The following is a 55,945-nucleotide window of genomic DNA, read 5'->3' on the forward strand; positions in this document are numbered from 1 at the left end:
GGAACCACCGAGCTGGCCAGGCAGGACGATGGTAGGGTGCGGTGGTCCGAGAGCGGCACGCTTCAGCGAGGCGGCCACGAGATCCCGGTCAACCGCACGCTGTATGTCGAGCCGCGTGACGCCGGCTGGTTCGTGACGTTCGACGACGGTCGGGACTTCCACCCATGGGAGCCGGGCGAGGAAGTGGTTCACCCGTGCGCCGCCGACACCTATGTCGGCCGCATCGAACTGGTCGACGACGACACCTGGACCGTCGAATGGAATGTCACCGGACCGGCCAAGGACTACACCATGATCAGCCGCCTGACCCGTCACGCGGGGTAGATCAGCACCTCGCTGGCCTTGACGGCGAGGAACACTTCGGTGCCGGGCATCAGGTCGAGCTCGGCGACGACAGGCGCAGTGACATCAGCACTGATCTCATCGGTCTGCACCCGGACCTGCGCGCCATGGGGTTCCAGTTCACGCACGAATGTACGCACGACGTTGCGCGGACTTCCTCCGGGCGGTTCGCGGTGGACGCTGACGGCACTGGGTCGGAACACCGCGACGGCGGCCGCACCTGTTTCGACCTGAGTCCCGTGTGGCAGGCCCGTGATCCGCAAGCCGCTCGCGGTCACGACCCCGCCGTCGTCGGCCAGCCCCCGGGCCAGGTTGAGTCCGGCGATCCCTGCCGCGAACGTGCTGCGTGGGCGGGCGAGGACGTCCTGGGTCGGTCCGTCCTCCACGATCCGGCCGTGCTCCATCACGACGACGCGGTCGGCGAGCAACAGAGCGTCCAGCACGTCGTGGGTCACGATGACGGCGCTGCGACGGGCCAGGACCCGTTTGAGGAGTTGACGCATCGCGGGGACGACCGTGATGTCGAGCGCGGCCATGGGCTCGTCGAGCAGCAGCAGCCGGGGGTCCGCGGCAAGCGCTCGGGCGATCGCGACCCGCTGCGCCTGACCGCCGGACAATTGTGACGGTTTGCGGTGCGCGAGGTCGGTGGCATCGACCTCCGCGAGCCACTGCGCGGCAACCGTCCGAGCCGCCGCCCGCGAGAGACCGGCACTGCGGGGGCTGAACGCGACGTTTTCGAGCACGTCGAGGTGGGGGAAGAGCAGCGGGTCCTGCGCGAGCAATGCCGTTCCGCGATCGTGCGGCGGACGCCATACGTTGTCCGCTTCGTCGAAAAGGGCTGCGCCGTCGAGCGTCACACTGCCCGAATCGGGCCGCAGGATCCCGGCGATCGACGCGAGCAACGTCGACTTCCCCGACCCGTTGGGCCCGAGGACGGCGACGGTTTCGCCGTCGGCGACATCGAGAACGGCTGCGACATCGCGATCTTCGACGAAGATGTCCAAATGCAGGGTCATAGTGCGCTGCTCCTGGTTGTCCGGACAAGCCCGATCACGAGTACTGCGATGGCGACGAGCACGAGCGATAGGGCGACAGCAGCATCAGGGTCGGCTTCACGTTGCAGGTAGATCTCCAGCGGCAGGGTCCGGGTGACGCCTTCGAGGCTTCCGGCGAAGGTGATCGTGGCACCGAACTCGCCCAGCGCACGGGCGAAAGACAGCACGGCGCCTGCCGCGAGCCCCGGCAGGACGAGCGGCAGCGTGACCCGCCGCAGAACTGTCGTGGGTTTGGCACCGAGGGTCGCCGCCACGATTTCGTAGCGCTGTCCGACAGTTCGCAGCGTCCCTTCCAGGCTGACGACCATGAACGGCAATGACACGAAAGTCTGCGCGATGACGACCGCGGTCGTCGAGAACGCGATCTGCCAGCCGAGGACATCCAGCGTCTCGCCGAGCAACCCGCGACGACCGAACGTGTAGAGCAGCGCGATGCCGCCCACTACGGGTGGCAGCACCAGGGGCAACAGCACGACCGAGCGCACGATTCCTTGGCCGCGAAATGACGTGCGCGCCAACACGAGCGCCATGGGGACGCCGAGGATGAGGCACAAGACCGTACTGGCGGCAGAGGTGCGCAGGCTCAGCCACAGTGCGGCCTGCGACGAGTCCGACGTGATGAGTCCGAAGAAGTTGGCCCAGTCGACGCGCAACGCCATCGCCGCGAGTGGGAGCACGATGAACAGCGCTCCCACTGCGGCGGGGACGAAGACCCAGCGTGGAACGCCGGAGTAGCTGGCTGAGCTGGACATTAGGGGGCGGCGAAGCCTGCGGCGGACAAGATGGCCTGGCCTTCGGTACCTGCGACGAAGGCTGCGAATGCCTGGGCGATGTCGAGGTTCTGGCTGCCCGACAGCGCGGCGATCGGATAGGTGTTGACGACTTCGGCCGACTCGGGGAACGCGACGCCCTTGACCTTGTCGCCGGCGCTCTTGACGTCGGTGACGTAGACGAGTCCCGCATCGGCTTCACCGGAGATGACTTTGCCGAGCACATCGGTCACGGACTGTTCCTCGCTGACGGGCGTGATGTCGACCCCGCCGGCCTTCTCGACGCCGACGGCAGCCGCACCGCACGGAACTTCAGGCGCACACAGGACGACTTTGACGTCGTTGCCCGCGAGGTCGTCAAGGGAGTCGATCCCTGCCGGATTGTCTGGGGGAGTGGCGATCTGGAGCGTGTTCTTGGCGAAATCGACCGGTGCACCGGCTACCAGTTCATCGGCTGTGGCTTTGTCCATGTTCTTGGTGTCGGCCGAGGCGAAGACGTCGGCGGGGGCGCCACCTTGGATCTGCGCGACGAGATCGGACGAACCGGCGAAGTTGAACTTGACCGTCACGCCGTCGTTCTCCGCCTCGAAGGCACTGCCGATCTCGGTGAACGTGGATTTGAGCGAAGCGGCGGCGTAGACCGTGATGGTCGTGGCCTTCGGCTGGTCGGCCGCCGGGTCCGGATCGGCGTCCGATCCGCAGGCGGAGACGGTCGAGAGCAGGACAGTGACCGCGAGGGTACCGACGAGGCGCTTCATGAGGAACCCTCCAGGGATTCGATGATGACGGTGGTCGATTTGATGACGGCGACGGCGACGGAACCGATCTCGAGCCCGAGGGCCTCGACTGCTTCGCTGCTCATGAGTGAGACGACGCGAAACGGCCCGCACTGCATCTCGACCTGAGCCATGACGGTGTCGGCCTTGACTGCAGTGACGAGACCGGGGAAGCGATTGCGGGCAGACGAAGCAGCACCTGGCGCGTCGGGTGTCTTGGCGTGCTCCTTGGCGAACTGGGCCAACTCGCGCCCCTCGATGGCCATCCGGCCCGACGAATCGGAGATGGACGTCAGGGCGCCGCTGGCGATCCAGCGTCGGACCGTATCGTCACTCACCCCGAGGAATTGGGCTGCATCAGATATCCGTACATGCGACATGGCTGACAGTATAGACCCGCAGAAGCGGATATATCGAGGTGACTATTCCGCAGATGCGGTCTTCTGTGCGAGATCGCGGGCCTTTTCCATATCTTCGGCGACCTGCGTCTGCTGGTGCGGGCCGGGAGCACGCAACTTGTCGATGACGTTCTGCACCGAGGCAGGATCCTTGTCCTGACTCATCTTGACTTTGCAGGTGAACCGGTCGACCGGAATGCGCAGACCTACGGTGCCGCGAGCTATCGGCGTCGCCCACTCGCGGTCGAGCCACATCGGCTCTTCGACATGCTGCTCGAAGTGGGCCGTCAGCCGGGTCAGGACATCGAGATTCTCCTCGTCGCTCAGGATCTGCGGTGTGCCCCAGCAGTGCACCGCGCTGAAGTTCCAGGTCGGTGCCCGGCTCGATCCGGGTACGTACCAACTCGGCGACACGTACCCATGCGGTCCTTGGAACACCACGAGCACCTCGCTGGCGCCGAGGCCGTGCAAGCGGTCGTCCGGCTTGCCGACATGAGTCATGAGGGACAACTGGTCGGTCGCCTCGTCGAGCAGTACCGGGTAGTGCGAGGCAACCAGTTCGCCGGCGTTCTGGCTCACGATCATCGCCCACGGATTGGCTGCGATGAGTTCGCGCACGACGTTTTCGTCGGTCCTGGCATGTTTCGGATTGTGTCTCATGACGTGCTGCCGTCTCCACGGTTGGCACGAGCCGCCGTACGAACGATCGTGTCGATATAGGTCGAATAGAGCTGTGGCGGCAGATCGTGTGCCATGCCGGCGATCTCGAGGTGTTCGGCGCCGGGTATCGCGTCTGCGGTGGCCTTGCCACCGGATCTGTGTACCAACGGATCGTTGAGACCATGGATCACGGCGACGGGCAGGTCGAGCTCGCGGAGCGCGCGGGTCCGATCGGTCTGGGTCAGCACGGCCAGCATCTGCCGGGTGACGCCGCTGGCGGTCCAGCCTCGGTCGTATGTCTCGTAGGCGCGATCGCGGGCGATCGTTTCGTCGGTCGGAAAGGCAGGGGAGCCGATGACCTTCGAGCCTCGCAGCGAGCGCTCGACGTAGGAGTCGCGGGTCCGTCCTGCGGACGACAACATGACCGGAAATATCTTGGGATGTTGGAATCCGACCATTCGTCTGCCGGTCGTCGACATGATCGACGTCATCGACAGTGCCCGCTTGGGATATTCGACCGCGAACGTCTGAGCGATCATGCCGCCCATCGAAACCCCCACCAGATGCACCTGGTCGAGCTCGAGATGGTCGATCAGACCGATGGCGTCCTCGGCCATATCGCTCAGACTGTAGGGCGCTTTGGCGCCGCCCAGGATCCGGAGACCCGCGAACGCCCGCAGGATCTCCAAGCGTCCCACCTTGTGCTGGCGGAGCTTGGTCGAGCGTCCCGTGTCGCGGTTGTCGTACCGGATGACGAAGAAGCCATGGGCGGCCAGCTTCTGGCAGAACTCCGCAGACCACCAGCCCATAGGCCCGCCCAATCCCATGATGAGCAGGACCGGCGGATCGTTCGGCTGACCGAACGTCTCGTAGCAGATATCGATGCCTGAGGGCAGCGAGGCGAAGAGTTCTCCGGACCGCGTCATGTTGAGCCCTGCGTCATATCAACCCCTGTGTCATCTCACGATCGTGTCACGACCTGGGGTGCCGCGTCATCGTTCGTAGTTGACCGACGAATAGGCCTGCAGCTTGGCGATCTGATGCTCGCTGGTGATCTTGCGGATCGTGCCGCTGCGCGAACGCATCACGATCGACTCGGTGTACGCCTTGCCGGCGCCGTAGCGGACGCCGTGCATCAGCTCACCGTCGGTGATGCCGGTGGCGACGAAGAAGCAGTCGTCGGCGTCGACCAGGTCATTGGTCGACAGGACCCGGCTGAGGTCGTGACCGGCGTCGATCGCGCGCTGGCGCTCGTCATCGTCAGTGGGCCACAGGCGACCCTGGATCACGCCGCCGATCGCCTTGATCGCACATGCCGTGATGATGCCCTCGGGGGTTCCGCCGACGCCGACCAGCAGGTCGACACCGGTGTCGGGACGGGCAGCGGTGATGCCACCGGCGACGTCGCCGTCGATGATGAACTTGATGCGGGCGCCCGCGGCACGGATCTCGTCGACGATTCCCTGGTGGCGGGGACGATCGAGCACGCACACCGTGACATCGCTGTTGGAGATCTTCTTGGCCTTGGCGACGCGGGCGATGTTCTCGGCGATCGGCAGCCGGATATCGACGTGATCGGCGGCCTCGGGGCCGGCGATGAGCTTCTCCATGTAGAACACGGCGGACGGATCGTACATCGCACCGCGCGGCGCGACGGCCATGACCGAGACGGCGTTGGGCAGGCTCTTGGCGGTCAGCGTCGTACCGTCGATGGGGTCGACCGCGACGTCGGTCTCGGCGCCGGTGCCGTCGCCGACGTGCTCTCCGTTGTAGAGCATCGGGGCTTCGTCCTTCTCGCCCTCGCCGATCACCACGATCCCGTTCATCTGCACGGTGTTGATCAGGGATCGCATCGCGTTGACCGCGACGCCATCTGCTCCGTTCTTGTCACCGCGGCCGACCCAACGGCCAGCGGCCATGGCTCCTGCCTCGGTCACGCGGACCAGGTCGAGGGCGAGATTGCGATCGGGCGCCTGGGCGGCGGGCTTGAGGCTTTCCACAGGCACATCCTAGCGGTCGCGGTGCGCCCTACTGCGCGGCTGTGTGGTGGGCTGGGCAGTTGTCCTCCAACGGGTGGGCACCACCGTCGTGATGTGATGCGAACTGCACCGACACGGCGAGGCCGCCACCGGGATTCGCCGCGAGTGTGAGCGAGCCGTCATGAGCCTGGACGATGCTCGACACGAGCGCGAGTCCGAGACCATGACCGGCAGCCTGACTTCGTACCCGACTGCCGCCGGTCGCGAACGGCTCTGCCAGGTGGTCGAGTTGCTCGGTCGGAACGGTCTCGCCGCTGTTGGATATCGACAGCTGAACGTCATCGGGATCGGCCCGAGTCGCGATGTGGATCCAGCCGTGGTCGATATTGTGCTGGACCGAGTTGTGGATCAGATTTCGCACAACTTGGCGCAAGAGCGCCGGATCCGCGGTGGTGCGTGCCGGATCGAGTGAGAGAGTCACGACCAGATGTCTGGCCTCGATGGAATCCGCGGCCGACTCGACGATCTCGGCGACCAGATCGGCCACGTCGATCGGTTCCTGCCGGACCGGCCGAGAACCCACGTCGGACAAGTCGAGAAGTGCCTCGACGATCTCGATGCTGCGCTCGTTGGTGGCATGGAGCCGCGAGGCCAGTTCGAGCAGAGCATCGCGGTCGAGTGACGGATCGGACCTTGCAACGTCCAGCATGGTTCGGGTGGTCGCAAGGGGAGTTCGCAATTCATGTGATGCGTTGGCGGCGAACTGCCGTTGCCGTTCGAATGATGTGTGCAGACGTTCGAGCATCCCGTCGAAGGTGTCCGCCAGATGTTTGATCTCGTCGTCCGGTCCGGAGAAGTCGACCCGGTGGTCGAATGATCCGGTTCCGGCCAAGATGGCCGCATCGTTGATCTCGGCGAGCGGTCTGACCATCCGGCCGGCGATGATCCAGCCCACGCCGGCACCGATCAGGACCAGCAGGACCAGCGCGACCGCGCCGACGATGAGCAATGTGTCCAGAATGTCGGCGGCGCTCGACAGATTGAGCGTGCTTGAAATCGCTGGCATGGATTCACCTGCGGCGTACGAATCGGTTTCTGCCTGGGTCAGGGGATATGCCCGGGTCACACCCGACGACCCCGACGTGTCCGCAGGCTCGGTGCTGCGGATCGAATAGGTCGGGACGAAGCGCATGAAGCCGTAGAGCAGGACCAGCATCGTGATGCCGACCGCGGTCAGAAGCGCCGAGTAGGTCAGAGCGAGTCGCCCGCGGAACGTCAGTCCTCGGTGCTTGGTCATCGCATTCATGGGCCCGCGATCTGATAGCCGACGCCCGGGACGGTGGAGATGATCCACGGTGGTCCGAGTTTCTTGCGCAAGGTCGAGACCGTGACCCTGATGGCATTCGTGAACGGGTCCGCGTTCTCGTCCCAGGCCTTTTCGAGCAGGGTTTCGGCGCTCACGACACCGCCGTCGGCCCTGAGCAGCACCTCGAGCACCGCGAACTCCTTGCGGCTGAGACGTACGTACCTGCCGTCGCGATAGACCTCACGGCGAAAGCTGTCGAGCCTGACACCGTTCTGCTCCAAGACAGGCGGTTTAGCCGCCGTGGAGCGCCTCGACAGGGCGCGTACTCGGGCGACGAGCTCGGGGAACTGGAACGGCTTGGCAAGGTAGTCGTCGGCACCGATCTCCAGGCCGCGGACGAGATCGTCCACGCGGCCGGCGGCCGTCAGCATCAGCACTCGGGTGTGTGGGTGATGGAGCACGATATGCCGGCAGACGTCGTCGCCGTGGAGGCCGGGCAGATCACGGTCGAGGATCACGACGTCGTAGTCGTACAGGGCGACCTGGTGCACCGCGTCGGCACCGTCGAGCACCACATCGGCGGCGATTGCCTCTTGCCGTAGACCGGACTGCACGGCCTCAGCCATGAAGACCACATCCTCGACGATGAGCACTCTCACGCTGTCTGTCCCTCCTGGAATGGCTGTCGGTGTGCACCGAGGTTATGGAACTCAACCACGAAGGGCATGTGATTTTCGTAAGGGTTTTCGCAGACAACGTCGCAACACGTCACAGAGTCGGATGGATCCCGATATCCATCGATGAAGGGACAACTCCGTGAATTCCATTCGTGTACGACATGCGTTCGTCGCCTTGCTGGCCCCGCTCATGCTGGGCGGACTTGCGGCCTGCGGCAGCGGAGCCGATGACGGCGACGGGAAGCCGAAAGCCTCCAGCGAGGAGAAGTTCTACGACTGGCAGCTCAGTTATGCCAAGTGCATGCGCGCCGAGGGTCTCGACGTGCCTGACCCGAATCCCAATCCGGAGGGGGGAACGGCCGCATTGCAGTTGGACGAAGAGCAGGCCACGGCCTTCGAAGCCGGCAACAAAATCTGCGTCAAGAAGCTCGGGGATCCCCCGTCGCCCGACGGCAAGAAGTACGACGAGGCCGAACAGCTCGAAGAGATGCTCAAGACGGCCAAATGCCTGCGTGACCGAGGCTATGACGTTTCGGATCCGGAGAAGGGCATGGCGATGGGCTTGCCGTCGGATGTCGATCCCAAGGACGCCGATGCGTGCTTCGGCGGCGGCGTGAGCGGTCGTACCACCGTTCAGGGCTCGTAACACGATGAAACTCATGAGTATCGGCGCGGCGGGGATTGCCTGCATCCTGGCTGCGGTGACGGCTGTGATCGTCACATCGGACGGCGGTGACGCGTCAGACGGGGACCGCAGCGGGTCGGGCGGCGGCACTCCCGAAACCGTCAAGATCGTGCGCGGCAATCTCACGGGTGAGACCCCACGGCCGGGAGTGCTGACCTATAAAGGCAGTCGTGCTGTCGTCTCGGCAAGCAATGGCACCGTGACCGAGCTTCGTGGCAATGGCAAGAAGCTCGCGATCGGCGATTGGCTCTATCGCGTCGACAACGCATCGATCATCCTGTTGCGCGGACGGCTTCCGGCGTGGCGCGACTTCGGACCCGGCATGAGTGACGGGCCCGACGTCCTGCAATTGGAGTCGAGCCTGCGTGAACTCGGCTTCTTCGTGCAAGAGCCGGATGAGAAGTTCACCTGGTGGACTGGCGATGCGATCCGACGGTGGCAGAAGTCGCTCGGCCGAAAGGAGACCCCGACCGTCCAACGGAGCTCGGTGGTGTTCCTGCCTGGACCGGTCAGAGTCGCCCAACGCCTGGTGGCGGTCGGCGACGCGCTGGCCGCCGGAGCGGCTGTCATGGACGTGACCGGATTGACCAAGAAGATCGACATCGAACTCAAGTCCGGCGACCAAGGGCTTGCCAAGGTCGGGCGCCACGTGCGGATCGAACTGCCCGGCGGCAAGACAGCCAAAGGGCGGATCACGTCGGTCGGCTCACCCACCGAGAAGGACATCAACGGAGTCAAGACGATGGTGCTCCCGGTCGTGGTGACCCTCGACAAGGCGAAGGCCGCGCGGGGACTCGAACGGGCCAGCGTGACGGTGAGTTTCCGCAGTGATTCACGCAAGGACGTCCTATTCGTCCCGGTCGACGCCTTGATCGCATTGCCGGGAGGCGGCACGGGTGTCGAAGTCGTCGCCTCTGGTGGGAAGGTGAGACGCCTGCCCGTGACCACCGGACTTTTCGCGGCGGGGAAGGTCGAGGTGTCCGGCAAGGAGCTCTCGGCAGGCCTCGATGTCGTGGTGCCGAAACTGTGAGCCCGATCATCGAACTGCGGGGCGTCACCCGCAGTTTCGGCCAGCCGATGGTCCACGCGCTGCGCGACGTCGATCTGTCGGTGGAGCACGGCGAATTCGTGACGGTTGTCGGACCCAGTGGTTCGGGCAAGTCGACCCTCCTGCAACTGATCGGGACGTTGGACCGTCCGTCGTCGGGGCAGGCGGTGATCGACGGGCGTGACGTCGAGTCGCTCAATGACGCGCAGCTGTCAGGTTTGCGTGCACACCGGATCGGGTTCGTCTTCCAGCAGTTCCATCTCAGCGACGGGACCAGCGCGCTCGACAACGTCGCCGACGGGCTGCTGTATTCGGGCGTTCCGCTGCGTGCTCGGCGACGGCGTGCCACCGAGGCACTGGAACGGGTCAAGCTCGCCGCGCGGGCCGCTCACAAGCCGAGTCAGCTCTCAGGCGGTGAGCGGCAGCGGGTCGCGATCGCCCGAGCTGTGGTCGGCCAGCCGACCTTGCTGCTGGCCGATGAGCCGACCGGCAACCTCGACTCCGCCGCCGGGGCGTCAGTCATGGATCTGCTCGACGAACTCCATGGCTCGGGGACGACGATCGTCATGATCACCCACGATCGTGAGCTGGCCGAGCGATCGCCGAGACAGATCCAGATCAAGGACGGCCGCATCGTCAAGGACTCGGGAGCCTCCGCATGATCGGCACGGGCGCTGCTCGCCAGACGCGGTCGAAGCTGTTGAAGCGCGATGTCTTGCGGCTGGGGACCACGGGCCTGCGCACTCGTCCCGCGCGGGCAGTGCTGTCGTCCCTGGGCATCGCGATCGGAATCGCGGCGATGGTGGCTGTCATCGGGGTGTCGTCGTCGAGCCAGGCCGGGCTCGATCGTGAGCTCGACGCACTGGGGACGAGCCTGCTGACCGCGCAACCCGGCGAGAGCATCTTCGGCGAGGACTCGAAGTTGCCGGAGAGCGCAGTGGCCAAAGTGCGCCGACTCGACGGCGTCCTGCGGGTCAGCGCGACCGGCACCCAGAACGATGTCTACGTCTATCGCAGCCATCGTGTGGATCCGTCCCAGACCAACGGGATCACGGTCCAGTCGACCGATCTCGGTCTGCTGGACGTCACGAGCGCCACGATCAGGCACGGCAGATGGTTCGACCAGACCCTGGCGACGTTGCCCACCGTCGTGCTGGGCGAGAAGGCAGCGCGCCGACTGGGCATCGTCGAAGCCGGAAGCCAGGTGTGGCTGGGCGGTCAGTACTTCACGGTCGTCGGCATTCTCGACCCGGTGGCACTGGCCCCGGAGCTGAACTCGGCGGCGTTGGTGACCCACGATGTGGCGAAGCGGCTGCTCGGATACAGCGGCGAGCCGACTCTGGTCTACGAGGTCTCGACCGATGAATCGGTCGCGGCGATTCGGCGCCTTCTCGGAGCGACGATCAAGCCGGAAAGCCCCGAGGAAGTCGAGATCTCACGCCCTTCCGATGCTCTGGCGGCACGCAATGCCACCGGACAGGCCTTCACGGGCCTCATGGTCGGGATCGGATCGATCGCATTGCTGGTCGGCGGAATCGGCGTCGCGAACACCATGGTCATTTCGGTTCTCGAACGCAGACGGGAGATCGGGTTGCGGCGAGCCCTGGGAGCGACTCGGCGCCATGTGAGCTCACAGTTCCTGGCCGAAGCATTGTTGCTCTCGGCGATGGGTGGTCTGGCCGGGGCCATGCTCGGCGCTTTGGTCACCGTCGGATTCGCAGTGACCCGGGGCTGGCCGGTTGATCTGCCGCTGATCGTGCCGTTGGGAGCAACCGGTGCGACGTTGTTGATCGGAGCGCTGGCCGGCCTGTACCCGGCGGTGCGGGCGGCCCGTACCCCGCCGACGACAGCGCTGAGCGGCTAGGCCATCTGGACGGCCAGGACGTGCAGCCGTCACGTAACATGTCGGGGCGACGTCAGGTGGGCGTGGCGGCTGTGCAGAAGGGCACCGATGAGTTCGACCGGTTCAAGCCGTGGCAATCCGTCCATGGGCGATATCTTGCGGTCGATGGCGGTCATCGGCGTCATCATTTTGGCGCTGTGGGGCTTCGGGAAGTTCTTCACGAGCGGTTCTGACGAACCCGTGGTCAAGACCGTCGACTTCGCGCAGGTCGTGACGCAGGCACGGCCCGCGGCCAAGTTCGATCTGCTCGCACCGAAGGCTCTGCCGAAGGGCTGGCGTGCGACGTCGGCGCGCTTCGAGCCCCAGTCGTGGCATCTGGGCGTGCTGACAGCCGACGATGAATACCTCGGCATCGAGCAGCTGAGGGTCAGCGCGGATCGAGCCGTCGATCGCTTTGCCGAGGACAGCAAGAGCGCCGGCACCGCTGTTGTCGACGGGGAGACCTGGACGGTCCGCAAGGGGCCGAAGAAGTACTGGACGTATGTGCGTGAGGCCGACGGCAGGTCGATATTGGTCAACGGCACGACATCGCGCGCGGAACTCGAGAGCTACATCTCGTCGCTGTCGACGTCCTGACGGTTCTGGTTGGACGCCGCAGCCAGACGTGCCTTGGCACCGTCGAGCCAGTGCTGGCAGATGCCTGCGAGCTGTTCGCCGCGTTCCCACAGCGCAAGTGACTCGTCGAGGCTCGTGCCGCCGGCCTCCAGCTTCTGGACCAAGGCGATGAGCTCGTCGCGGGCCTGTTCGTAGCCGATCTCGGGGGTGTCGCTCGCGGGGACGTTGTCAGTCATGCGTGATCTCCTCAGTGGATCGGGTGCGGGCCATGATCGTGCCGTCGGCGACCCTGATCGTCAGGTCTCCGTCGACCGCGACCTGGTCGATTGATGTGATGACAGTGCCATCGGGCAGTTGTGCCACGGCGTAACCGCGTTCCAACGTCGCCAAGGGCGAGAGGCCCCGCACCCGGGCCAGATGGTGCCCGATCTCGTCGGAGGCGCGGTCGAGCCGGTGCCCGAGCGATCGACGGGCCCGGTCGCGGACGTCGTGCAGGCTGTTCTCCTCGGCTTCGACGAGGGTCGCCGGACGGGCCAGCACGGGACGGCTGCGCAATTCAGCCAGGCCCCGCAGCTCCCGGTCGACTATCGACCGGATGGCCAATGAGGCGCGTTCGCGCATCGACGCGACTCCGGCCAGCTCATCGCGGACGTCAGGCACGATGCGTTTGGCGGCGTCAGTGGGAGTCGACGCCCTCAGGTCGGCGACCAGGTCGAGCAGGGGGATGTCGGGTTCGTGTCCGATCGCGCTGACCACCGGCGTCACGCACCCGTGGACGGCCCGGATCAATGCCTCGTCCGAGAACGGCAGCAGGTCTTCGATGGATCCGCCGCCGCGGGCGATCACAATGAGGTCGACCGAGGTATCGCCGGACAGTTCGGCCAGGGCCTTCATGACGTCGCGCGCCGAGTCATTGCCCTGCATCAGGGCGTGACGGACCACGAAATGCACATCGGGCCAGCGCAGCCTGGCGTTTTGCAGCACATCTCGTTCGGCCGCGGAGTTCTTTCCGGTGATGAGCCCGATGCCGGCCGGCAACAGCGGTAGCCGCTTCTTCAGACGGGGATCGAACAGGCCCTCGGCAGCCAGCAACTGCTTGCGTCGCTCGAGTTGGGCCAGCAGTTCGCCCTCGCCCTGGGGCCGTATCTCCCGTAGATCGAGCGACAACGCGCCACGAGGTGCGTAGAAGCGGGGTTTGGCGTGAGTGACGATCCGCGAGCCCTCGGTGATGGGGGAGGGCGATGCGTCGAGCACGCTGAGGTGACACGTCGCGTCGATGGAGAGCTTCGCCTGCAGATCACGCAGTTTGAGGAAGCACATGCCTTGGCGGCGGGTCAGCGAAGCGATCTCCGCCTCGATCCACACCGCGCCCAGACGTCCGATGTAGCCGTCGAGGAGTTGGGAGATCTGGCGGAGGGGGGCAGGGGTTTCCGCGCTCGTCTCCAGGGCCATGTCGACCACCCTAGGCCCGACGTCGGACGTTGCGGGTGAGTGCCCGCACACCTGTGGATGGCGCTCGGCTCATGTGGCGTCGCCTAGACTGGGATCATGTCCTCTCAGGTCTCCCTTGGCATGCCTCCGGTCGGCGGCAGCGTGCTGCTCGCCGATCCTCGCGGCTACTGCGCGGGTGTCGATCGTGCCGTCATCACGGTCGAGAAGGCGCTCGACCTGTACGGCGCCCCGGTCTACGTCCGCAAGCAGATCGTGCACAACAAGCACGTCGTCAACAATTTGGCGGCCCGCGGCGCAATCTTCGTCGAGGAACTCGATGAGGTGCCTGAGGGTGCCACGGTCGTGTTCTCGGCTCACGGTGTCTCGCCGATGGTGCATGCCGAAGCCGCCGAACGCAGCCTCAAGACGATCGATGCGACCTGCCCGCTGGTGACGAAGGTGCACCACGAAGCCAAGCGATTCGCATCCGACGGGTACCGCATCCTGTTGATCGGCCACGAAGGGCACGAAGAGGTCGAGGGTACGGCGGGCGAGGCGCCTGAAGCCATCACGCTGGTCCAGACGCCCGACGATGTCGACGATCTCGAGTTCCCTGAAGGCACCCGACTCTCGTGGCTGTCACAGACGACGCTGAGCGTCGACGAGACCATGGAAACCGTGCGCAGGCTGCGTGAGAAGTTCCCGCAGCTGGAAGATCCGCCGAGCGATGACATCTGTTACGCGACGCAGAACCGCCAGGTCGCGGTCAAGGAGATCGCCAAGGACGCCGATCTGGTCATCGTCGTGGGTTCGGCCAACTCGTCGAACTCGGTGCGACTCGTCGAGGTCGCGCTGGAGGCCGGCGCCAAGGCGTCCTACCGGATCGATGACATCTCGGAGTTCGACGAGGCCTGGCTCGAAGGGGTCTCGAAGGTCGGCGTCACCTCCGGCGCGTCGGTGCCCGACAACCTGGTCCAGGACGTGCTGAAGTATCTGAGCGAGCACGGTCATCCAGACGCTGATGCGGTCCGCACTGCCGACGAGAGCCTGATCTTCGCCCTCCCGCCGGAGCTGCGCAAAGACATGAAGATCGCCGGCGTCCCGTACAAGTAGGCCCGGCTCACCCGCCCCTCTGTCTGGGCCCCGCTTCGCCTGGGGCGGTGCGTTAGCGTCCAAAAACCTGGCGCGCGTGGACGCCAGCGCACCGGCCACGCCGGGACGGTCGGGCGTTGGGACGGTCAGCGAGGCTGGGGGCGGACGACCATCGCGCTGCCACCTCCACGCCGCTTCGGTTCGGCGACGGCCGTGAGACGTCCGTGCCGGTCGACTTCGATCGCGGCAGCAGCACCGATCTCGGCCGCTGAGGTGAACTGGTCGCCTGACGGTGTGAGCTGCTGACCGTACGGTGCGAGCAGATCCTGATACGCCGTGATGAACTCCGGCTCAGCAGAGGTCGTCGCGGCATTGCGTTGGGACGCCCGCGGTGCCGCCACGGCCTCCGGCAGCGTCATGCCCAGATCGACTCGGTTGAGCAGGATCTGCAGCACAGTCGTGATGATCGTGGCTCCTCCGGGCGAGCCGAGGACGTACTTGACCTGCCCGTTCTTGGTCACGATCGTCGGTGACATCGACGAGCGGGGGCGTTTCCCAGGCTCGATGCGATTGGGGTCCGCGGGATCGTACGTCGTCGAGAAGTCGGTCAGCTCGTTGTTGAGCAGGAAGCCCCGGCCCGGCACGGTCATGCCGGATCCACCGGTCTGCTCGATCGTGAGGGTGTACGCCGCCGCATTGCCCCATTGGTCGACGACCGACAGGTGGGTCGTGGAGATGTTCTCGGTGTCCTCGCGCTCAGTTGTCGCCGTGGTCCTGCACGATCCGCCGACCAGCGCACCGGCCGTGACGGGTTTGGGCGACGCCGCACGTGGATCGATCGTGCAGCGTCGTGAGTCGGCGAACCGCTGGCTCAACAACGTCCGGGTCGGTACATCCACGAACGCCGGATCGCCGACGTACGCCGCCCGATCAGCGAAGGCCCGGGCCGAGGCTTCGAGGTACAGGTGCAGGCTCTGCGCTGTTCGCGAGCCGCCTCCCAGGCGGTAACCCTCCAGAATGTTGAGGGCTTCGCCCACCGAGGTGCCGCCAGAAGACGAGGGAGCCATGCCGTACACATTGAGGCCGCGGTAGGAGATGCGCGTCGGCTTCTGCTTGACGACGCTGTAGCGCGCCAGATCGCGCGTGGTGAGGCTTCCTGCCGGGGCCGGCAACGTCGATGCGGGATCCTTGCGGGGCGACTGGACGACCGATGCGATCTCTCGGGCCACCGGTCCGCGGTAGAACGCGTCGGGGCCGCGGCGGGCGATCGAACTCAGCGTGCGGGCGAGATCGGGGTTGCGGAACCGGGTGCCGACCTGCGGGGCGTCGCCGCCGGGCAGGAACAGCCTGGCCGTGTCGGGAAAGGCAGCGAACCGGGCAGCGTTGTCGAGCGTCTGGTTGCGGAACGTCTGATCGACGACGAATCCGCGCCTGGCCAGTTCGATCGAGGGCGCAAGGGACCGGGCCAGAGATCGGGTGCCGAATCGTTCGAGCGCTGCCTCCCACGTCGCAACAGTGCCCGGTACGCCGACGGCGACACCGGACGAGACGAGTTCGGGGGTGAACCGGTACGGCTCGCCGGTCGCCGGATCGATGAACGCGTCCGGCTTGATCGCGGCGGGGGCGGTCTCACGTCCGTCGATCGTGCTGACTTTGCCCGAACGGTGGTCGTAGTAGACGAAGTAGCCGCCGCCGCCGATTCCGGCGCTGTAGGGCTCGGCGACTCCGAGGGCAGAGGCCATCGCAACTGCGGCATCGGCCGCGTTCCCGCCTCTGGCCAGGACATCGCGACCGATCTTGCTCGCATTCGCATCGACGCTCGAAACCGCCCCGCCGGTGCCTCGAGCAGTGGCTCCCGATGACGTGGCCGCGGTCGCGCCGGGTGGGCTGGTGGTGAGCAGCGCAGCGCTGACAGCGACGGCAGAGAAGGCGGCGACGAGACGTCGTGAGCGGGCATGGACGACAAGCTTGGTCATGGCGAGCTTCCCCCCGGAAGTCGTTGTGGCTGAGCTTTCACGGTACGACTGAGTTCGTTCGAGTGCACGTGCTGCAGGCACGATCTGGACCCGGCTGAGATGATAGGCGGGTGGAAACCGCCCTGACGCTTGTGACCCTGCTGGCCATCGTCGTCGGGGTCAGCGCACTGGCCGATCGGCGCGGGGTCTCAGCGCCGCTGGTACTGATCGTCGTCGGCATCGTCGGCTCCTATCTGCCGTTCGTTCCCGACTATGAGCTGACGCCAGAGATCGTGCTGGTCGGGTTGCTGCCGCCCCTGCTGTACGCCGCGGCGATCCGGACGTCGCTCGTCGACTTCCGGGCGAATCTGCGTCCTATCGGCCTGTTGAGCGTCGGTCTGGTGCTGTTCACGACCGTCGTGGTCGGATTCCTGGTCTCGGCGCTGTTGGACATCCCGCTCGCGGCGGGCTTCGCGCTGGGTGCCGTGGTCGCACCTCCGGATGCGGTGGCTGCCACCGCTATCGCCCGGCGGATCGGTCTGCCGCGCCGCGTCGTCACGATCCTCGAAGGCGAGAGCCTGGTCAACGATGCGACGGCCATCGTCACATTGCGGACGTCGATCGCGGCGATCTCCGGAACTGTCAGTGTGTGGCAGGTCGGTGCGGGATTCGTGGTGTCGGCGGTCGGCGGTGTCGCGATCGGACTGATCGTCGCAGTCGTCATCGGCAAGCTGCGCCGCCGTATCGAGGACGAATTGACCGATGTCGCGGTATCGCTGCTGACTCCCTGGATCGCCTATCTTCCGGCCGAGGAGATCCACATCCCGGGCGTCGACGCTCAGCCGTCAGGCGTCCTCGCGGTGGTTGTGGCTGGGATCATCCTTGGTCATAAGTCGCCGGTCATCCAGTCAGGCGCATCGCGGCTGTTCGAGCGCACCAACTGGGCCACGATCTCGTATGTCCTGGAGAACTCGGTCTTCTTGCTGATCGGTCTGCAGATCCGCGACATCCTCGTCGATGTCCAGGACAGTGATCTCAGCGCGATGCGGATCACGCTGTCGTGCATCGCTGTGCTGGTCACCGTGATCGTCGTCCGCATGGTCTGGGTATTCCCGTCGACCTACTTGCCGCGGCTGATCCCCGGTGTCGCGGAAGGGGAGCCGCGGCCGACTCCGCAGTCCGCGTTCTTGGTGGCGTGGACGGGTATGCGTGGCGTGGTCACCCTGGCCGCGGTGTTCCTGCTGCCGCCCGAAACTCCGCAACGCGAGGTGCTGGTGCTGATCGCGTTCGTGGTCACGGTCGGCACGCTGATGATCCAGGGACTCTCGATCCCGTTGTTCGTGCGCTGGCTCAAGGTGCCCGGGCCCGACCGCCATGAGGACCACCTCCAGGAAGCGACGGTCTTCCAGGCTGTGACGGACGCCGGCATGAAGTTCCTCGACGACGAGGTCGCGGGAACTGTCTCCGATTCGGTGCTGGAGCGGCTGCGCAGCCGAGCCACCGACCGCACGAACGCGGTATGGGAACGCCTCGGTGGTGCCGAGACGCCCAGTGCCCAGTACTCGCGACTGCGTGCGGCGATGCTGCAACGCGAACGCGAGGAGTTGCTCAAGATCCGGGCGATCGGCACGGTCGACCAGTCGGTGCTCGCGCGCATCATGAATGCGCTCGACGTTGAGGAGTCAATTCTCGATCGGATGTGGGAAAGTGAGACAACTGCGAACCGGGAGGTTGACTTGCGCCCCACCTACGACCAGGACGGACCCTGCGAGCACCTTGCCAATGCCTGCACCGTGCCCGATCCGATCACCCCGGCCGGTTGCGAGGAGTGCCTCCGCGACGGCGACGAATGGGTGCACTTGCGGCTGTGTATGGAGTGCGGACACGTCGGATGTTGCGACTCGTCGCCGGGTAAGCACGGCACGAAGCACTTCCACGAGAGCGGGCATCCGGTAATGCGCAGCTTCGAACCGGGAGAAGCCTGGCGCTGGTGCTTCGTCGACGAAGTGACGGGCTAGCTCAGCGGTCGGGGTCGGTCAGGATGCGCCAGGCGATCAGGATCAGCGCGATACCGTGACCGACCAGCAGAGTCAGTCCGTGATCGATCGTCGCGGCGATGAGGCGCGCGATGGTTCCCGCGTCCTTGGCCATGCCGTCGACCTGGATCGCGGACGGCTCGACGACGCACACCGCGAACAAGGCAGCGATCAGCAGGATCGGCGGGAGCACACCTGCCGGGAACAGCGAGCGGACGTCGACGCTCATCGGCACCGTGATGACGATCAGTACGAAGCCGACCGAGAACAGTAAGTCGAGTCGGCCGTCGAGCAGATCGAGACCTGTGACGACGGCCATGGCCAGGCAGGCGGCAACGATCGCCTGGCGTGCGCTGAGATCGCGGCCCGCCATGGCTCCGGGAGTGCGCGACACCGCCTGGGTCATGACTACGACGTTAGTTCATCGACGAGCTCAGGTGCCGTCAATGAACGGGGTGTCGACTCGACGAGCCTGGGTGATGCCACGGGGGTGTCGGACACGTGCAAGGCGTTGAAACGCCGGGCCGTGACCAGGAAGCGGGACTCGATCGAGCTGACCGCCTCGTTATAGGAGCGGACCGTGCCCTCCAGGGAGCGGCCGAGTTTGTCGACGTGGCCCGCGACGGTGCCGATCCGCTCGTACATCTCCTTGGCGATGGTCTGGATCTCGCGGGCGTTGGCGGCCAGCTGTTCCTGCGTCCACGCGTAGGCGACGGTGCGCAGCAGGGCGATCAGGGTCGTCGGGGTTGCCAGCACGACCTTCTTGGCCGAGGCGTACTCCAACAGCGTCGGCTCCGCCTCGAGCGCTGCGGACAGGATCGACTCACCCGGGACAAACAGCACCACGAACTCCGGGGACTGGTCGAACTGCGACCAGTAGGACTTCGACGCGAGCTGGTCGATGTGCGTGCGCACTTGGCGGACGTGACGCCGCACGTGTTCGGCGCCTTCTGCTTCAGTCTCTGATTGTGCGGCGTCGAGATAGGCGTCGAGCGGGACCTTGGAATCGACCACGACCCGCTTGCCACCGGCCAGACGCACGACCATGTCGGGACGCAGGATCGAATCGCCGTCGCTCACGCTGACCTGCAGCTCGAAGTCGCAGCGGTCGAGCATTCCAGCCAGCTCGGCAGTGCGCTTGAGGTGCATCTCGCCCCAGCGTCCACGTACCTGCGGACGGCGCAGGGCCGTGGCCAGGGAAGCAGTCTCCTTGCGCAGCGAGTCACTCGTCAGGCGGACGGCGTCGACCTGTTCGCGTAATTGGGTATGCCACTCGATGCGGCTGGATTCGAGCTGGCGCAGACGTTCGCCGAATCGGTCAAGACTCTCGCGGACCGGCTCGACGGCCTGTGCGGTGGCCGCAGTCGACAGCGAGAGATCGTGGGCGGAGACGGCAGGTGCCTGTCGTCCGCCGATCACGTAGCCGAGGGAAAGGCCCGCGACGAGAGCGAGTATCGCGACCAGAAGGAGGGGAAGAAGGTCCATGTCCCCATGCTGACCCCCACCCCTGACAGTTCTCGCCCCCAAGCCGCGAGTGGTGCGGGTTGGACGTTTTGAGACGGCGAGTCTGTCCGATCCGCACCACTCGCGGCCTGGTTTGCACCACTCGGGGAGGGTCAGCTCGCGGAGCCGCCGGCGATCTCGTAGTTCCAGACCTCGCTGTGGGTCGAGACCGGCTTGGGCGCTTCGCCACCGGCGCGCTCGGCGGCCGAACGGTGCCCCTCTGCGAAGGACGGCGAACTGACCCACGCCTGGAACGACTCCTCGTCCTCCCAGCGCGAGAGCACGAGCCACTGCGTACGGTCGTCGGTCGGCTTGAGCAGTTCGAAGCCGATGAAGCCTGCAGCGCCGTCGACGGCACCCGCACGAGCGGCGAAGCGGTGGGCGAGCTCGTCACCGGAGTCGGCGGGAACGGTGATCGCATTGATCTTGATGACAGTCATGCGCTGAGCCTATCCAGGCACCGGGTGATAGGTATGGGCCATGGACGTCCTACTGACTGAGCGGCTCCGCCTTCGACCCTTCACCCCGGACGATGCTCCGGCGTTGTTCGAGCTGTTCCGGCTGCCTGACGTGGCGCGTTGGGGCGGGAGCAAGATACCGATGACCGACATCTCCGAGGCGTACGACCGGATCGAGGGCATGCCGAAACGTGCGGGGAATCATCCCGCCGCCGGAATCTTCGCGACGGAGCGGCTCGACACTGGCGCCTTCGTGGGTCAGTCGCTGCTGGTGCCGTTGCCTGCCAGCAGGGGAGTGGATCGTGACGACTTCGAGCTCGGCTGGCACCTGCATCCCGACGCCTGGGGTCACGGCTTCGCGACCGAGGCAGCGACGGCGTTGGCGGCACGAGGATTCGCCGCAGGCCTGACCGAGACATACGCCGTCACGACATTGGACAACGTCCGCTCACAAGCTGTTTGCAGACGGCTCGGGATGCAGGATCTCGGTCGGTCGTCCAATTGGTACGACCAAGAAGGCAGGGCCTTCCGGATGGACGCAGGCGTGATCGGCTGACTGCGTCGGGGCTTGGGGCGGGTAGCCCGTAGGATTGTCGATCGTGGCTCTCAGCATCGGAATCGTAGGACTCCCCAACGCGGGCAAGTCGACCCTCTTCAACGCCCTGACCAAGAACAATGTGCTCGCGGCGAACTACCCGTTCGCGACGATCGAGCCGAATGTCGGTGTCGTCGGCGTTCCTGATTCGCGGCTCGGCAAGCTCGCCGAGATCTTCGGATCCGAGAAGCAGCTGCCCGCGACGGTGCAGTTCGTCGACATCGCCGGAATCGTCCGCGGTGCCTCCGAGGGTGAGGGCATGGGCAATAAGTTCCTGTCGCACATCCGCGAGTCCGATGCGCTGTGCCAGGTCACGCGCGTGTTCCGCGACGAAGACGTCACGCACGTCGACGGCGACGTCAACCCCGCCAACGACATCGAGACCATCTCGATCGAGCTGGCGCTGGCCGACCTGCAGACCATCGACAACGCCTTGCCGCGGCTCGATAAGGAGTCCCGCAAGGACAAGTCGCTCGTCGCGCCGTTCGAAGAGGCCAAGAAGGCCAAGGACGCGCTCGAGGCTGGCACCGGCGTGCTGAAGGCCGGGCTCGACCTCGACCTGCTGCGCGATCTGCACCTCATGACGGCCAAGAAGTTCGTCTACGTCTTCAACTGTGATTCCGACGAGTTGGGCGACGAGGAACTCAAGGGACGCATGCGCGAGATCGTCGCGCCTTCCGAGGCGATCTTCCTGGACGCCAAGTCTGAGGCCGAACTCGTCGAACTGGGCGATGACGAGGACGCCGAGATCATGCGCGCCGAGATGCTCGCCGACATGGGTGTCGAGGAGCCCGGACTGGACGCCCTCGCGCGGGTTGGCTTCGACACGCTGGGCCTGCAGACCTACCTGACGGCTGGCCCCAAAGAGTCGCGCGCCTGGACGATCCCCAAGGGTGCCACGGCACCTCAGGCTGCAGGCGTCATCCACACCGACTTCGAACGTGGCTTCATCAAGGCCGAGATCGTCTCGTTCGACGACCTCGTCGAAGCAGGGTCGATGACTGCTGCCAAGAGTGCCGGCAAGGTCCGCATGGAGGGCAAGGAATACGTGATGGTCGACGGCGACGTGGTGGAGTTTCGGTTCAACGTATGACCCCACGTCTCGACGCCCGCTCCGGCACGTCCTGGAACTCGTAGCGTGCTGGGCCGCGGGAAGCTGGGCGCCGGAAAGGAAGCTTGCTTCCACTACTTCGAGCGCTCCCGCGTTCCGTACGGAGCCCGGTTCGTGCTCCGCGGCACTCCGGCGGACGCCGTCACGATCGGTGTGAGGGAGCTCGTCGCGCAGGGGTTTACGGCACGCGAGGACGACCTCGACGCTCGGCTGCGCCAGATGGGCTCGCCGTGGCGCGCCCACGCCGTAGAGATCGGTACCGCGGACGTGTCGTGGCGCAAGCAGTACCTTCAGGACGTCATCGAGGACACGCCGTTGATCTTCCTCAATCGCTTCCAGCGCAAGATCTCGCCCACGCTCGTGATGGCTGCGGCACAGCATCTGCCGGACGCGACGATCGAGCTGGTCCTCTACCCCCACATATCGCGTAAGGGTGACCCGGAGGGATCGTTCGGAGCCGCAACGCGCCTGCGCGATTCGGTCGAGGCGATCGCCGCTGCCAGCACTGCGAACGGGACCCTCGTGTCGCACGAGAAGCTCATCGGCATCCGCAATGACGGCTCGCCCGCATCGCAGCAGATGGTGCGAGAGCTCCTGGGTTGGCGCTGAGTCTGTCGACGAAGCTGTTCCGACAAGCTGGCGTGGCGGAGTTCCGCTTCAACGTCTGAATCGCCGCGTTTCCGCAGGTCAGACGCCTAAAGAGGGCCAGCGGTCCGCAAACAGTCCGCAAAGTTTTCCGAAGGAGCCGTCCTGATTCGGTCGTTTTCGACGGCAAACCCGCCCCAAATTGGCGTACGACGAAATGCCAATGCGCCGAAATGACGCGCGCTGGCTGGCGGACTCCGCACCGGAAATTTTCGCTTGTTATGTCCGGCAGATGAGTCTCTGCCGAGCCTTGGCGCACTAAGAGGCGGGCTAGATGACTCGCGGATCCCCGTCTTCGTCTGCCACGATGCGCCGCCTTCCCTGCTCGAGGTCATCGAGGAAGATTTCAACTTCGTGAACAATGACCTGATCGACGGGCTTGGGACCCCACACGAACACGTGGTGCTGCTTAAGGTCTTCGTCAAAGGTGTCGGCGGTGAGCCCAACAAACATCTGGTTCGGAGCCACACTGAAATCGAGCGACCAGCCAATAGACGCCCCGATCTCGCGAGCGCGCTGGTTGATGCGGAGGGTGTCCTCGGAGTTCAGTGCCATGATCGACAAGGTGCCACAAGCTGCCGTATTTCGCATCGCGCCGCTTCTCATGGCGCCGACCCGATCGCTAATGCCCTCAGGGGACGTACCAACGACACTTCGACCCCGCCCCAATTGCGCTGAAGGTCGCGCCTAGATGGCGCGAGAGTCCGAGGGCGAGTCCGGCGATTAATCGGGGCAACAACCTGGCGAGCGAGTTCGTCCATCTCGCCTGAGTGTGGCCGGGTATCTTGCCGACCATGCCAGATTTCCTCCCCGAGTATCCCTCTCTCAGCATCGCCGAGAGAGCTATGAAGTCATCCGTGCGCCTGAAGAAATCGCGACGCCATTTTGAGGGGACCAATCCGCTTGCCCCGAAGAATGAGCAGTGGCTCCTCGAGAGCATCGGCCCGGTTGGCGACTTCACCCACGCCTCCACTCGGGATATTCAGTCTTGGCTCGAGGGGTGGCGCATGCCGCACGAAGACTCAGGTGAGGGTGATCTTCACACTTCGGCGTCGGTCTTCGTGGGCGTGGTCGACTCCAGCGGAATGCCAGAGAGTAGCCGTCGCGGTCAGTCCAACCCTTTCGTAGTCATCCCCACCCATTTCGTTCAGATGTGCTCGAAAGTCGCCGATGTCTTCCCGACCTTCTCACTACTTGTTTCAGGTTCGCCCTCGGCCACTCAAGCATGGAACGCGCGAGAGCTGATCTTCGACTACCTGGGTCCTGCGACGCCTGCCGGAACCAAGAATGTTGCCCAAGTCCGCGCCTGTCGCGACGAACTCTTTACCGCACGCACAACAGCTTCTGCGGTCCGGTGGGCCATTGCACATGAGATGGCGCACGTTGTTGCCACCAAGCAACAACGTGCGGATGCATACAACCAAGTCGCTCAGCTATGGCCTGGCATGGCGAAAGAACAATGGGTGCGATTGAGGAATGATTTGGGTGACTACCGGGGCTCCCTTGAGGCCTACAAGAACGAGATTGCTTGTGACCTACTCGCAAACCAGTATGTTCTTGAGTCGGCTTTTGCCGCCGACGACCTGATGACGCAAGTGTCAGGCGCGCTGCTCGCTCTGCAGACCAGCATCTGGGAAGGCTGGCTCCAGGATCGTTCAGCGATCTCGCAGACGCACCCATCGCCGACGTTGAGGTACAAACTTGTCTACTTGGCTTGGCTCAATGCGCTCAGCAATCCTGCGACGTGGATCGGGCGTGAAGCACCGGGGCCTTTAGGTTTGGAAGATTTCGCCATGTGGAACGCGTTTCAACGATGGGTGGGAGGCGAATACGGGGATCATCGTGACGGTGCTCAATGGAACAGCGACATGCACCGCGTCCGAGCAGCCCTGCATGCGCAGGTTCCCACCGTGGCCGCGGAGCAAATCTACGGCCGACTTGGCTCTCGCCTGATCCGCATTCCAGAGGCGTTGTCTCGGGTTTAATGGCAACGATCCGAGTTGTGGCTACAACCTGCTGCAGTGCTCAACTTGTCGGGCATATTCGCGTATTTTCGCGAGGCTCCTTCGCTTCTAAGCGTCTGGTCTGTGGCCGTCCAAGAGATTCACCATCTCGGCCAGTTCGTTCAACTTCTTGTGACACTCGTCTACGATCTCGCAGTACTCCTGCGCGTCGTACCCAGGCTCAGCGCCGTAAATCTTCGGCCCATATTTTTGCCTTCGATAGCTCGCGTCAGAGAACTCTTGAATTAGGCGCTCGTGTACTGCGGGGTCATACTCGGTAGCCGTCATATTGGGAGCCTACTCACGCCAGAGACCCCAGTCGCGGAGGAATGGGGTAGGTCGGGTTGAAACTGAGCGGTGGCGCAGACCCGATGAGCTACTCACGGGGTGTACTACCGTGAAGGCGTGGACCATGACGACACCGAGACCCCCGGCTTACATCCCGTTCTGTTGGCAGGCGGGGCGGCTGTCATTGCTGCCATCGCCATCGCCCTGCGCGGTCGCGGCGCGGGACGGGCGATCGCGGAGACGGCCCCTGTTCTGGCCGAGTCTGCCGGGGCGGCTTCCGAAAGGGTCGCCCAGGAGTTCCAGGCTCTGGGCGACGCCTACAACATGGCCGCGATGGACCAGACCGTCGCCAAAGCTGTGAGTCGCTTCCAGCGGTGGACCCCAGAGGAGTTGGAGGTTTTGCGGGACGCGGGCAAGACCGCACTCGAAAAGGCGCTTGAGTTGGGGCGCACATACAACGGTGTCAGGGCGAAGGCGATCAGGATCGGGGCGATCAGCAAGGCCCCAAATGAGTTCCGCTGAGACCTGGCGAAATACACCAAAAACGCAGACGATCGGGGCGTCGCCACGCGGCGAAATGACGTACTCCCCGCCGCGCCACTGGGTCGGCCAGGTCGGCCGAACCCCCAACCTGCAGGTCCGAATTCCTAGGGATCTGTCCGTCTAGAGCGGCCTATCCGAGGAGATTGCGGTGGACGATATAGAAGGCGGGCCCGTTCGCTGAGTCTTCGAACCTAAATCCAAGGTCCAGAAGCCACGACTCGAGGGTTTCTGCCAGATTGTCCAGCCGCTCTGAAAGCTCACTGGCCGCAATCCGGGTAGTGGCACTTGGTACCTCATCGAGAATTGTGATTAGGGCATCCCAGTTGTCGTCCACGACGGTCTCCCACCCGGGGTCGTTGACGACGGCATCTGGCAGGGACTCTATCGCGCCATTTGATTGGCGGCGTTCCGTTGCAATGACGCCCAGAATCTTCCACAAAGTACCTACGTGGCGGGCCACCCCTTCCATTAGCGCTCGCGCATCCTCGGACTTCTGGTAGCCGTTGTCTACGGTTCGTAGGCTCTCGATGAGGTTGGCCGCGACTTCTGCACAGTCCCAGCCCTCCTCGGTCAGTGAGATCGACTGTGGAACGGCGGCTTCGGCGCGGTATTCGTTGATGATGTCGTGCGCGATTGCCGCGAACCAGCGCTTCGCGAACGGTAGGTGGGCGAAGTCGGCCGAGTCTTCACCTGCCTGTTTCATCACGACATGCTGGGCCTCGTGCGTCGTCGTATGAATCGCGATCTGTCGGAGACTGTCTAGTTCCTCCGATGTTCCTTCCACAGCGAATATGACTGCTTGGAGGATGACGTCGATCGTCCCATCTGTCCGATCCATGGTTTTCCCGCCGACAATGCCCTCGTTGCGTCCGACGTCGTATGCAGCGGCTTCTTCGGCGTTGGACATCCGGTCGCGCACTGACTGGACGAAGTTGCCAGTGATGACCATCCGAACGTGCTGCGGCTCCAGAGCAAGGTCGTGGAGGATGCCTGCGCATGTTGCGATCATGGAATCAGGCGCGATGCTCCCCGACTGGACTCCGAGTTCTTCTGGATCGACGTATTCGAGCGAGAGGATCAGCGTGGACTTCTCAGCATCATTTGCCGGCATCCTGAAACGATATGACAGGGTCATGTTGAACTAGACCGGAACGGGAGCCAGGACCCCGCAATCTACTTCTGGGCGCGAGCGCGGCGCTCGGCCGCGACTTCCGCTCGAATGCGGCGGAATCGCTCCTCAGCCGTCTCAGCATCCTCAAGGTCATCCGCATAGTCGCCCGAGGTCTCTAGCAGGGCTCTGTACTGCACGTCGCGCCGACGGGCGCGATATTCCAACAGATCGTGAAGCTTCACCATCCGGCGCCGCTTGCCCGGGGTGTCTGCTGGTAGCTCGCCAGCGTCTATTAGCTTCACCACCGTTGGCCTACTCACGCCAAGTAGATCGGCTGCCTGCTGGGTTGTGAGGAGTTGGCTTTGGGGTGCGACGGTGACGGCTTTGCCGGCCTCCATGGCCTCTAAAACCTGCAGAAGGACTTGATGAGCCGCGGCCGGCAACTCCACCTGATCATGCTCATCGGCCCCCGCGAGGAAGTAGCGAGGCTCGGGCCGCGCTCCAGCGCGGTCGTCATGCGCCTTGAGGAAACTCAGCACCGAAGATACCTGCTCGTTCGGCTCAGGTAGGTACGTGTGCTGTTCGAGTGGCTGTGTCGTCATTCTGTCCCAACTCCTTCTCTACGAAAGAAACATACGCGCTTTCGTTTCTTTCGTATTCCCGTACAGTGTGTCTTTGTACCTACCACCACTGGTTCGGAGAAGACATCCGTGCGAACGCACCTCTCCGACTGACTCAGAGAGGGTCCGCTCATGCGGCTGATCTCGTTCCACGTTAAGACCTTCCGCAACGTGATCGACTCGACCGAGGTCGCGGTCGACGAGGTGACCTGCCTCGTCGGGAAGAACGAGGCCGGCAAGTCCGCGGTACTCCAGGCACTCCACGCTCTCAACCCCGCCAAGCCGGACCAGCCGCTGACGCTCCTCGACGAGTACCCTCGCTGGCTGAAGAAGGAACACGAGGTCACCGGCGAGATCGAGTCAGCGGTACCGATCACCGCCACCTTCGAGCTCACCGATGACGAGGTGCGCGAGCTCACCGAGCGGTTTGGCGCGCCCGTCCTCAGCTCCTCGCAGTTCACCGCGTCGCGCTCCTACGCCAAGCACAACACGGTCCAGATCCAAGCGTCCATCGACTACAACGCGTTCCTCTCGGCCTTCATCGGCAGTCTGCCGCAGCGCGTGCAGGAGGCTGTCGGATCGAAGCTCACGAACTCCGATGAGCTCATCAAGGCGCTCACGCAGCTCGTCGCTGACCAGGGCAATGAAGACGCTGAGGTCGCGGCGCTTGCAACCGACGCTGGCGAGGCGCTGCAGCGCCTCTGGGTCATCACCGGCGCGGAGAACCGCGGGCTCAAGAGCGCCATCGATATCGCGCTCCGCAAGACGATGCCGCGGACGTTCTACTTCAGCACCTACTCACAGCTGGCTGGCCGCTACAACCTCGAGGAGGTCATCCAGGCTGTCACCGACGGTAGCGAGGACGACTCGATCCAGGCGGCAGCGGACTTCCTCAGGATCGCGCGGGCTGTGCCGGAGTCTATGGACGACGCGGACTACGAGCAGTCGAACTCCGAGCTCGAGGCCACCTCGAGCCTGCTGACCAAGCGGGTGCGGGAACACTGGAAGCAGAACGACCACCTCAAGCTCCGCGTCGCGATCGAGGCCCAGCCGTACACTGTGCAAGGCCACGAGCGGATCAGGCGGTGGCTGCAGTTCCGCGTAGAAGACCAGCGCCACGACTTCAGTAACCGGCTCGACCGCCGGTCGACCGGCTTCCAGTGGTTTGTCTCCTTCCTCGCCTCCTTCCTGGAATTCGAGGCCGACAAGAACCTCATCCTTCTGCTTGACGAGCCCGGCCTATCCCTCCACGCTCGTGCGCAGATGGACCTTCTCGCCGCCATCGAGGGAAAGCTCGCTCGCAACCGGCAGGTCATCTATTCCACGCACTCTCCCTTCATGGTCCGCTCCGAGCACCTCAACCAGGCCCGGGTCGTAGAGGACCGCGGACCTGACGTGGGCACAGTCGTTGACAACGACGCCGGCGCCGTGTCCGACCCCGACACACTGTTCCCGCTCGAGGCGGCTCTGGGCTACGACATCGCCCAGAATCTATTTGTCGGCCGCCGTAATGTGCTCGTCGAGGGAGTCTCCGACTTCATATACCTCACCGCGATCTCCGGCCACCTCACAGCCAACGGCCAGTCGGGCCTCCCCACCGACGGCCGGCTCATCCCCGCTGGTGGCGCGACCAACATCCCAACCTTCCTCGCGCTGCTGGGCACCCACCTCGACGTCGTAGTCCTCATCGACGGCAACACAAGCGACCAGCGCATCCAGAATTCGATTGCCGCAGGCCGGGTAAAGGAAGCCCGGATCCTGTCGATCGCGAACTACTGCACCGTCCCAGACGCCGACATCGAGGACCTCTTCGAGCCCCAGGAGTACCTCGACCTCTACAACGCCACCTACGGCAAGAAGGTCAAGATGACGGTCCTCAAGGGCACTGACCGCATAGTGAAGCGGATCGCGCGAGCCGAGGAAGAGTTCGACCACGGTGAGGTCGCCGCGCACTTCCTTCGCAACCTCGAACCCTCACTCGCCGCGCTCTCGCCAGGAACGCTCGATCGCTTCTCGTCGCTTATCGAGGCGATCTCGGACGCTCTCCCGGACGAAGGCTAATCGGCCGCCGATCGATCGTTGCTCTGGTGGCGTCACTGCTCGTGAATGCCGTCCATCTGGGCGCTATGCCCTACGTCAAAGTGGGCGCTATGACTCATCCTTGGCCCAAGGGTGAGCGGGGTCGCTGTGGCTGATGTCAATGGTCGCCTGTGTTCGGAGGATCGCCTAGCGAAGACTCCATGATCGACTGCGCGGCCGCACGCGTGCGGTCTTCGGCGGTCGGCCACAGGTGGGCGTAGGTGTTGAGAGTCGTGGTGGCCTTGGCGTGGCCGAGCGAGCGTTGGACCGTGACGACGTCGCAGCCGGCGGCGATGAGACCTGAGGCATAGAAGTGGCGTAGGTCGTGGAGCTTGATGCCGTTTAGTCCGGCGGCTTGCAGGGCCTTGCGCCACCAGTAGCCGACCGTGTTTTGGTGCGGTGGTTCACAGTCTTCGCCGAACAGCCACTGCTCATTGCCGACCGTGCCGAGGTCGGCCACGTGCTGCGCCAGGAGATCGATCAAGCTATCGGCGAGGTGCACGACCCGCTCCGACCCATACTTCGGAGCTCGGACGTCTATGGCGCCGCCGGTGACGCGTTGCACCTGTCGAGTGACGTTCAGTGTCTTCCGGACGAAGTTCACGTCAGTGAGTTGGACGGCGGCAGCTTCACCGAGGCGTAGCCCGGCGAACGCGCACAGCGCGATGAACGTTCGTGCCTGCTCCTCTGCGACGGCCATGAGCAGGCCGACTTCATCCGGGGTCGGAATCGACATTGCTGCGTCAGCTCGCCGGCGTCGAGGCAGACGAACAGTGTCGGTGGGGTCCATCCCGATGACGCGATCCCTGACGGCGGCGCGGAACACCGATCGCACGTTGACGTACCGGGTCTTGATCGTGCCGGGTGCCAGCCCTGCGGCGTCCATCGACTTGATCCACACCTCGACGTCCGAGCGACGAATCTGGCGCATCGGCCTGTCGCTGAACGGGACGGAGCGGGCTGCGAGTGACATCGCCACGACCGTGCCCGGCGCCCAGATCTGACGCGCCGACCACTCGCCGTAGAACGCGGCGAACGTGATCTGTCCCGCCTTCGGGTCGGCGTATGTCCCGGTGACGACGGACGCGGTGACCTGGTCCAGCCAGAACTGGGCGTCGACCTTGCGGTCGAAGTGTCGGGTACGTTCCTGGCCTGTCTCGTCGCGATAGCGCGCTCGCCATTTCCCATTCGGGCGTCGCGCGATGCTTCCAGCCATCACAGGCTCCTTTCCGGCGTAGTGCTCGGATGGTCCGCCAGATCACTGGCGAAGCGCACTGCTCAATCGTCGATCTGTGGATGACGGGACTGTTCGTCGAGCCAGTGGACAACGTCGCTGCGCCAGTAGCGGACCGATCGTCCAATGCGGAAACCGTGCGGTCCTGTGCCGAGGTGTCGCCAGTAGCGCAGCGTCGCTTCCGGGACGCGGACCAGGGCAGCGACCTCCTTCAACGTCATCAACTCGTCGTTGGCATGGGGGAGTTCGCGGTGCACGGAAACTGGTGTGGCGCTCATAGTGGTTCTCCTTGATCTGGGCCGGTTGGCCATGACTCTCGTTGGCTTTCAAACTGGGCGAGAGATGTCACGGGTTTTGTTCCCCCGAGCTCGAATTCCGAGGGGGAACGTTGGGGAGCGAGCTGTGTTCTCGCAGGTCAGGGGAACGTTCCCCCGAAAGTTGCGGATTCTTCGGAGGTCGGAGGACTTCAGAGCCAGATTGAGCGCGATAAGGTTTCCTTATGACTCTGCTGGCCGAGTATCGCGATGCGCGCCGCGACGAGGATCTCGCGCGGCTGCGTCGTGTCATGGCGTTGCGCGCCATGGTCGCCACGGCTACGAGTCAGCGCCAGGTCGCCGATGCGTTGGGCATCTCGCAGCCTGCTGTGAGTCAGCAGCTTCGACATGCGCCTGACCTCGATGGCGCCCATCCGGGGAACTGCTCAAGGCAGCGGCGCCCGTCCTCACGACGCTGGCAGCGGAGCGAGGTTACGAACGCCTGGCGATGTTCGGCTCGGTCGCGCGTGGAGAGGCTCGTCAGGACTCCGACATAGACCTCATCGTGGAAGCGCCGGCCGGTACGTCGTCGTTCGAGTTCGTCAGGTTCAAGCAGCTGATCGAGCAGGTCCTCGGCCGTGAGGTTGACCTGATCTCATACGGGGGACTGACGCCGACGAAGGACGACGACATCCGGCGCGATGCGGTGCTGCTGTGAGTCAGAAGCCGATGCCCGGGCCGGACCCGGGACCGCGGGACATGGTGGGAGCGGGTTCGGGTCGTCGATGTGTTCCGCGTGCTGCTTGGTCACGCTCGGCGAGGCGCTTAGGATCGAGGTATGGCTCGTACTTGGCGGCTTCTTCGGCGGCGAGTCGGCCGGCGTGCGCGGGGCCAAGGTCGGCACGGTTGCGGGCGAATGTGAGGAGCCATTGCTGGCGACCATCGTCGAGGTTCTCGGCGACGAGGTGTGCAGTGTTGGCGTCTCGGCCGCGGGTCATGGCGACGTAGGCCGATGCTGCGCCGGTGTGTTCGCCCAGCACCAGGTGGGCAGTGCGCGTGGTTTCGCCCTGGGCGCCGTAGACGGTTGAGGCGTAGGCGAGCTCGACGTTCTGGCGCGCATATCCAACGGGGATCTCGCGAGCGCCCACCTTCCCCATGAGATGGACGGTGCCGTCGTCACGCAACGCGGTGACGGTCCAGGTGTCGCGGTTGGCCACGCCGAACTCGGATGCGTTGCGCCGGGTCGCCACCCGGTCGCCGACCCCGATCCGCTCGCCGTCGTGGGTGACGAGTGCGCGGGAGTCGTCGACCTGCCCAAAGGTGACGAGGCGTTCGCGGACTGCTTGGTTGAGGTCGGCTACTTGCTCGCGGGTGTCAGCGACGACGAGCGCGCCTGTGGTTGCCGCGTCATCGGCGAGCGCAGCGGTGCGCGATGCTTCGTCGGCGTACAGGACGACCTGACCGCGCTGCACGAGCTGGTCGAACACTGCCTCTGGCTGCTCGCCGGAACGCATGGCGAGGCTGAGTGCCGCGTAGTCGGGGTCGGCGAACCTGTGAACGCCGTCCAACGTCACGCTCGCGTCTGGATCGACCCACCGCGCCGCAAGATCGAGCACGCCGCCGCGTCCGACGGCAGGCAGCTGGTGACGGTCGCCGACCAGGGCGAGCCGTGCGCCGGTCTCGTCAGCGATGACCGTCAGCGCTCGAGCCGTGTCCTGATCGAGCATCCCTGCCTCGTCGATCAGCAGGAGGTCGCCACGACGCAGGCGAGCATCGTCGGACGGGATCGAGGGCTTGCGACTCCAGCGACCGTCGTCGTCCCACGAGAAGCCGTGCTGATGGGCAAGCCACGCTGCGGAGTACGCCCGGGATCCGACCTCCGCTGCGGCTACGTGTGCCGCCTTCAGAGTCGGCGTGACAACCATCATTCGCTCGCCGGCATGAGTGATGGCGGCCCCGGCGGCCGCGAGAGTCGCCGTCTTGCCGGCGCCAGCCGCCCCCTCGATCACGACGAGCCGGTAGGTCCCGGCCAGACGGGCAACTGCTTGCGTCTGCGCTTCATCGAGGTTCCCGGCGTCGACCGGCTCAGGCAAGCCCGGCAGCGAGGCCCGTGAAGCAAAGGATCCGCTCAGGTCGGCCTCCACGGCGAGCACGTCGCGGGAGGTGAGGGACCGGATGTGTTCGGGTACGCCATCATCCTCGAGCAGCAACACACTTGCAGCGACAGCTCGCGCGGTCACGTCCTCGGCCAGCTCGATCCGCACGGCAGGGTCAGCGACGACCCCCTCGCTGGAGATGAGCTGCTCGACCAAGCCGCGCGCGTCTGCGGCGTTCCACGCCGATCGCTTCGTGCCGAGTCGCGACAGGACCGTGGCGACGGCTTCGTCACGGTCGAGTGCACCCGTACGCGTCGCGGGCAGTCGCGCTGAGCGTGTGGGGGAGCGGAACCCGAGCTGGTGCAACTCATCGACCCACCGGTCAGTCAGCGTCGCGCCATCGGTCGGGATGACCTTGTCGGGGCGAGCCTCCGATCAGGCGCGCCGGTCCCACGAGCGCACGAGGTCCCGGCTAGGCTCAGCGCCAGGGTGCGTGTCACGCCACGCGGCCTCATACCGCTCGATGTTCCTTCCGATCTGACGAGCTCGAGCCGAGAACGGCCCGGCGAAACCGGCCAGCTCATTCACCTCGCCCGACTTGTTGTCGACGGAGAAACCGCGTTCGGCGAGCGCCTGTCGGAACTGCGGATCGCACATCACGGCCGCGTGGCCGATGCCGTTGATCGCGTCGATCATGTCGCGGACGCCGACGGTGTGGAGGCCTCGCCACTTGCCGGCGGCCCAGACGCGGGCGTTCACCTGCAGGTGCAGATGACGATGCGGGTCGCCAGCACGGGACGTGTAGTGGCGCACGGTCGCGGCCTCGATCCGCTCGACCGGCACCTGCACCTGCCGGCCGCGTGGGCCGACGCGCGTCGTCGCGTGCTGTGCCAGCCACCCGATGATCTGCCGGGCGGCTCGGTCCTGAGCTGCGTCGTACGCCTCGGCGATCTTCGGGTCCAGAGCCGCAGCCAGCGACCAGGTCTTCGGACCGTTCACGACCACCTCGACGAATCGCACCGCGGAGGTGTCCTGGCGCAGTCGGCCACGCGGTTCGCCGCTCAGCGGATCGCGGCCGGCCACCCACGCCTCGTACATGTCACCGTCGAGCGCACCGATGGCCTCGACCCCATCGGGTGTGGCGACGAAACGCTCGGCGAGCCCAGTTCCCTCCGCGAGGTAGTAGTCGTCCACACGGGCATGGTCAGTCTCGACATAGGTGCGGGCCGCAGCCGGGTTGCCGCGGTAGACCTTCACACCACCATGCACGACTCATCACCCCCAACGACGTTCAACGACAGGCCCGAAATGCGTCGTGGGCCGCCCGTTGTCGGGCGACCCATCTACGTCCTTCGTAGCATGCGTGCCGGACGATTTGAAGGCTTCGAAGAGGCGGTTTTGGGCTGAAATTTCAGCGGTTGTTTGGAAAGCGCTGGTGGTGATTGGAGGTGATGGGTGATGTGGTTGCAGCCGATTACAGCGAATCGACACGTCCGCGGATCACCGTCAGTGCTGCCGCTCGCTCGCGGGCGTCGGCGGACGTCGACAGGTCGACCGCCGTCAGCAGGTCTGCATCTTTGTCTGCGATCTCTTGCGCCTTGTCGAGGTGTTGGGTGCCGCGGATGGCAATACTTCCGATGCTCGTGGCTCGTAGGTGAAAGCGGTGGACCAGGTCGGCGAGGTCGTCCTCGTCGAGGTATCCGTCGACGCCGTGCTCGGCCGTCAGGTCGCCGATCAAGCCGGACCCGCGCACCAACTCGGCGGCGATTCTGCTGACTACCGAGCGATGGCCATCGAAACGATGCGCGGTCGCACGGTTCCGCACCCTCGACGCCAGTTCGGCGGCGTCGATGCCCGTGAGCTGTTTCCGAAGGCGAGAGACCTGTGACGCCCCCAGCCGCGAGACATCAATACCGGCGAGCAAGCCGATCGCGGCCCAAGCGGTCCCTTCGCTCCACACCCGCCGCGTGACGAGACCGCGGTTCTGCAGGAATGCCGACAGCGAGTCGGCGTCGACAACGCCGCGGGCGACCAGCACGATGTCCCCGGCCGCGGCGAGGTTCCGCACCTGGCGTTGGGACACGCCGATGTGGTCGGCAGCCTCGGCGAGGGAAAGGAAATCCATGACCGATAGTTTCCGAGTTCGGAAGCTATCGGTCAAACGAGAACCTCCCGTCAGACGCCTGGATCGAGTCTGGCGAGACCGGGTGGTGAGGAAGCCGATAGGCTTGGGGAGACGTGAGGTGGGTGTTAGGAGTTCGGTACGCCAAGACCTCGGACGGCCTGAGAGACTGTCGCTCGTGACTTCGAGCAAAGAGACCGAGCGGGCCGAGCTGCACAAGACCATCTGGCGCATCGCCAACGACTTGCGCGGAAGTGTCGACGGGTGGGACTTCAAGTCGTACGTGCTCGGCATGCTGTTCTACCGCTTCATCTCTGAGAACCTCGTCGCCTACCTCAACGAGGCAGAGCGCAAGGCAGGCAACGAAGGCTTCGACTATGTGCTTCTTGCCGACTCGGATGCGGAGTTCGGGCGGGCCGAGACGGTCGCCGAGAAGGGCTTCTACATCCTGCCGTCTGATCTGTTCGCCAATGTGCGCGCTCGTGCGAGGCGTGACGAGAACTTGAACGAGACGCTGGCTGGCGTCTTCAAGGGGATCGAGGGCTCGGCTGTCGGCGCCGACAGTGAGGACGACCTCAAGGGATTGTTCGACGACCTCGACGTCAACAGCAGCAAGCTCGGCGCCACTGTGGCCAGGCGCAACGAGACGCTGGTCAAGCTGCTCGACGCCGTCGGCGACCTCAAGCTCGGCAGCTACGCCAACAACACGATTGACGCGTTCGGCGACGCCTATGAGTATTTGATGCAGATGTATGCCTCGAGCGCCGGCAAGTCAGGTGGGGAGTACTACACGCCGCAGGAGGTCTCCGAGCTATTGGCGCGCATCACGGTGGTCGGCAAGACGGAGGTCAACCGTGTCTACGATCCGGCCTGCGGGTCGGGCTCGCTGCTGCTCAAGTTCGCCAAAGTGCTGCCCAACGGTGTGCGCCAGGGTTTCTTCGGCCAGGAGATCAACCTGACGACCTACAACCTGTGTCGCATCAACATGTTCCTGCACGACGTCAACTACGAGAAGTTCGACATCGCTCACGGCGACACCCTGACCGACCCGGCGCACTGGGATGACGAGCCGTTCGAAGCGATCGTGTCCAACCCGCCCTACTCGATCAAGTGGGAGGGGGATGCGAACCCGTTGCTAATCAACGACCCGCGGTTTGCACCGGCAGGCGTGCTCGCCCCCAAGAGCAGGGCCGACCTCGCGTTCACGATGCACATCCTCAACTGGCTCGCAGTCGACGGCACGGCCGCGATCGTCGAGTTTCCCGGGGTGCTCTACCGCGGGGGAGCGGAAGGCAAGATCCGCAAATACCTGATCGACAACAACTTCGTCGACGCCGTCATCCAGCTGCCGCCGGACCTGTTCTTCGGCACGGGCATTGCCACCTGCATCGTCGTGCTCAAGAAGTCAAAGAGCGACAACAAGACGCTGTTCATCGACGCCTCGGCGGAGTTCCTGCGCGGCGGCAGCAAGAACAAGCTCACCGAAGACCACCAGGCCAAGATCCTCAACGCGTTCACGGCCCGCGAAGACGTCGACTTTTTCGCCAGACTCGTCGACAACAGCGAGATTGCCGATAACAGTTACAACATCTCGGTCACCTCGTACGTGGAGGCGAAGGACACCCGGGTCGCCACCGACATCAGAGCCCTGAACGCCGAGATCGCCGAGATCGTCGCGCGGCAGGCTGAGCTGCGCACGCATATCGACGCAATCGTCGCGGATCTTGAGGGGAGCGAAGCATGAGCGATATCAAGCTTTACCGCGTCGGAGGCGCCGAACCTGTCGCGATGCTTGAACGTTCTGCGTCAAAGTTGGAGAAAGATCTTCAGAAGGTAATCGAGACGAACATGGAACTGATGTTCGGTGTCCGCCTTCTTGCGTCCGAGTTCTCGACCGGGCCAGTCCACGGTGGGCGCATGGACTCCATCGGCATCGATGACGCCGGGACGCCAGTCATCTTCGAGTACAAGAGAACTATCGGCGAGAACGTGATGAATCAAGGCCTGTTCTATCTTGACTGGCTTCTCGACCACCAGGGCGACTTCACGGTTCTGGTGATCGAAAAGTTCGGCGCAGAGGCTGCTGCAACCATCGACTTCTCCAGGCCCCGACTGATCTGTGTGGCGAACTCGTTCACGAAGTATGACGAGCACGCGATTCGTCAAATGGGCCGAGCCATCGAGCTGATCCGGTACCAGCAGTTCGAGGGTGACCTCCTCGCACTCGAACTGTTCGCGTCGTCGACGACAGGGCCATCTTCAGTGTTGCCCGCGGCGACCCCCAATCAGGGTGAATCGGGTGCGACTAACCCTGGTGTTGGTTCCAAGTACTCGACGTTCGAGGAGCAACTGGCGAAGTCGCCGCAGCACATCCGTGACCTCTACGCTGACCTGACCGAAAAGATCGAATCCCTCGGTGATGACGTCTCGGCCAAGGCGACGAAGTACTACATGAATTTCCGTCGCATCAAGAGTTTCGCCTCCGTCGAGATCTACTCCCAGCGGCAGAAGATTCTCGTGTTCGTACGCGTCGATCCGGCTACCGTGAACCTCGAGGCCGGATTCAGTCGCGACGTTACCAACATCGGACACCTCGGCAACGGGGAGCTTGAGCTCACGGTGACGTCCGCCGACACGCTCGCTAGGGCGCTCCCGCTCATTCAGTCCAGCTACGAGGCAAACTGATGAGCCGCATCGACGAGTTGATCACTGCACTTTGCCCGGACGGGGTGGAGTACCGACGGCTGGGTGAGCTTGGTGAGTTCATTCGTGGCAGACGATTTACCAAGGCCGACTACGTTCCGTCGGGGCTCGGCTCGATTCACTACGGAGAGATCTACACGAGTTATGGAAGTACTGCCGCGTCGGTACTCAAGTTCGTCCGCCCAGAGTTGGCAAGCCGTCTTCGGCTCGCGCGGTACGGCGACCTTGTGATCGCGGCAACCGGCGAGAACGTGCAAGAGGTCTGCAAGGCGGTCGCGTGGCTCGGCGACGCGGAAGTGGCCATCCATGACGACTGCTTCATCTACCGACACGGGCTGGATCCGACCTTCGTCGCATACTTCTTCCAGACCGCAGAGTTTCACGAACAGAAGATTCGCATGACTTCTGAATCCAAGCTTGTCCGCGTCTCGGCGGCAAACTTGGCCAGAGTCGTGGTGCCGACCCCTCCAATTGCGGTGCAGCGAGAGATTGTCCGTATTTTAAATAGCTTCAGCGCCCTCGACGCGGAGTTAGAAGCGGAATTGGAAGCGCGGCGGTGTCAGTTCGAGCACTACCGAGACTCACTCCTTACTTTCACGCCCGACGAAGTTCGGTGGTCGGATTTCGGGGACGTCGCGACGATCGTCCGAGGTGGATCGCCTCGTCCGATCCAAGCCTTCTTTACCGAGTCCGACGACGGAATCAACTGGATCAAGATCGGCGACGTTTCACCGGCCGGGAAGTACATCACTGGAACGTCGCAGCGCATCAAGCCGGAAGGCGCTGCCAGATCGAGAACGGTCGCGCCAGGCGACTTCGTGCTTTCGAACTCCATGAGTTTCGGGCGACCTTACATCGTGCAAATCGATGGATGCATTCACGATGGATGGCTCGCCATCAAGGACTTCGATGATGCATACCTGCCCGACTTCCTCTACCACCTACTGCGGTCCGGGCCGGTCTATCGCGAGATGTCGATGCGGGCATCCAGCGGGACTGTACAAAACCTCAACGCTGAAATTGTGAAGTCTCTGACGCTGCCAGTGCCAAGCCTCGAGACTCAGCAAGAACTAGTTGACGTTCTCGACTCCTTCGACTCCCTCGTGAACGACATCACGGTCGGCCTTCCCGCCGAGATCGCGGCTCGCCGCCGGCAGTACGGGTACTACCGCGACAAGCTGCTGACGTTCGACAAAGCCGTTTGAATGTCTGACATGCGTAGTACATTGGATGTATGAAGACCATCACGAAGCGTGAGCTGAACCAGCAGACCGCGCAGGTTCTTGCGGCGGTGGATGCTGGCGAGTCCGTTGTGGTCACTGAGCGAGGTGTCCCACGCTGGCGCATCGACGCGTTCGACGCTGAGGCGGACACCGACCCGATCGAGCGGCTGCGGGCGCAGGGTCGGATCACCCCTGCCAAGAAGAACCCGATGCCGTGGCCTGAGCCCGAGGACAATCCTCGCTACTCGCCCGCTGATGTCGACAGGATCTATGCCGAGATGCGCGAAGACCGTTGAGGCATTGGTACCTCGACTCGTCGATTGCACTACACGTGATCCTGCCGGGAGGGGACGAGCGAGCGCGCACCTGGCTCGACGGGGTTCTGGCCTCTGACGAGCAGATCTACTCATCGGTCCTGTTGCACCTTGAGTTGACCCGGGTGCTCCGGCGTGAGCGGCTCGACGTGGCGCTTGCTGACTTGGTCCTCGATCGGGTCGACGCGATCAGCATCAACGACGCGGTGTTGCAGTCCGCCGCCGCGATCGAGACCCACGTGAAGTCGCTGGATGCGATTCACCTCGCCAGCTGCATGCTGCTCGGATCCGACGTCACTGTGGTCACCCACGACCTGGCCATGAGCCAGGTGGCGCAGAGCCTCGGCTTCGGCGCGACCGACCCGATCGCGAGCACCGCATGACCGAGACACCCAGCGACTTCGATGTCATCGCCGTCAGCGACGAGAGCACAGTGGTCGCCGAGTTCGTCCCCGAGCTGACCTCTCCCGAGTCATACCAGAGCGAAGCCGGCCTCGAGCGAGAGCTGATTGCGCAGCTGCAGAAGCAGGCGTATGAGTACCTGCCCATCACCAGCGAGGCTGCGCTCGTCACCAATCTGCGGACGCAACTCGAAGCGCTGAACGGCATCTCGTTCTCCGATGCCGAGTGGCAGCGGCTGTTCACCGAAAAGATCGCTGGCAAGAACGACGGAATCGTCGAGAAGACGACCCGTATGCAGACCGACCATGTCCAGGTCTTCACCCGCGATGACGGCAGCGTCAAGAACGTCTACCTGCTCGACAAGACCAACATCCACAACAACAGGCTCCAAGTCATCAATCAGTACGAAGTCGAGGGTGTGCGATCGAACCGGTATGACGTGACGGTCTTGGTCAATGGGCTTCCGCTGGTGCACGTCGAGATCAAGCGGCGCGGGGTCGACATCCGCGAGGCGTTCAACCAGATCAACCGTTACCAGCGCGACAGCTTCTGGGCTGATTCCGGCCTGTTCGGCTACGTGCAGCTGTTCGTCATCAGCAACGGAACGCTGACGAAGTACTACAGCAACACCACTCGCGACGCCCACATCGGCGAGATGACCTCCAAGAAGCGGGCGAAGAAGCAGACCTCCAACAGCTTCGAGTTCACCAGCTGGTGGACCGACTCGAGCAACACGCGCATCGCCGACCTCACCGGCTTCACCAAGACATTCTTCGCCAAGCACACCCTGCTCAACCTGCTGACCAAGTACTGCGTGTTCGATGTTGACCGCAGGTTGTTGGTGATGCGGCCTTATCAGATCGTCGCCGCCGAGCAGATCCTTCGTCGGGTCGAGGCCTCGACGACGTACAAGAAGAAGCTCGGCACGATCGCCGCCGGCGGCTACGTCTGGCACACGACAGGTTCCGGCAAAACGCTCACGAGCTTCAAGGCAGCGCAGCTGGCCAGCCGCATGCCCGAGGTCGACAAAGTGCTGTTCGTCGTCGATCGCAAGGATCTGGACTATCAGACGATGCGTGAGTACGACCGGTTCGAGAAGGGCGCGGTCGATGGCACCAGAAACACCGCCGAGCTCAAGCGCCGGCTCGAAGACCCGTCGTCCCGGATCTTGGTGACCACGATTCAGAAGCTCGGCCGATTCGTGACACAACATCAGCAGCACGACGTCTTCGGTCAGCACGTCGTGATCATCTTCGACGAGTGTCACCGCAGTCAGTTCGGTGACATGCACACCGCGATCACCAAGTCGTTCAGCCGATACCACCTGTTCGGCTTCACTGGCACGCCGATCTTTGCCGAGAACTCAGGCACGGCTGGCAGCCCCGCACTCCGCACAACGGAGCAGGCCTTCGGGGACAAGCTGCACACCTACACGATCGTCGACGCGATCAACGACAAGAACGTCCTGCCGTTCCGCATCGACTACGTCAACACGGTCAAAGTCTCTACGGACGTCGTCGACAAGCAGGTATCGGCGATCGACACCGAGCGCGCTCTTCTCTCGACCCAGCGGATCAGCGGCGTCGTCGACTACGTGCTCGACCACTTCGACCAGAAGACGAAGCGCGCCCAGCACTACCGGCACGGCGACAAGCGGGTGTTCGGGTTCAACTCGCTGTTCGCCACCGCATCGATCGATGCAGCGAAGTCCTACTACAACATTTTCGAAGCCGAGCAGCGTCAGCGAGAGGAAGCTGATCCCCGCTACCAGCGGCTCAAGATTGGCCTGATCTTCAGCTACGCGGCCAATGAGGACATCGACGGTGGACTCCTGGCCGACGAGGAGTTCGAGCCCGACCAGCTCGACGGAGACTCGCGCACATTTCTGGACGCCGCGATCTCGGACTACAACGACATGTTCGGCACGTCGTACGACACGTCGGCCGAGAAGTTCCAGAACTACTACAAGGACCTGTCGCAGCGGCTCAAGGATCGAGAGCTCGACATGGTCATCGTCGTGAACATGTTCCTGACCGGGTTCGACGCGACCACGCTCAACACCTTGTGGGTCGACAAGAACCTGCGCCAGCACGGCCTGATCCAGGCCTACTCGCGGACCAACCGCATCCTCAACTCTGTGAAGACCTACGGCAACATCGTCTGCTTCCGCGATCTCGAGGACGCGACCAATGACGCGCTCGCGTTGTTCGGCAACAAGGATGCTCGCGGCATCGTGCTGCTGAAGCCGTACGCCGACTACTACGGCGAGTACGAGGCCAAAGTCGCCGACCTCACGTCGCTGTTTCCACTTGGGACATCGATCGTCGGCGAAGAGCAGCAGAAAGCGTTCATCGCGCTGTTCGGGGCCATCCTGCGGCTTCGCAACATCCTGACGGCGTTCGACGATTTCTCCGACCAGGAAATTCTCGCCTCCCGGCAGCTCCAGGATTACCAGAGCATCTACCTCGACCTCTTTGCCGAGTTTCGAAAAGAGAGCGAGGCGGAGAAGGAGTCGATCAACGACGACGTGGTGTTCGAGATCGAGCTGATCAAGCAGGTCGAGGTCAACGTCGACTACGTCCTGATGCTGGTACGCAGGTATCTCGACGAGCGAGGACCGGCCGAGGATGTGGAGATCCGTGCGGCCATCGGCCGCGCGATCGACTCGAGCCCCAGTCTCCGCAACAAGAAGGATCTTATCGAGCAGTTCGTCGACTCCCTCACCGTCGACGCCGAGGTCGACAAGGAGTGGCAGGAGTTTGTAGCGGCCAAGCGCGCGACTGAGTTGGACCAGATCATTGCGGAAGAGGGTCTCCACGCGCAGGAGACCAAAGCATTCGTCGAGGCTGCCTTCCGGGACGGCGCTCTGACCTCAGCCGGCACCGCGGTGACTCGCATCCTGCCGCCGGTGTCGAGGTTCTCGCCGGGCAGCGCGCATGCCTCAAAGAAGCAGAGAGTGCTGACCCGGTTGGCCGAATTCTTCGACCGCTACTTCGGTCTGGCCTGATCGAGGGCTGGTCCGAGGCACTCTTCGGGGGTCGCGAACTCCCTCAGACGGCCGGCGGAGGCGGAACTGGCCCCTTCGCCTCATTGATGGCACGAGCTCGGGCATCAATATCGGGACCGACGAAGAGCGCATGAAACGCTTCGTTGAGGAACTCGACTCCATCGAGCACCTCGGTGATCGTCAGAGTGGAGAGGCTGTGCGTGCCAGCGTTGCCTATCCATTTCACGGCGAGCAACAGACCGGCGACTCGGCTTCTGTCGGATGCCGCCGCCTGCCAGGTCTTGATGCGTTCGTCGGCGTTGATGTAGCCGCCTGCCTGTCGTCTGTCTGGGATGCCTTGGGTCGTCAAGAATTGTTCGACTACTAGGCGTAGGGCGGTGGCGGCCAGACCGGGGTCGACGAATAAGACAGCTGCTGCGCGATCGACGCCGTCCTGGACCTGGCTAGGCGTGGAGTTCGGGAGACGCATGAGGGCAAGGGGCGGGCTGAAGTTCTGAAACGTGAAGTACGAGGCGTAGGAGGAGCCCTGCCACTCGTTGCCGGCACCTTCTTTGGCGTAGGAGACCACGTAGGTGCCTGATGCGGCGATCTTGTGTCCACACGGGGTGTTCTCGCAGGTTCCTGTTGTGGTGAACGCTCCCCTTAGCCAGTTGGGTTCCCATGCATCTTCATCCCACGCTGCCTTAGATGCCCCATGTTCCGTCTCGGTGGGCGCCTCAAAGCTGATGTGCCCCTCGCCGCATTCGCGGCATATGGGGCGCGGAATCGGTGTTCCGTCCTCAATCGGGGCGCCAAACCTTGAGAGGGCTGAGTCTTGCGACATGGGTTCATCATAGGAGTCGGTGCCGAGTCTGGTCGGAGAGTGCCGGATGATCGGAAAGGTCGTGCGATCGAGTAGCCGGGCGCACGCGTTGGACCGCCGTGACTCGCAGGCTCCAAGTTCTCGCACTCTCGATGTGAACACCCAACCGATGGTTAATCGCCTAGTCCTAACCCGGTCTCGCGGTCCGCAAACAGTCCGCAAGAAGTCCCAAAACGCCCCGATCGGCCAACGGTGTCCAACTGAAGGAAAGCAACGTTTCCGCAGGTCAGAGGCACTTTTCAAGGGTTTCCAGCAGCCGTCAAAAACCCCAACTTCTGTTCCGCTTCAACGTCTGAGGCCGTCGACGTCATGCGTGGAGAATCGAGCCCTCTCGTCCGGCTCGGGTGCTGATCTTGGGTAGGCGAGGCAATGGGACCAGCACGGTGACTTCACCTTGCGCTGATCAAGTTCCAGCGCCACAAACGGGGGAGTACGCCAACAACCTCGAGCTCGATACCGCGGCAGGAATCCTCACTCCGTCGGCGGCGAGAGCAGCGCATGCAATGCCGCAGTCGACATGGTCTTTACCAGAGTCTTCGTGTCCAGACCTCGGTTGAGGGTCGCCACGGAGTTCAGCATCGAGAACACCGCCTGCGTGAGTACGCGCACCTCAGGGTCGGAAAGATCCGGACGCAGGGGTGACACAACCGAGATCCACTCCTCCGCGTAGAGGCTCATCGCTCGGCGAATGCGACGCCGATCAGCTTCGGGAAATGCGAGCTCGTTCTTGAGGAATATGAGTGTCGTGGGGGGCGCGGACACGACCGACCCGACATGGAACTCGACCATGGTGCGCATCGCGGCTCGCGGATCCGGTTCGGCGTCTGCCGCTGACCGCGCGAATCTCTGAAGCTGCTCCAACGGATCCTCGACCACCGCGATGAGGAGAGCCTGCTTGTTTCGAAAGTGGCGGTAGAGACCGGGACCGGAGATGCCGGCCTTCGCACAGATCATCTCGACGGTGACCAGGTCGTACGGGTTGCGGAGGAACAGCTCGGCTGCGGCCGTCAGCAGCAGCTCTCGCCGCGGCGGACCGGCTGTGGGCGGGCGCAACACGGCTCGATCGCCAGTCATCGGTCACTGCCGTGACTGGCCGGCCGTAGGCGACCGCCGAGGTGCGCGTTGTGAAGCATCATTGCTCTGAATGTTAATCCAAAATCACTCCTGAGAGCAAGAGGCATCCGGCCATCAGCACTCCGATTTGATCGCAAATTCTTTGACAGACCAGAACTTTCACGTATTCCAGTACTTTCTGCCGCGAGGTGTTGACAACGTCACATTCCGACCCTACGTTAATCCAAATTAACACGAGCGAAGGGTTGGATGATGCGGTTCATCTTCATGAGCGAGGGCGAGACGGCTCCGGGGCACACCCATGAGTTCCGTTACCGAGAGCTCATCGACGAGGTGCTTCTTGCCGAGGAGGTGGGGTTCGATGCGTTCGGCACCTCGGAGCAGCACGTAGCGATTGGTACGGCGACGACGTCGGCTCCCGAGGTCCTCTATCCGTACATGATGGCGCTGACCAGCCGCATCCGGTTCATGCATCTGGTGACGTTGCTGCCGACGCGTATCAATCACGCGCTTCGGGTCGCCGAGCGGCTGGCGACTGAGGACATCTTGTCCAACGGTCGGGTGGAGTTGGGCGTCGGTCGAGGCAACACGACGTTGGCACTGCGGGCATTCGAGGTCTCGCCGACGGAGAACAAGGCGCAGATGCTCGAAGGGCTCGAGGTCATCCGCCGCGCGCTGCACAACGATGTGTTCTCCTTCGTGGGGGAGCACTACAAGATTCCCCCTCGCGGACTGGTGCCCAAAGGAATCCAGGCTCCGTACCCGCCGATCTCCATGGCCACCGGAAGCCCTGAGTCGGTTCGCATGGCGGGAGAGCTCGGTGTCGGCGCCATTGTCGGCGGCTTCTACCTCGGTTTCGACTTCGTCGAGAACATGCTCGGCATCTACGACGAGGCTCTCGCCGGCGCGACGCACACCTTCCCGGTCCAGGCTGAGAAGCTCGTCGCAGTCGGCGGCGGGATGCATTGCGCCGAGACCCGGGACGAAGCAATGACGTGGGCCCGGCACCTCAGCGAGACCGTGGCGCTGTCGACGGATGCGTACCAGCGTCTCTCGAAGTTGTCCTCGGACTACTCCTACATGGGAGCGGTCAAGGACGTCGACTTCAGCGATGAGCGCTACATGATCGAGGACTCGACCGGCTTCATCGTCGGCGATCCGGACGATTGCGTCGCCCAGGTGCAGCGCTTCGCCGACGCCGGCGCGGATGCACTCGTCATGCGCATCGACGGGCTTCCTCACAAAGAGCTGATGAAGTCGATCGAATTGTTCGGCAAATACGTGATTCCCAAGTTCAAGAATCCCCGCGCCGTGGTGCGAACCTCCGAAGCCATTTTGGACGACATCCGCACCGCCCGACCGGCCCACTACGCCGAGCTCGAGGCATTCGAAGCGGCTGCAGCAGACAAACAAGCGACCGAGATCCCGGCCCAAGTAGGAGAAACGCGATGAGCACCCTGACCTCAGATGACATCTTCAGCCGATACCCGAAGGAGATCTTGATCGAGCGCAAGCCGAACGGGGTTCTCCTCATCACGTTGAACCGACCCGAGCAGCTGAACTCGCTCACGATGCCGATGTTCGACTACATGACCGAAATCTGGGTCGACGTCGATCGCGACCCCGAGACGAAGGTCGCCGTCATCACCGGCGCCGGCCGTGGCTTCTGCACCGGCATGGACGTGCGTCAGCCGGATCCCACCCTGGACGAGGCAATCGCCTTGATGGAGGGGGAGCGTCGCAGGATCCTCAATCTCCTGAACATGGACAAGCCGCTCATCTCGGCCATCAATGGCCCGGCGGTTGGCTGGGGGCTCTCGATGGGGCTGCTCGCGGACATCAGCGTGGCTGCCGATGACGCGCTGTTGCGCGACGGTCACACCCGCGTCGGTGTGGTCGCAGGCGACCACTCGTCCCTGATCTGGCCGCTCCTGGTCGGCATGGCAAAGGCCAAGTACTACCAGCTGACCTCCGCCAGCCTGACCGGCGCCGAGGCCGAACGGATCGGCTTGGTCAGCCTGGTTGCCCCCAAGGAGACCGTCCTCGAGCGAGCGCTTGAGATCGCGGACGACCTCGCGCAGGGCTCGCAACAGGCCATCCGGTGGACCAAGCGCTCGCTGAACTCGGGATGGCTGACCAATGCCCTTCCGCAACAGGAGCTGTCTGCGGCTCTGGAAACCCTCGGGTTCGCCAGTGCGGACTACCTCGAAGCCCGCCAAGCATTCCGCGAGCGTCGCCCGGCCGAGTTTCCCTCCGCCCGTGGCCAGGGACGCTCCGTCCTGGTCTCGCAGTCGAGCTAGCGAGTTGACGGGCAGATCATGATCACACTCAGGTTTCCTCAGAGCACGAGATTCAGTGCTGCGGGGTGGGCGGCAGCTCTGGTCCCGCGCAGCGGTTGTCGACCCCAGCACCTGGTCGGCCCATGTTGACCGCGGTCGTGGCAGGCCTCATCAGCGGTTCCGTCCTGTTGCTGGCGACGGTGGGGTTCGAACTTGTGCGCCGGGTGGAGGGTTTTCTCAACATTGCGCACCCCCAGCTCATCGTGCTCAGTGGGTTCAGTGCCTACGGATTCAACGTGCAGCTCGGGATGCATTGGATCCTCTCCTGCATCGCGGCGATTGCGGTCACTACACTGGTGGGCGTTGTCTCAGCTCGCATGATCTTCTGGCCGATGCGCGGACGTCCGCACCACATCCCCTTGATCGCATCGGTCGGTCTGGCGTTCTTCCTGCACTCGATGATCGAGTTGTTCACGGGGTACGGGGTGAAGACGCTCGACGTCCCGCTGCAGGAAACGTTGCGTATTGGCGGGACCGCGGTGGCCGGAATCGACCAGATCGCCGTCATCCTTGTGGCTGCTGTGGTCGCTGTCGCGCTGCACCTCTGGCTGTCCAAGTCCTACAGCGGTCGAGCCATGCGCGCGATGGCGAACAACCAGGTGCTGGCTGAAGTGCGCGGCGTCAACACGTCACATCTCCAGTACGTCACGTGGGCTGTTTCGAGCGCATTGGCCGCGCTTGCGGGAACGCTCATCGCGTTGACGGGTCGAATCTACCCAGAGCTCGGCTGGGACCAGGTGCTGCTGATCTCAGCCGCCGCCATCATCGGCGGGCTCGGGAGCATCTACGGCGTGATGTTCGCTGCTGTGCTGGTCGGCCTCACCTCAAGCCTCACGACTCTCGTGATGCCGTCCCAGTACACCCAGATGGTCGTGTTCGCGGTCATCGGCCTGGTCGTCTTCTTCCGGCCCGAAGGCCTTTTCAGCGGTCCAAAGGAGCGTGTCGCATGAGCACCCTGCTCATTATTGCCGGGCTGGCCACCTTGATGGCCATCTACGGGGTTGCCGCCCTGGCGCTGAATCTTCAGTTCGGCGCCGGCGGAATGGTCAACTTCGGTGTCGCGGCGTTCTTCGGTGTCGGCGCCTACGGCTATGCGCTCGCCGTGATGCCGGCTCCCTCCGGGTCGTACACCTACATCCTCGGGCTCGGTCTGCCGTGGGGAGTGGGTGCCATATTCGGTGGTCTGGTGTCGGCGTTGCTCGCAGTGATCGTCGGAGTGGCGTTGCTGAGAGTCGGGGGCGACTATCTCGCTGTCGTGACGCTCGCGCTGGCCGAGATGACCCGCCAGCTGTTCATGAACCAGCCGTCGATCGCCAACGGGGCGCGCGGACTTCTCGACGCCCCGGTGCCGTATGTCGAATCGATCCCAGGTCGTATGCAGTCTGTTTTCATCGCCGGAATCACACTGGTAGTCCTGGCGGTCACCTTCCTGCTGTTCCGGCGCGTGACGCGGTCGGCGTTCGGCCGCAGTCTGCTCGCGGTGAAGCAGAACGAAGCAGTCGCTCGCTCTCTCGGCGTGAACGTGTACTCCGTGAAGCTCAAGGCGTTCGTTTTCGCCGCCTTCTTCATGGGTCTGGCCGGAGTCATGTACGTCTGGTATCTGTCGATCCTCACCCCGACCTTCTTCAGCGTGAACATCACCTTCACGATCTTCATCGCGCTGATCATCGGAGGGACCGGGAGCAATGTGGGCGCCGTGGTCGGTGCCATCGCGCTGCTGGGCATGCGTGAAGGTCTGACCTACATCCAGGTCGACTTCATCACTTCAGAACGGATGACCAGTCTCCAGGATGCGCTGCAAGGGGTCGTGCTGATCGTGATCCTGCTGTTCTGGCCCGGTGGGCTCTCCCGCCCCCGGCTCGCGGTCTATCCACCGCCGACCGAAGTCGCTCCGGCGCCTCGCGTTCTGGCCACGACTGCCGCGGGTGGTCGTCCATGAATTCAGCGAACCCGCTCCTCGAGATCAACGGACTCGTCAAAGCGTTCGGTCAGCTCCGCGCTCTGGACGGCGTCAACATGGTGGTCGAACAAGGTCAGGTCACCGGCCTGATCGGGCCGAATGGCTCCGGCAAGACGACACTGTTCAATGCGGTCTCAGGCTTCCTCAAGCCCGATGACGGGACGGTCGTGTTCGACGGGCGTGACGTCACCGGTATGTCAGCACACAGGCTTGCCCGGGCTGGTCTCAAACGCACGTTTCAGAACATCGCCGACTTCACGGACATGTCTGTCTTGCAGAACCTGCTCACCTCGGTGCGGTCGGTTCCAGGCGAGAGTCTGGGGCGCTTGTTCACATCGCCGACGAGGGTTTGGAGAAGCGAGCGCCAACTGGTCGACCGTGCCTGGACACTTCTCGAGCGCATGGGTATGTCCGAATTGGCCAATACCCGCGCGGGTGACCTCTCGATCGGCCGTGGGCGCCTACTACAGATCGCCCGCTTGCTGATGGACCCGCCGTCGTTGCTGATGCTCGACGAACCATCGTCCGGCCTCAACCCTGAGGACCAGCACCGACTGTCGACGACTGTGCGTCAGCTGCGCGACGAAGAAGGCGTGACGGTGCTCGTCATCGAGCACAACATGTCATTCATCAACACGATCTCCGATGCGCTGTACGTGATGCACGAGGGGCACGTCATCGCCAGCGGCCGGCCGGCCGAGGTCGTCCGCGATCCGCTTGTGATCGAAACCTATTTGGGAGTGCGACATGTCCCTGCTTGAAGTCGAAGACCTCACCAGCGGCTACGGCAAGACCACCATCATCCGGAACACCACGTTTGCGGTCGAAGAAGAAGCCATCACGGCAATCATCGGACCCAACGGCGCTGGCAAGACAACCCTGGTACAGACCATCGCCGGGGTGGTCGAGTCGCGCGGCGGAAGTGTCAGCCTCGGAGGCGAAGTTCTCGATGGCATGTCCGCGCGCGAGCGGGCGCGTCGCGGACTCGGATACACGCCGCAACTGCGCAATGTGTTCGGCGCGCTGTCAGTCGAGGACAACCTGGAGGTCGTCACCCGCGCGATGCGCCTGCCTCACGATCGAGTGGACGAGATCTTCGAATTGTTCCCGATCCTCGCCGACCGTCGGAAGCAGCGAGCGGGAACGCTCTCAGGCGGCCAACGCCAGCAGCTCGCGATCGGCTCGTCATTGCTGATGAAGCCGAGGCTTCTGATTCTCGATGAGCCCACGACCGGGCTCGCGCCTCAGATCGTCGACTCTCTGATCGAGCAGATCTGTGTCATCGAGCGAAGTGGCACCGGGGTCCTCTGGGTCATCGAAGAGCATCCGAGCCAGATTCTCCCTCTCTGTGGCCGAGTGTTCCTCATGGACTCCGGTCAGATTCGTCACGAGGCGACGGGCCCGGAGCTGCTCGCGGATCCCGGCTTCGCAGAGATGTTCCTGGGTGCCCGGGTTCCCCAGGGATAGATGCCGCGCAGATTTATCACTGCACGGAAGGCACAGCACACCGCTCCTGGCAACGCCAAGGAGTTCGAGTCCATCGGAACGGTTCTAGCAGGAGGTTCGAGACATGAAGAGTTTCAGAGCAACGGCGTTCAAGGCTTCGCTCGGGTTCGTCGCCCTCACATCCGGGGCAGCGCTGGCAGGGTGCGGCGCGGCCGCGGACGGAAGCGCCGTCATCGGCGTCGCCGCGCCTCTGTCGGGAGAAGCGGCTGCCTACGGCAAGCCCGTTGACCAGATCACCAGAGCAGTCGTGAATCACGTCAACGAGCGGGGCGGTGTGGGCGGCACCAAGCTGAAGGTCGTCAGCGAGGACGAGAAGTTCAACGCCGAGGACGGAGTCCGCGTCGTCACGAAGCTCATCAACAAAGACGGTGCGCAGTTCATCGTCGGACCGTCGTCGTCGACGTTCATGGCCACCCTCGCTCAGGCCAAACGCAATGAGGTCGCCATCGCGTCTCCCTATGCCGGCATCGTCGAGTACGACGACAAGGCCAATCCTTATACCTTCCGCACGGTTGGACCCGACACGTTCGACGGCCTGGCAGTTGCCAAGAACCTCATCGATCGAGGATTCAAGACCCTCTCCATCCTCTACGAGAACGCTGACTCGTCGAAGAGCACCTCCACGCATCTGGAGAAGTTCTACACACAGCTCGGAGGCAAAGTGGTGGCCAAGGTCGCGTTCAACGGTGGCCAGAGCTCGTATCTGCCGGAGGTCCGCAAGGCCTTCGGGCCCAAGCCCGACATCGTCTTCCTGGCAGGTTCGGTGGAGGCTGCAGTGCCGATCGTTCGCGAGTGGGCGCGGCAGGGGATACCCGGAACATGGTCGTTCATCGCAGAACTGACCTACCCCGTACTGCTCAAGGAGGTCGGCGGCGATTATCTCGAGGGCGCCTATGGCCAGCTTCCGGCAGCGTCGGAGTCGCCGGCGGTTGACGGCATGCGCGATCTGCTGATCGCAGAATACGGAGAGAAGAAGGGCGCTGCTATCGCCAAGGAACCGTCGGCGGCGACGGCTTACGACGCCGTGGTCTCGGGTGTCCTCGCGATGGCGGCCGGCGGCAAGGCCGACGGCGCTGCGATCGCCGACAATCTCCACAAGGTCACTGATCCCGGTGGCACTCCCGTGTTCACCCTGGACGAGGCCTTGGATCTTCTGGCCGAAAAGAAGAAGATCGATTACCAGGGCGCTACCGGTCCGGTCGATTTCAGCAAGTCGAATACGTCTGCCCCGGATTACGGTATCTACCAAGTTGTTGACGGGAAATGGTCTCTCACCAAGCGTTACACGGGCGTCGAGATCAACAAGCTCTCCGAAGGACTGGACTGATCATGAGCCAAGAGCAAGTGGTGGCAGCGAATTCATCCGGCGATGGCTCGGAGGGCGGACCTGTCCTGAGGACGTTGTCGGGATTCCAAGCCGTGGACCGCACCTTTGCGCAGATGTTGTGCGACCGCGCTGAGCACGAACCGAACGGTGTCGCCTTCTGCAGTTGGGAAGACGGCTCGGCGCGGGCGACCAGTTGGCGTGACTACGTGAGCATGGTGCGGGAGGGTGCGCTGGGATTGCATGAGCTCGGCGTGGTTCCGGGCGACCGGGTTGCCATCATGTCGTCCACACGTCCTGAATGGGTTGTGGCGGCTCTCGCGATCCTGAGCGTCGGTGGCGTTCCGGTCGGGGTGTATCCCACGAGTGCGGGCCCCGAGGTCGAGTACGTCCTGAAGGACAGCGGTGCAACGGTTGTCTTCGTCGAATCGGACGCAGATGCTGCCAAAGTGGCCGGTGTCGTTTCGCGATTGCCGGACGTGCGGGCGGTTGTGGGGTTCGAATCGGAGCCGGCGGGGCTGCCGGACACGGTCGTCACGGTGCGGTGGGACCGGCTGTGCACGGCCGGTGGCGCCCAGGCGGCGGCGCACCCTGACTTGTTCTCTGCGCTTGTCGACGCAGGTGAGGTCGATCAGCTTGCCGCGTTGTTCTACACATCTGGATCTACCGGTGCCCCGAAGGGCGTGATGCACACACATCGCACCCTCCAGTACTCCGTGCTCGGTTTTGCCATGTCCTACCCCGAGATGGGCAACACCCGGCACGATCTCGTCGCATTCCTCGGGCTTTCCCACGTGGCGCCCGCGCTGCTGGGCGTCTTCGCTCCGATCATGTCTCGACTCGTCAACACCTACTGCACGATGGAACAGCGTGCCGAGGCGCTTGCGGGGGTTCGCCCGACAGCGGTCCTGTGGCCGCCGCGCATGCACGAAAAGCTCGCGAGCGAGGTACTGGAAGCGCTGGGAGAGTCTGGGAGAGCGTTTCGTTTCGCCTACGCCGTGGCGATGAAGGTCGCGCGAAAGGCCAGCGCATTGCGATGGCAGGGCCGCCCGTTGCCGAGACATCTTCAGGTCCTCGACCGCCTCAGCACGAAGTTCGTGTTCGTCCCGCTACGGGCCAAAGTCGGTATGGACCGCATCAGCGTCAGTTGGACCGCCTCGGGGAGCATGACTCCCGACGTGGCCGCGTTGTGGCATATGTGGGGTGTCGATCTGCGCGAACTCTTCGGCACGACGGAGACGTGCGGATCGGTCCTTGCTCAGTGGGACCGGGCATTTCCCGCACCTGGGACGATTGGCAAGTCTCTACCCGACCCGCGGTGGGATCTTCGCGTGTCCGACAAAGGGGAGCTGCAGCTGCGTTCGCCCTGTCTTTTCACGGGCTACTGGCGCGATCAGGCGGCGACAACTGCGGCCATGGACGGTGAGTGGTACGGGACAGGGGACCTGGTCGAGCTGGATTCGTCTGGCGAGGTGAAGATCATCGGGCGACTGAAGGACGTCCTGAAGACAACCGGCGGCAAGATGGTCAGTCCACAGCCGATAGAGGTGCGTCTCAAGGTGAGTCCGCTGATCGATGAGGCGATCGTCGTCGGAGAGGGCCGCAAATACCTGACCGTCCTGCTCAGCGTCAGCGAGGAGGCGCGGGGGATGGGCTCGGCCGAGCGAGATGTCGCCCTTCGAGCCTGGATCGACGAAGTGAATGCCGAGCTCGCCCGCCCTCTGCAGTTGAAGAAGTTTCAGGTCCTGCCGCGAGCGCTGTCGGCGGCAGACGGCGAGTTGACGGCCAAGGCAACCATTCGACGGTCCAACATCCTCGCTGCCTTCTCTGATCTGGTGGATGACATGTATGACTCCGGGGAGGAAAAGCAGATCGCTCGTCAGGCTCGCCTTGCACGAACGGATCGTGCTTGAGCGCAGTCACATCAGCTGGGCCGATCGTAATCGGGCCGGGGTGAGACCAATGCCTGGATTGCAGCGGTAGACATCGTCTCCACGATGGCCCGCTTGTCCAGCCCCCTGTTCAGGACGGCGACCGAATTCAGCATCGAGAAGATGGTCTGCGTGAGGAGGCGCACCTCGGGATCGGACAGCTCGGGCCGCTGCGGCGAGACGACGGAGATCCATTCCTCGGCGTACAGGTTCATCGCCCGACGGATACGGCGACGATCAGGTTCGGGGACCGCGAGTTCGTTGCGCAGGAAGATCAGTGTTGTCGGGGCCCCGGAGATGACTGACGTGATGTGAAACCTGACCATCGCCTCCAGGGCTGCCCGAGGATCCGGCTCGGCCTCGGCGATGCTCCGTGCGGTCTGGTGGAGGTGCTCGAGCGGGGCCTCGACGACGGCGATCAGCAGGGCCTGTTTGTTCTGGAAGTGGCGGTAGAGGCCGGGACCGGAGATGCCGGCCTTCGCGCACACCATCTCGACCGTCACCAAGTCGTACGGGTGTTGAAGGAAAAGCTCCGCCGCGACGTGCAGCAACCGTTCACGGCGAGAGAGGGAGGCTGGGGGTGCGCTGTCCAGCACGGGATCAGAGGTCACTCCTCGCACGCTACCTGACTGGCAGCTGCTGGAGGCGTCTACGCGGCTCCCTCTCGCCTGGCATGTTAATTAAGATTCACATCTGGTTGTGGTGGGTGGGGCCGGGTTCGGAAGGGTGGGGGCAGGTCGCTTTCGCCGGACATCCGGTTTTCCATAGAGGACAAAGGGATTTCTCATCGGACTGAGGGGGCTCGTTGACAAACGTCCACGAGAGTCATATGTTAATTCCAATTAACATATGAGAAGGGCCGGGACGAATGCAGCCGATCTGTTCGACCTCGGCCGTCCAAGACGGGGGTAGGTGGGACATGTCCCAGGAAGAGGCAAGAATGACCGCTGGCCTCAGCATGGTGGACCGTGATGGCGTTGTCGTCGTCACGATGGATCGACCACCGGCGAATGCGTTGAACGGTGCGCTCATCCATGACCTCGCTGAGCTGTTCACCGAGCTCGCCACGAAATCGGATGCGCCCCCGCTGGTCCTCACTGGCCGAGGTGAGCGCTTCTTCAGCGCCGGAGGCGACATCAAGGAGCTGGACGGAGCGCGGCCTCAGGACATCGAGGTGCGCATGCGGGAGTTTCACGCACTCCTCGTCGCCATGGAACGATATCCGCGGCCAGTCGTCGCTGCGGTCAACGGTCACTGTGTGGGCGGTGGCATGGAAATCGCACTGTTCGCGGATGCGGTGTTCGCAGTTGCCAGCGCACGATTCGGGTTCCCGGAGATAAACCACGGCCTGTTGCCCGCCGACAAGGGCGTCCAGCGCGCAACCCGCTTGCTGGGAATGCGGGCGACCCGGCAAATACTGTTGTCCGGCGACCTGTTCGATGCCGGGCATGCACTCGACATCCAGCTTGTCGAGGAGCTGGTTCCCGCGGTCGATCTCCTCGACACGGCCATTGAGGCGGCGCGGACAGCTGGAGCGAAGGCTCCTGTCTTGTACGCGGCGCTCAAACGAAGTGTCAACGGCCCCGACCAGGCTCGCGACGCGGCCTCCTTGAATCAGACGCTTGCTTGCGCTGCGGACTATTTCGACGATTCGGTTGCACGCCGTCTAAGGGATGGCTGGAGCGGAGATCGGCCTCGGCGCGACGAGGAGAACGGTGCAGCGAGCCACACCCGTTCCGCGGGGGCCGATCACTCATGAAAACCTTGCGGCTCGAGAACCGAGTGGAGCACCTGACGAGCGCGGAGATCGCCGATGCCGTCGCGAACGGGTCTCGCACGGCGATACTTCCCCTCGCCGCCGTCGAACAGCATGGTGCACATCTGCCGCTCTCCATGGACGCTGATCATGCCGACGAACTCGCCGTTCGAGTCGCCCAAGGCCTCGGAGGCGCCCTCGTCCTGCCGACGGT

Annotated in this window: 58 protein-coding genes (2 of these 58 running past the window's edge); 31 read left to right on the forward strand and 27 right to left on the reverse strand. The window is 63.9% G+C overall.

Annotated elements, in window-relative coordinates:
• Positions 1–324, forward strand: the 3' portion of a protein-coding gene (locus ACXJKC_RS04465; protein WP_456695473.1) for a DUF6314 family protein. Its footprint begins 102 nt before the window's first position; only the last 324 of its 426 coding nucleotides appear in the window; its start codon lies beyond the left edge, outside the window; its stop codon occupies positions 322–324.
• Here the strand turns inward: ACXJKC_RS04465 and ACXJKC_RS04470 are convergent.
• The 9 genes from ACXJKC_RS04470 to ACXJKC_RS04510 all read right to left on the reverse strand — a co-directional run bounded on the left by ACXJKC_RS04470 (position 312) and on the right by ACXJKC_RS04510 (position 7,945).
• Positions 312–1,358: a sulfate/molybdate ABC transporter ATP-binding protein gene (locus tag ACXJKC_RS04470; RefSeq protein ID WP_456695474.1), complete on the reverse strand. Its 1,047-nt coding sequence runs from the start codon at positions 1,356–1,358 to the stop codon at positions 312–314. The two genes, ACXJKC_RS04465 and ACXJKC_RS04470, sit on opposite strands and share 13 nt — an antisense overlap.
• The gene (locus ACXJKC_RS04475; RefSeq protein WP_456695475.1) at positions 1,355–2,149 is read right to left on the reverse strand and encodes an ABC transporter permease; all 795 of its coding nucleotides are present in this window, start codon (positions 2,147–2,149) and stop codon (positions 1,355–1,357) included. The genes ACXJKC_RS04470 and ACXJKC_RS04475 overlap by 4 nt, the downstream gene beginning before the upstream one ends.
• On the reverse strand, positions 2,149–2,925 hold the full coding sequence (gene modA, locus ACXJKC_RS04480; protein WP_456695476.1) for a molybdate ABC transporter substrate-binding protein: 777 nt from the start codon (positions 2,923–2,925) through the stop codon (positions 2,149–2,151). Before modA ends, ACXJKC_RS04475 begins: the two co-directional genes overlap by 1 nt.
• Positions 2,922–3,323, reverse strand: a complete 402-nt coding sequence (locus ACXJKC_RS04485; protein ID WP_456695477.1) for a TOBE domain-containing protein — start codon at positions 3,321–3,323, stop codon at positions 2,922–2,924. Before ACXJKC_RS04485 ends, modA begins: the two co-directional genes overlap by 4 nt.
• 42 nt (positions 3,324–3,365) lie before the next feature.
• Positions 3,366–4,001 (reverse strand): FMN-binding negative transcriptional regulator, encoded by a 636-nt coding sequence (locus tag ACXJKC_RS04490; RefSeq protein ID WP_456695478.1) that lies wholly within the window; start codon positions 3,999–4,001, stop codon positions 3,366–3,368.
• Positions 3,998–4,927 carry an alpha/beta fold hydrolase gene (locus ACXJKC_RS04495; RefSeq protein WP_456695479.1) on the reverse strand — a complete coding sequence of 310 codons (930 nt, stop codon included), beginning with the start codon at positions 4,925–4,927 and terminating at the stop codon, positions 3,998–4,000. The genes ACXJKC_RS04490 and ACXJKC_RS04495 overlap by 4 nt, the downstream gene beginning before the upstream one ends.
• 66 nt (positions 4,928–4,993) lie before the next feature.
• On the reverse strand, positions 4,994–6,001 hold the full coding sequence (gene glpX, locus ACXJKC_RS04500; protein WP_456695480.1) for a class II fructose-bisphosphatase: 1,008 nt from the start codon (positions 5,999–6,001) through the stop codon (positions 4,994–4,996).
• Positions 6,002–6,029: 28 nt separating this feature from the next.
• Complete coding sequence (locus ACXJKC_RS04505; protein ID WP_456695481.1) at positions 6,030–7,277, reverse strand: sensor histidine kinase; 1,248 nt, start codon at positions 7,275–7,277, stop codon at positions 6,030–6,032.
• A 5-nt stretch (positions 7,278–7,282) separates the two neighbouring features.
• A complete protein-coding gene (locus tag ACXJKC_RS04510; RefSeq protein ID WP_456695482.1) occupies positions 7,283–7,945 on the reverse strand; it encodes a response regulator transcription factor in 663 nt (220 codons plus the stop codon).
• A 157-nt stretch (positions 7,946–8,102) separates the two neighbouring features.
• On the opposite strand from ACXJKC_RS04510, the gene ACXJKC_RS04515 reads away from it, so the two are divergent.
• The 5 genes from ACXJKC_RS04515 (at position 8,103) to ACXJKC_RS04535 (ending at position 12,175) form a co-directional block, all read left to right on the forward strand.
• The gene (locus tag ACXJKC_RS04515) at positions 8,103–8,609 is read left to right on the forward strand and encodes a hypothetical protein (RefSeq protein ID WP_456695483.1); all 507 of its coding nucleotides are present in this window, start codon (positions 8,103–8,105) and stop codon (positions 8,607–8,609) included.
• 13 nt (positions 8,610–8,622) lie between these two features.
• Entirely contained in the window at positions 8,623–9,678 is a 1,056-nt protein-coding gene (locus ACXJKC_RS04520; protein WP_456695484.1) for a peptidoglycan-binding protein, read from the forward strand.
• Positions 9,675–10,358: an ABC transporter ATP-binding protein gene (locus tag ACXJKC_RS04525; RefSeq protein WP_456695485.1), complete on the forward strand. Its 684-nt coding sequence runs from the start codon at positions 9,675–9,677 to the stop codon at positions 10,356–10,358. Before ACXJKC_RS04520 ends, ACXJKC_RS04525 begins: the two co-directional genes overlap by 4 nt.
• Complete coding sequence (locus ACXJKC_RS04530; protein ID WP_456695486.1) at positions 10,355–11,560, forward strand: ABC transporter permease; 1,206 nt, start codon at positions 10,355–10,357, stop codon at positions 11,558–11,560. Before ACXJKC_RS04525 ends, ACXJKC_RS04530 begins: the two co-directional genes overlap by 4 nt.
• 87 nt (positions 11,561–11,647) lie before the next feature.
• A complete protein-coding gene (locus ACXJKC_RS04535; RefSeq protein ID WP_456695487.1) occupies positions 11,648–12,175 on the forward strand; it encodes a DUF4245 domain-containing protein in 528 nt (175 codons plus the stop codon).
• Here the strand turns inward: ACXJKC_RS04535 and ACXJKC_RS04540 are convergent.
• Positions 12,148–12,390: an exodeoxyribonuclease VII small subunit gene (locus ACXJKC_RS04540; protein ID WP_456695488.1), complete on the reverse strand. Its 243-nt coding sequence runs from the start codon at positions 12,388–12,390 to the stop codon at positions 12,148–12,150. The two genes, ACXJKC_RS04535 and ACXJKC_RS04540, sit on opposite strands and share 28 nt — an antisense overlap.
• Positions 12,383–13,606, reverse strand: coding sequence for an exodeoxyribonuclease VII large subunit (gene xseA / locus ACXJKC_RS04545; RefSeq protein WP_456695489.1), 1,224 nt, complete (start codon positions 13,604–13,606; stop codon positions 12,383–12,385). The genes ACXJKC_RS04540 and xseA overlap by 8 nt, the downstream gene beginning before the upstream one ends.
• Before the next feature lie 96 nt (positions 13,607–13,702).
• Between xseA and ACXJKC_RS04550 the strand changes: the two genes are divergently transcribed.
• On the forward strand, positions 13,703–14,698 hold the full coding sequence (locus tag ACXJKC_RS04550; RefSeq protein ID WP_456695490.1) for a 4-hydroxy-3-methylbut-2-enyl diphosphate reductase: 996 nt from the start codon (positions 13,703–13,705) through the stop codon (positions 14,696–14,698).
• A 125-nt stretch (positions 14,699–14,823) separates the two neighbouring features.
• Here ACXJKC_RS04550 and ggt read toward each other — a convergent pair whose 3' ends face one another.
• On the reverse strand, positions 14,824–16,653 hold the full coding sequence (ggt, locus tag ACXJKC_RS04555; protein ID WP_456695491.1) for a gamma-glutamyltransferase: 1,830 nt from the start codon (positions 16,651–16,653) through the stop codon (positions 14,824–14,826).
• A gap of 110 nt (positions 16,654–16,763) precedes the next feature.
• On the opposite strand from ggt, the gene ACXJKC_RS04560 reads away from it, so the two are divergent.
• Complete coding sequence (locus ACXJKC_RS04560; protein ID WP_456695492.1) at positions 16,764–18,650, forward strand: Na+/H+ antiporter; 1,887 nt, start codon at positions 16,764–16,766, stop codon at positions 18,648–18,650.
• Position 18,651: 1 nt separating this feature from the next.
• On the opposite strand, the gene ACXJKC_RS04565 is transcribed toward ACXJKC_RS04560, so the two are convergent.
• From ACXJKC_RS04565 to ACXJKC_RS04575, 3 genes are all read right to left on the reverse strand, one after another.
• The gene (locus ACXJKC_RS04565; protein WP_456695493.1) at positions 18,652–19,074 is read right to left on the reverse strand and encodes a DUF6542 domain-containing protein; all 423 of its coding nucleotides are present in this window, start codon (positions 19,072–19,074) and stop codon (positions 18,652–18,654) included.
• A 2-nt stretch (positions 19,075–19,076) separates the two neighbouring features.
• Positions 19,077–20,153 carry a DNA recombination protein RmuC gene (locus ACXJKC_RS04570; RefSeq protein ID WP_456695494.1) on the reverse strand — a complete coding sequence of 359 codons (1,077 nt, stop codon included), beginning with the start codon at positions 20,151–20,153 and terminating at the stop codon, positions 19,077–19,079.
• 131 nt (positions 20,154–20,284) lie between these two features.
• Complete coding sequence (locus tag ACXJKC_RS04575; protein ID WP_456695495.1) at positions 20,285–20,611, reverse strand: antibiotic biosynthesis monooxygenase family protein; 327 nt, start codon at positions 20,609–20,611, stop codon at positions 20,285–20,287.
• A 40-nt stretch (positions 20,612–20,651) separates the two neighbouring features.
• Between ACXJKC_RS04575 and ACXJKC_RS04580 the strand changes: the two genes are divergently transcribed.
• Genes ACXJKC_RS04580 through ACXJKC_RS04590 form a run of 3 tightly spaced genes read left to right on the forward strand, consistent with a single transcriptional unit; the run spans position 20,652 to position 22,944 of the window.
• Entirely contained in the window at positions 20,652–21,185 is a 534-nt protein-coding gene (locus ACXJKC_RS04580; protein WP_456695496.1) for a GNAT family N-acetyltransferase, read from the forward strand.
• A 43-nt stretch (positions 21,186–21,228) separates the two neighbouring features.
• Positions 21,229–22,317, forward strand: coding sequence for a redox-regulated ATPase YchF (gene ychF, locus ACXJKC_RS04585; RefSeq protein WP_456695497.1), 1,089 nt, complete (start codon positions 21,229–21,231; stop codon positions 22,315–22,317).
• 45 nt (positions 22,318–22,362) lie between these two features.
• Positions 22,363–22,944: a hypothetical protein gene (locus tag ACXJKC_RS04590; protein WP_456695498.1), complete on the forward strand. Its 582-nt coding sequence runs from the start codon at positions 22,363–22,365 to the stop codon at positions 22,942–22,944.
• 306 nt (positions 22,945–23,250) lie between these two features.
• Here ACXJKC_RS04590 and ACXJKC_RS04595 read toward each other — a convergent pair whose 3' ends face one another.
• The gene (locus ACXJKC_RS04595) at positions 23,251–23,535 is read right to left on the reverse strand and encodes a hypothetical protein (protein WP_456695499.1); all 285 of its coding nucleotides are present in this window, start codon (positions 23,533–23,535) and stop codon (positions 23,251–23,253) included.
• 239 nt (positions 23,536–23,774) lie between these two features.
• Between ACXJKC_RS04595 and ACXJKC_RS04600 the strand changes: the two genes are divergently transcribed.
• Positions 23,775–24,965, forward strand: coding sequence for a hypothetical protein (locus ACXJKC_RS04600; RefSeq protein ID WP_456695500.1), 1,191 nt, complete (start codon positions 23,775–23,777; stop codon positions 24,963–24,965).
• Between the two features lie 423 nt (positions 24,966–25,388).
• On the forward strand, positions 25,389–25,793 hold the full coding sequence (locus ACXJKC_RS04605; RefSeq protein ID WP_456695501.1) for a hypothetical protein: 405 nt from the start codon (positions 25,389–25,391) through the stop codon (positions 25,791–25,793).
• Between the two features lie 151 nt (positions 25,794–25,944).
• On the opposite strand, the gene ACXJKC_RS04610 is transcribed toward ACXJKC_RS04605, so the two are convergent.
• Together ACXJKC_RS04610 and ACXJKC_RS04615 are read right to left on the reverse strand one after the other, a co-directional pair.
• The gene (locus ACXJKC_RS04610) at positions 25,945–26,925 is read right to left on the reverse strand and encodes a hypothetical protein (RefSeq protein WP_456695502.1); all 981 of its coding nucleotides are present in this window, start codon (positions 26,923–26,925) and stop codon (positions 25,945–25,947) included.
• A 62-nt stretch (positions 26,926–26,987) separates the two neighbouring features.
• Positions 26,988–27,527, reverse strand: coding sequence for a helix-turn-helix domain-containing protein (locus ACXJKC_RS04615; RefSeq protein WP_456695503.1), 540 nt, complete (start codon positions 27,525–27,527; stop codon positions 26,988–26,990).
• A gap of 150 nt (positions 27,528–27,677) precedes the next feature.
• On the opposite strand from ACXJKC_RS04615, the gene ACXJKC_RS04620 reads away from it, so the two are divergent.
• Complete coding sequence (locus tag ACXJKC_RS04620; RefSeq protein ID WP_456695504.1) at positions 27,678–29,606, forward strand: AAA family ATPase; 1,929 nt, start codon at positions 27,678–27,680, stop codon at positions 29,604–29,606.
• A gap of 136 nt (positions 29,607–29,742) precedes the next feature.
• Here the strand turns inward: ACXJKC_RS04620 and ACXJKC_RS04625 are convergent, their stop codons facing one another.
• The 3 genes from ACXJKC_RS04625 to ACXJKC_RS04635 all read right to left on the reverse strand — a co-directional run bounded on the left by ACXJKC_RS04625 (position 29,743) and on the right by ACXJKC_RS04635 (position 31,522).
• Positions 29,743–30,840: a tyrosine-type recombinase/integrase gene (locus tag ACXJKC_RS04625; protein WP_456695505.1), complete on the reverse strand. Its 1,098-nt coding sequence runs from the start codon at positions 30,838–30,840 to the stop codon at positions 29,743–29,745.
• Between the two features lie 62 nt (positions 30,841–30,902).
• Positions 30,903–31,136 (reverse strand): helix-turn-helix transcriptional regulator, encoded by a 234-nt coding sequence (locus tag ACXJKC_RS04630; protein ID WP_456695506.1) that lies wholly within the window; start codon positions 31,134–31,136, stop codon positions 30,903–30,905.
• Between the two features lie 188 nt (positions 31,137–31,324).
• Entirely contained in the window at positions 31,325–31,522 is a 198-nt protein-coding gene (locus ACXJKC_RS04635) for a hypothetical protein (protein ID WP_456695507.1), read from the reverse strand.
• Between the two features lie 98 nt (positions 31,523–31,620).
• Here ACXJKC_RS04635 and ACXJKC_RS04640 point away from each other — a divergent pair, with 98 nt between their 5' ends.
• Complete coding sequence (locus ACXJKC_RS04640; protein ID WP_456695508.1) at positions 31,621–31,830, forward strand: nucleotidyltransferase family protein; 210 nt, start codon at positions 31,621–31,623, stop codon at positions 31,828–31,830.
• A 1-nt stretch (position 31,831) separates the two neighbouring features.
• On the opposite strand, the gene ACXJKC_RS04645 is transcribed toward ACXJKC_RS04640, so the two are convergent.
• The 3 genes from ACXJKC_RS04645 to ACXJKC_RS04655 form a co-directional block, all read right to left on the reverse strand.
• Complete coding sequence (locus ACXJKC_RS04645; RefSeq protein ID WP_456695509.1) at positions 31,832–33,574, reverse strand: ATP-dependent DNA helicase; 1,743 nt, start codon at positions 33,572–33,574, stop codon at positions 31,832–31,834.
• A 69-nt stretch (positions 33,575–33,643) separates the two neighbouring features.
• Complete coding sequence (gene mobF / locus ACXJKC_RS04650; protein WP_456695510.1) at positions 33,644–34,465, reverse strand: MobF family relaxase; 822 nt, start codon at positions 34,463–34,465, stop codon at positions 33,644–33,646.
• A gap of 217 nt (positions 34,466–34,682) precedes the next feature.
• The gene (locus ACXJKC_RS04655) at positions 34,683–35,333 is read right to left on the reverse strand and encodes a hypothetical protein (protein WP_456695511.1); all 651 of its coding nucleotides are present in this window, start codon (positions 35,331–35,333) and stop codon (positions 34,683–34,685) included.
• A 175-nt stretch (positions 35,334–35,508) separates the two neighbouring features.
• Between ACXJKC_RS04655 and ACXJKC_RS04660 the strand changes: the two genes are divergently transcribed.
• Genes ACXJKC_RS04660 through ACXJKC_RS04685 form a run of 6 tightly spaced genes read left to right on the forward strand, consistent with a single transcriptional unit; the run spans position 35,509 to position 42,979 of the window.
• Entirely contained in the window at positions 35,509–37,074 is a 1,566-nt protein-coding gene (locus ACXJKC_RS04660; RefSeq protein ID WP_456695512.1) for a type I restriction-modification system subunit M, read from the forward strand.
• A complete protein-coding gene (locus ACXJKC_RS04665) occupies positions 37,071–38,015 on the forward strand; it encodes a DUF5655 domain-containing protein (RefSeq protein ID WP_456695513.1) in 945 nt (314 codons plus the stop codon). Before ACXJKC_RS04660 ends, ACXJKC_RS04665 begins: the two co-directional genes overlap by 4 nt.
• Positions 38,015–39,238 (forward strand): restriction endonuclease subunit S, encoded by a 1,224-nt coding sequence (locus tag ACXJKC_RS04670; RefSeq protein WP_456695514.1) that lies wholly within the window; start codon positions 38,015–38,017, stop codon positions 39,236–39,238. The genes ACXJKC_RS04665 and ACXJKC_RS04670 overlap by 1 nt, the downstream gene beginning before the upstream one ends.
• Before the next feature lie 29 nt (positions 39,239–39,267).
• Positions 39,268–39,552 (forward strand): type II toxin-antitoxin system Phd/YefM family antitoxin, encoded by a 285-nt coding sequence (locus ACXJKC_RS04675; RefSeq protein ID WP_456695515.1) that lies wholly within the window; start codon positions 39,268–39,270, stop codon positions 39,550–39,552.
• Complete coding sequence (locus ACXJKC_RS04680) at positions 39,549–39,953, forward strand: PIN domain-containing protein (RefSeq protein WP_456695516.1); 405 nt, start codon at positions 39,549–39,551, stop codon at positions 39,951–39,953. The genes ACXJKC_RS04675 and ACXJKC_RS04680 overlap by 4 nt, the downstream gene beginning before the upstream one ends.
• Positions 39,950–42,979: a type I restriction endonuclease subunit R gene (locus ACXJKC_RS04685; protein WP_456695517.1), complete on the forward strand. Its 3,030-nt coding sequence runs from the start codon at positions 39,950–39,952 to the stop codon at positions 42,977–42,979. The genes ACXJKC_RS04680 and ACXJKC_RS04685 overlap by 4 nt, the downstream gene beginning before the upstream one ends.
• Before the next feature lie 43 nt (positions 42,980–43,022).
• On the opposite strand, the gene ACXJKC_RS04690 is transcribed toward ACXJKC_RS04685, so the two are convergent.
• Both ACXJKC_RS04690 and ACXJKC_RS04695 read right to left on the reverse strand, forming a co-directional pair.
• The gene (locus ACXJKC_RS04690) at positions 43,023–43,547 is read right to left on the reverse strand and encodes a DUF4145 domain-containing protein (RefSeq protein WP_456695518.1); all 525 of its coding nucleotides are present in this window, start codon (positions 43,545–43,547) and stop codon (positions 43,023–43,025) included.
• 765 nt (positions 43,548–44,312) lie between these two features.
• Positions 44,313–44,915: a TetR/AcrR family transcriptional regulator gene (locus ACXJKC_RS04695; RefSeq protein WP_456695519.1), complete on the reverse strand. Its 603-nt coding sequence runs from the start codon at positions 44,913–44,915 to the stop codon at positions 44,313–44,315.
• 252 nt (positions 44,916–45,167) lie between these two features.
• On the opposite strand from ACXJKC_RS04695, the gene ACXJKC_RS04700 reads away from it, so the two are divergent.
• The 8 genes from ACXJKC_RS04700 to ACXJKC_RS04735 all read left to right on the forward strand — a co-directional run bounded on the left by ACXJKC_RS04700 (position 45,168) and on the right by ACXJKC_RS04735 (position 53,957).
• Positions 45,168–46,367 carry an LLM class flavin-dependent oxidoreductase gene (locus ACXJKC_RS04700; RefSeq protein ID WP_456695520.1) on the forward strand — a complete coding sequence of 400 codons (1,200 nt, stop codon included), beginning with the start codon at positions 45,168–45,170 and terminating at the stop codon, positions 46,365–46,367.
• A complete protein-coding gene (locus ACXJKC_RS04705; protein WP_456695521.1) occupies positions 46,364–47,215 on the forward strand; it encodes an enoyl-CoA hydratase/isomerase family protein in 852 nt (283 codons plus the stop codon). Before ACXJKC_RS04700 ends, ACXJKC_RS04705 begins: the two co-directional genes overlap by 4 nt.
• Positions 47,216–47,337: 122 nt before the next feature.
• Entirely contained in the window at positions 47,338–48,204 is an 867-nt protein-coding gene (locus tag ACXJKC_RS04710; RefSeq protein WP_456695522.1) for a branched-chain amino acid ABC transporter permease, read from the forward strand.
• Complete coding sequence (locus tag ACXJKC_RS04715) at positions 48,201–49,193, forward strand: branched-chain amino acid ABC transporter permease (protein ID WP_456695523.1); 993 nt, start codon at positions 48,201–48,203, stop codon at positions 49,191–49,193. Before ACXJKC_RS04710 ends, ACXJKC_RS04715 begins: the two co-directional genes overlap by 4 nt.
• On the forward strand, positions 49,190–49,975 hold the full coding sequence (locus ACXJKC_RS04720) for an ABC transporter ATP-binding protein (protein ID WP_456695524.1): 786 nt from the start codon (positions 49,190–49,192) through the stop codon (positions 49,973–49,975). The genes ACXJKC_RS04715 and ACXJKC_RS04720 overlap by 4 nt, the downstream gene beginning before the upstream one ends.
• Entirely contained in the window at positions 49,962–50,681 is a 720-nt protein-coding gene (locus ACXJKC_RS04725; protein ID WP_456695525.1) for an ABC transporter ATP-binding protein, read from the forward strand. Before ACXJKC_RS04720 ends, ACXJKC_RS04725 begins: the two co-directional genes overlap by 14 nt.
• Positions 50,682–50,784: 103 nt before the next feature.
• Entirely contained in the window at positions 50,785–52,047 is a 1,263-nt protein-coding gene (locus ACXJKC_RS04730; protein ID WP_456695526.1) for an ABC transporter substrate-binding protein, read from the forward strand.
• Between the two features lie 2 nt (positions 52,048–52,049).
• Positions 52,050–53,957, forward strand: coding sequence for an AMP-dependent synthetase/ligase (locus ACXJKC_RS04735; RefSeq protein WP_456695527.1), 1,908 nt, complete (start codon positions 52,050–52,052; stop codon positions 53,955–53,957).
• Positions 53,958–53,968: 11 nt separating this feature from the next.
• Here ACXJKC_RS04735 and ACXJKC_RS04740 read toward each other — a convergent pair whose 3' ends face one another.
• Complete coding sequence (locus ACXJKC_RS04740) at positions 53,969–54,586, reverse strand: TetR/AcrR family transcriptional regulator (protein ID WP_456695528.1); 618 nt, start codon at positions 54,584–54,586, stop codon at positions 53,969–53,971.
• Between the two features lie 329 nt (positions 54,587–54,915).
• On the opposite strand from ACXJKC_RS04740, the gene ACXJKC_RS04745 reads away from it, so the two are divergent.
• The gene (locus ACXJKC_RS04745; RefSeq protein WP_456695529.1) at positions 54,916–55,734 is read left to right on the forward strand and encodes an enoyl-CoA hydratase/isomerase family protein; all 819 of its coding nucleotides are present in this window, start codon (positions 54,916–54,918) and stop codon (positions 55,732–55,734) included.
• Positions 55,731–55,945 carry the beginning of a creatininase family protein gene (locus tag ACXJKC_RS04750; protein ID WP_456695530.1) on the forward strand. Its footprint extends 553 nt past the window's final position, so 215 of the gene's 768 nt are visible here — the first part of the coding sequence; its start codon is at positions 55,731–55,733; the stop codon falls past the right edge of the window. The genes ACXJKC_RS04745 and ACXJKC_RS04750 overlap by 4 nt, the downstream gene beginning before the upstream one ends.

It is taken from the genome of Aeromicrobium sp. P5_D10, assembly GCF_054049535.1.

Coding starts and splice junctions, on each gene's coding strand:
- ACXJKC_RS04655 (WP_456695511.1), bottom strand. CDS start 35,333: ATGGATTTCCTTTCCCTCGCCGAGGCTGCCGACCACATCGGCGTGTCC.
- xseA (WP_456695489.1), bottom strand. CDS start 13,606: ATGGCCCTGGAGACGAGCGCGGAAACCCCTGCCCCCCTCCGCCAGATC.
- ACXJKC_RS04600 (WP_456695500.1), top strand. CDS start 23,775: ATGCCAGATTTCCTCCCCGAGTATCCCTCTCTCAGCATCGCCGAGAGA.
- ACXJKC_RS04730 (WP_456695526.1), top strand. CDS start 50,785: ATGAAGAGTTTCAGAGCAACGGCGTTCAAGGCTTCGCTCGGGTTCGTC.
- ACXJKC_RS04495 (WP_456695479.1), bottom strand. CDS start 4,927: ATGACGCGGTCCGGAGAACTCTTCGCCTCGCTGCCCTCAGGCATCGAT.
- ACXJKC_RS04630 (WP_456695506.1), bottom strand. CDS start 31,136: ATGAGCGCCACACCAGTTTCCGTGCACCGCGAACTCCCCCATGCCAAC.
- ACXJKC_RS04705 (WP_456695521.1), top strand. CDS start 46,364: ATGAGCACCCTGACCTCAGATGACATCTTCAGCCGATACCCGAAGGAG.
- ACXJKC_RS04725 (WP_456695525.1), top strand. CDS start 49,962: ATGTCCCTGCTTGAAGTCGAAGACCTCACCAGCGGCTACGGCAAGACC.
- ACXJKC_RS04505 (WP_456695481.1), bottom strand. CDS start 7,277: ATGACCAAGCACCGAGGACTGACGTTCCGCGGGCGACTCGCTCTGACC.
- ACXJKC_RS04610 (WP_456695502.1), bottom strand. CDS start 26,925: ATGCCGGCAAATGATGCTGAGAAGTCCACGCTGATCCTCTCGCTCGAA.
- ACXJKC_RS04540 (WP_456695488.1), bottom strand. CDS start 12,390: ATGACTGACAACGTCCCCGCGAGCGACACCCCCGAGATCGGCTACGAA.
- ACXJKC_RS04520 (WP_456695484.1), top strand. CDS start 8,623: ATGAGTATCGGCGCGGCGGGGATTGCCTGCATCCTGGCTGCGGTGACG.
- ggt (WP_456695491.1), bottom strand. CDS start 16,653: ATGACCAAGCTTGTCGTCCATGCCCGCTCACGACGTCTCGTCGCCGCC.
- modA (WP_456695476.1), bottom strand. CDS start 2,925: ATGAAGCGCCTCGTCGGTACCCTCGCGGTCACTGTCCTGCTCTCGACC.
- ACXJKC_RS04670 (WP_456695514.1), top strand. CDS start 38,015: ATGAGCCGCATCGACGAGTTGATCACTGCACTTTGCCCGGACGGGGTG.
- ACXJKC_RS04745 (WP_456695529.1), top strand. CDS start 54,916: ATGACCGCTGGCCTCAGCATGGTGGACCGTGATGGCGTTGTCGTCGTC.
- ACXJKC_RS04615 (WP_456695503.1), bottom strand. CDS start 27,527: ATGACGACACAGCCACTCGAACAGCACACGTACCTACCTGAGCCGAAC.
- ACXJKC_RS04475 (WP_456695475.1), bottom strand. CDS start 2,149: ATGTCCAGCTCAGCCAGCTACTCCGGCGTTCCACGCTGGGTCTTCGTC.
- ACXJKC_RS04735 (WP_456695527.1), top strand. CDS start 52,050: ATGAGCCAAGAGCAAGTGGTGGCAGCGAATTCATCCGGCGATGGCTCG.
- ACXJKC_RS04535 (WP_456695487.1), top strand. CDS start 11,648: ATGAGTTCGACCGGTTCAAGCCGTGGCAATCCGTCCATGGGCGATATC.
- ACXJKC_RS04580 (WP_456695496.1), top strand. CDS start 20,652: ATGGACGTCCTACTGACTGAGCGGCTCCGCCTTCGACCCTTCACCCCG.
- ACXJKC_RS04490 (WP_456695478.1), bottom strand. CDS start 4,001: ATGAGACACAATCCGAAACATGCCAGGACCGACGAAAACGTCGTGCGC.
- ACXJKC_RS04485 (WP_456695477.1), bottom strand. CDS start 3,323: ATGTCGCATGTACGGATATCTGATGCAGCCCAATTCCTCGGGGTGAGT.
- ACXJKC_RS04470 (WP_456695474.1), bottom strand. CDS start 1,358: ATGACCCTGCATTTGGACATCTTCGTCGAAGATCGCGATGTCGCAGCC.
- ACXJKC_RS04595 (WP_456695499.1), bottom strand. CDS start 23,535: ATGGCACTGAACTCCGAGGACACCCTCCGCATCAACCAGCGCGCTCGC.
- ACXJKC_RS04635 (WP_456695507.1), bottom strand. CDS start 31,522: ATGTCGAAGCTGCTGACTCACAGCAGGCTGCGAGATGCCCAACGCATC.
- ACXJKC_RS04530 (WP_456695486.1), top strand. CDS start 10,355: ATGATCGGCACGGGCGCTGCTCGCCAGACGCGGTCGAAGCTGTTGAAG.
- ACXJKC_RS04675 (WP_456695515.1), top strand. CDS start 39,268: ATGAAGACCATCACGAAGCGTGAGCTGAACCAGCAGACCGCGCAGGTT.
- ACXJKC_RS04665 (WP_456695513.1), top strand. CDS start 37,071: ATGAGCGATATCAAGCTTTACCGCGTCGGAGGCGCCGAACCTGTCGCG.
- ACXJKC_RS04715 (WP_456695523.1), top strand. CDS start 48,201: ATGAGCACCCTGCTCATTATTGCCGGGCTGGCCACCTTGATGGCCATC.
- ACXJKC_RS04570 (WP_456695494.1), bottom strand. CDS start 20,153: ATGGACCTTCTTCCCCTCCTTCTGGTCGCGATACTCGCTCTCGTCGCG.
- ACXJKC_RS04620 (WP_456695504.1), top strand. CDS start 27,678: ATGCGGCTGATCTCGTTCCACGTTAAGACCTTCCGCAACGTGATCGAC.
- ACXJKC_RS04695 (WP_456695519.1), bottom strand. CDS start 44,915: ATGACTGGCGATCGAGCCGTGTTGCGCCCGCCCACAGCCGGTCCGCCG.
- ACXJKC_RS04575 (WP_456695495.1), bottom strand. CDS start 20,611: ATGACTGTCATCAAGATCAATGCGATCACCGTTCCCGCCGACTCCGGT.
- ACXJKC_RS04685 (WP_456695517.1), top strand. CDS start 39,950: ATGACCGAGACACCCAGCGACTTCGATGTCATCGCCGTCAGCGACGAG.
- ACXJKC_RS04625 (WP_456695505.1), bottom strand. CDS start 30,840: ATGGCTGGAAGCATCGCGCGACGCCCGAATGGGAAATGGCGAGCGCGC.
- ACXJKC_RS04720 (WP_456695524.1), top strand. CDS start 49,190: ATGAATTCAGCGAACCCGCTCCTCGAGATCAACGGACTCGTCAAAGCG.
- ACXJKC_RS04640 (WP_456695508.1), top strand. CDS start 31,621: ATGTTCGGCTCGGTCGCGCGTGGAGAGGCTCGTCAGGACTCCGACATA.
- ACXJKC_RS04550 (WP_456695490.1), top strand. CDS start 13,703: ATGTCCTCTCAGGTCTCCCTTGGCATGCCTCCGGTCGGCGGCAGCGTG.
- ACXJKC_RS04710 (WP_456695522.1), top strand. CDS start 47,338: ATGTTGACCGCGGTCGTGGCAGGCCTCATCAGCGGTTCCGTCCTGTTG.
- ACXJKC_RS04700 (WP_456695520.1), top strand. CDS start 45,168: ATGCGGTTCATCTTCATGAGCGAGGGCGAGACGGCTCCGGGGCACACC.
- ACXJKC_RS04565 (WP_456695493.1), bottom strand. CDS start 19,074: ATGACCCAGGCGGTGTCGCGCACTCCCGGAGCCATGGCGGGCCGCGAT.